This is a genomic window from Kitasatospora sp. NPDC101447, from assembly GCF_044767225.1.
In the GTDB taxonomy this organism is placed as follows: domain Bacteria; phylum Actinomycetota; class Actinomycetes; order Streptomycetales; family Streptomycetaceae; genus Kitasatospora.
Genome location: NZ_JBIWNL010000012.1, coordinates 1 through 55,988 on the forward strand (window position 1 = coordinate 1; position 55,988 = coordinate 55,988).

52 protein-coding genes and 2 pseudogenes (1 of these 54 running past the window's edge) are annotated in these 55,988 nt (G+C 73.2%); 31 read left to right on the top strand and 23 right to left on the bottom strand.

The window, feature by feature from the left end; translation table 11 throughout:
- Positions 1-122, bottom strand: a pseudogene (locus ACIRST_RS18655) (acyl-CoA dehydrogenase); the annotation flags it as partial.
- A gap of 258 nt (positions 123-380) precedes the next feature.
- On the opposite strand from ACIRST_RS18655, the gene ACIRST_RS18660 reads away from it, so the two are divergent.
- From ACIRST_RS18660 to ACIRST_RS18670, 3 genes are all read left to right on the top strand, one after another.
- Positions 381-1,718 carry a UDP-glucose dehydrogenase family protein gene (locus ACIRST_RS18660; protein ID WP_402803164.1) on the top strand — a complete coding sequence of 446 codons (1,338 nt, stop codon included), beginning with the start codon at positions 381-383 and terminating at the stop codon, positions 1,716-1,718.
- Between the two features lie 143 nt (positions 1,719-1,861).
- Positions 1,862-2,326: a hypothetical protein gene (locus tag ACIRST_RS18665; protein ID WP_402803165.1), complete on the top strand. Its 465-nt coding sequence runs from the start codon at positions 1,862-1,864 to the stop codon at positions 2,324-2,326.
- Between the two features lie 43 nt (positions 2,327-2,369).
- Complete coding sequence (locus ACIRST_RS18670) at positions 2,370-2,783, top strand: CoA-binding protein (protein WP_402803166.1); 414 nt, start codon at positions 2,370-2,372, stop codon at positions 2,781-2,783.
- Between the two features lie 25 nt (positions 2,784-2,808).
- Here the strand turns inward: ACIRST_RS18670 and ACIRST_RS18675 are convergent, their stop codons facing one another.
- From ACIRST_RS18675 to ACIRST_RS18685, 3 genes are read right to left on the bottom strand one after another with little or no spacing between them, the layout of a single operon-like run.
- The gene (locus tag ACIRST_RS18675; RefSeq protein ID WP_402803167.1) at positions 2,809-4,023 is read right to left on the bottom strand and encodes a dipeptidase; all 1,215 of its coding nucleotides are present in this window, start codon (positions 4,021-4,023) and stop codon (positions 2,809-2,811) included.
- A gap of 32 nt (positions 4,024-4,055) precedes the next feature.
- Positions 4,056-4,580, bottom strand: coding sequence for a 5-(carboxyamino)imidazole ribonucleotide mutase (gene purE, locus ACIRST_RS18680; protein ID WP_396551822.1), 525 nt, complete (start codon positions 4,578-4,580; stop codon positions 4,056-4,058).
- Positions 4,577-5,716 (bottom strand): 5-(carboxyamino)imidazole ribonucleotide synthase, encoded by a 1,140-nt coding sequence (locus tag ACIRST_RS18685; protein WP_402803168.1) that lies wholly within the window; start codon positions 5,714-5,716, stop codon positions 4,577-4,579. Before ACIRST_RS18685 ends, purE begins: the two co-directional genes overlap by 4 nt.
- Positions 5,717-5,974: 258 nt before the next feature.
- On the opposite strand from ACIRST_RS18685, the gene ACIRST_RS18690 reads away from it, so the two are divergent.
- Together ACIRST_RS18690 and ACIRST_RS18695 are read left to right on the top strand one after the other, a co-directional pair.
- A complete protein-coding gene (locus ACIRST_RS18690) occupies positions 5,975-6,535 on the top strand; it encodes a GtrA family protein (protein WP_402803169.1) in 561 nt (186 codons plus the stop codon).
- 162 nt (positions 6,536-6,697) lie between these two features.
- Positions 6,698-7,393 carry an ester cyclase gene (locus tag ACIRST_RS18695; protein ID WP_402803170.1) on the top strand — a complete coding sequence of 232 codons (696 nt, stop codon included), beginning with the start codon at positions 6,698-6,700 and terminating at the stop codon, positions 7,391-7,393.
- Positions 7,394-7,441: 48 nt separating this feature from the next.
- On the opposite strand, the gene ACIRST_RS18700 is transcribed toward ACIRST_RS18695, so the two are convergent.
- Together ACIRST_RS18700 and ACIRST_RS18705 are read right to left on the bottom strand one after the other, a co-directional pair.
- Positions 7,442-8,689, bottom strand: a complete 1,248-nt coding sequence (locus ACIRST_RS18700; protein ID WP_350520046.1) for an ATP-binding protein — start codon at positions 8,687-8,689, stop codon at positions 7,442-7,444.
- Positions 8,690-8,752: 63 nt separating this feature from the next.
- The gene (locus ACIRST_RS18705; protein ID WP_030058577.1) at positions 8,753-9,427 is read right to left on the bottom strand and encodes a response regulator transcription factor; all 675 of its coding nucleotides are present in this window, start codon (positions 9,425-9,427) and stop codon (positions 8,753-8,755) included.
- A gap of 329 nt (positions 9,428-9,756) precedes the next feature.
- Here ACIRST_RS18705 and ACIRST_RS18710 point away from each other — a divergent pair, with 329 nt between their 5' ends.
- Entirely contained in the window at positions 9,757-11,277 is a 1,521-nt protein-coding gene (locus ACIRST_RS18710; protein WP_350520045.1) for an oligopeptide:H+ symporter, read from the top strand.
- Positions 11,278-11,611: 334 nt separating this feature from the next.
- Here the strand turns inward: ACIRST_RS18710 and hutI are convergent, their stop codons facing one another.
- From hutI to hutU, 4 genes are all read right to left on the bottom strand, one after another.
- Positions 11,612-12,787 (bottom strand): imidazolonepropionase, encoded by a 1,176-nt coding sequence (gene hutI / locus ACIRST_RS18715; protein WP_350520044.1) that lies wholly within the window; start codon positions 12,785-12,787, stop codon positions 11,612-11,614.
- Positions 12,788-12,861: 74 nt separating this feature from the next.
- Positions 12,862-14,214, bottom strand: a complete 1,353-nt coding sequence (locus ACIRST_RS18720; protein WP_402803236.1) for a formimidoylglutamate deiminase — start codon at positions 14,212-14,214, stop codon at positions 12,862-12,864.
- Positions 14,211-15,392: an allantoate amidohydrolase gene (locus tag ACIRST_RS18725; RefSeq protein ID WP_350520100.1), complete on the bottom strand. Its 1,182-nt coding sequence runs from the start codon at positions 15,390-15,392 to the stop codon at positions 14,211-14,213. Before ACIRST_RS18725 ends, ACIRST_RS18720 begins: the two co-directional genes overlap by 4 nt.
- A gap of 20 nt (positions 15,393-15,412) precedes the next feature.
- On the bottom strand, positions 15,413-17,083 hold the full coding sequence (hutU, locus tag ACIRST_RS18730) for a urocanate hydratase (RefSeq protein WP_350520042.1): 1,671 nt from the start codon (positions 17,081-17,083) through the stop codon (positions 15,413-15,415).
- Between the two features lie 172 nt (positions 17,084-17,255).
- Between hutU and ACIRST_RS18735 the strand changes: the two genes are divergently transcribed.
- Positions 17,256-17,828: a Uma2 family endonuclease gene (locus tag ACIRST_RS18735; RefSeq protein WP_402803171.1), complete on the top strand. Its 573-nt coding sequence runs from the start codon at positions 17,256-17,258 to the stop codon at positions 17,826-17,828.
- 1 nt (position 17,829) lies between these two features.
- On the opposite strand, the gene ACIRST_RS18740 is transcribed toward ACIRST_RS18735, so the two are convergent.
- On the bottom strand, positions 17,830-18,150 hold the full coding sequence (locus tag ACIRST_RS18740) for a hypothetical protein (protein WP_402803172.1): 321 nt from the start codon (positions 18,148-18,150) through the stop codon (positions 17,830-17,832).
- An 89-nt stretch (positions 18,151-18,239) separates the two neighbouring features.
- Positions 18,240-19,109 carry a MurR/RpiR family transcriptional regulator gene (locus ACIRST_RS18745; RefSeq protein ID WP_350520040.1) on the bottom strand — a complete coding sequence of 290 codons (870 nt, stop codon included), beginning with the start codon at positions 19,107-19,109 and terminating at the stop codon, positions 18,240-18,242.
- Positions 19,110-19,371: 262 nt separating this feature from the next.
- Between ACIRST_RS18745 and ACIRST_RS18750 the strand changes: the two genes are divergently transcribed.
- Positions 19,372-19,794 (top strand): hypothetical protein, encoded by a 423-nt coding sequence (locus ACIRST_RS18750; protein WP_350520039.1) that lies wholly within the window; start codon positions 19,372-19,374, stop codon positions 19,792-19,794.
- A 28-nt stretch (positions 19,795-19,822) separates the two neighbouring features.
- On the opposite strand, the gene hutH is transcribed toward ACIRST_RS18750, so the two are convergent.
- Positions 19,823-21,400 carry a histidine ammonia-lyase gene (gene hutH / locus ACIRST_RS18755; RefSeq protein ID WP_396551832.1) on the bottom strand — a complete coding sequence of 526 codons (1,578 nt, stop codon included), beginning with the start codon at positions 21,398-21,400 and terminating at the stop codon, positions 19,823-19,825.
- A gap of 45 nt (positions 21,401-21,445) precedes the next feature.
- On the opposite strand from hutH, the gene ACIRST_RS18760 reads away from it, so the two are divergent.
- Positions 21,446-21,865, top strand: coding sequence for a TetR/AcrR family transcriptional regulator C-terminal ligand-binding domain-containing protein (locus ACIRST_RS18760; protein ID WP_402803173.1), 420 nt, complete (start codon positions 21,446-21,448; stop codon positions 21,863-21,865).
- Here ACIRST_RS18760 and ACIRST_RS18765 read toward each other — a convergent pair.
- The 4 genes and pseudogenes from ACIRST_RS18765 to ACIRST_RS18780 form a co-directional block, all read right to left on the bottom strand.
- A complete protein-coding gene (locus tag ACIRST_RS18765; protein WP_402803174.1) occupies positions 21,843-22,193 on the bottom strand; it encodes a hypothetical protein in 351 nt (116 codons plus the stop codon). The genes ACIRST_RS18760 and ACIRST_RS18765 overlap by 23 nt on opposite strands.
- A gap of 713 nt (positions 22,194-22,906) precedes the next feature.
- Positions 22,907-24,064, bottom strand: a pseudogene (locus tag ACIRST_RS18770) (diguanylate cyclase domain-containing protein); the annotation flags it as partial.
- Positions 24,065-24,411: 347 nt separating this feature from the next.
- Entirely contained in the window at positions 24,412-25,536 is a 1,125-nt protein-coding gene (locus ACIRST_RS18775; RefSeq protein ID WP_402803175.1) for an adenylate/guanylate cyclase domain-containing protein, read from the bottom strand.
- 173 nt (positions 25,537-25,709) lie between these two features.
- Positions 25,710-26,603 carry a biotin--[acetyl-CoA-carboxylase] ligase gene (locus tag ACIRST_RS18780; RefSeq protein WP_350520027.1) on the bottom strand — a complete coding sequence of 298 codons (894 nt, stop codon included), beginning with the start codon at positions 26,601-26,603 and terminating at the stop codon, positions 25,710-25,712.
- Between the two features lie 242 nt (positions 26,604-26,845).
- Here ACIRST_RS18780 and ACIRST_RS18785 point away from each other — a divergent pair, with 242 nt between their 5' ends.
- From ACIRST_RS18785 to ACIRST_RS18810, 6 genes are all read left to right on the top strand, one after another.
- The gene (locus tag ACIRST_RS18785) at positions 26,846-28,435 is read left to right on the top strand and encodes an acyl-CoA carboxylase subunit beta (protein ID WP_350520026.1); all 1,590 of its coding nucleotides are present in this window, start codon (positions 26,846-26,848) and stop codon (positions 28,433-28,435) included.
- A gap of 29 nt (positions 28,436-28,464) precedes the next feature.
- Complete coding sequence (locus ACIRST_RS18790) at positions 28,465-28,686, top strand: acyl-CoA carboxylase subunit epsilon (RefSeq protein ID WP_350520025.1); 222 nt, start codon at positions 28,465-28,467, stop codon at positions 28,684-28,686.
- 241 nt (positions 28,687-28,927) lie between these two features.
- A complete protein-coding gene (gene mmpB / locus ACIRST_RS18795; protein ID WP_350520024.1) occupies positions 28,928-29,068 on the top strand; it encodes a morphogenic membrane protein MmpB in 141 nt (46 codons plus the stop codon).
- 48 nt (positions 29,069-29,116) lie between these two features.
- Positions 29,117-29,719, top strand: a complete 603-nt coding sequence (locus ACIRST_RS18800; RefSeq protein ID WP_350520023.1) for a nucleoside triphosphate pyrophosphatase — start codon at positions 29,117-29,119, stop codon at positions 29,717-29,719.
- Positions 29,720-29,783: 64 nt separating this feature from the next.
- Positions 29,784-30,536 carry a hypothetical protein gene (locus ACIRST_RS18805; protein WP_350520022.1) on the top strand — a complete coding sequence of 251 codons (753 nt, stop codon included), beginning with the start codon at positions 29,784-29,786 and terminating at the stop codon, positions 30,534-30,536.
- A 236-nt stretch (positions 30,537-30,772) separates the two neighbouring features.
- Positions 30,773-32,548 (top strand): biotin carboxylase N-terminal domain-containing protein, encoded by a 1,776-nt coding sequence (locus tag ACIRST_RS18810; RefSeq protein WP_350520021.1) that lies wholly within the window; start codon positions 30,773-30,775, stop codon positions 32,546-32,548.
- Positions 32,549-32,650: 102 nt separating this feature from the next.
- On the opposite strand, the gene ACIRST_RS18815 is transcribed toward ACIRST_RS18810, so the two are convergent.
- Entirely contained in the window at positions 32,651-33,607 is a 957-nt protein-coding gene (locus ACIRST_RS18815; RefSeq protein WP_402803237.1) for a DeoR/GlpR family DNA-binding transcription regulator, read from the bottom strand.
- A 237-nt stretch (positions 33,608-33,844) separates the two neighbouring features.
- Positions 33,845-35,299, bottom strand: coding sequence for an NAD(P)H-quinone dehydrogenase (locus tag ACIRST_RS18820; protein WP_350520019.1), 1,455 nt, complete (start codon positions 35,297-35,299; stop codon positions 33,845-33,847).
- Between the two features lie 98 nt (positions 35,300-35,397).
- Between ACIRST_RS18820 and ACIRST_RS18825 the strand changes: the two genes are divergently transcribed.
- A complete protein-coding gene (locus ACIRST_RS18825) occupies positions 35,398-35,835 on the top strand; it encodes a gamma-glutamylcyclotransferase (RefSeq protein WP_189916169.1) in 438 nt (145 codons plus the stop codon).
- Positions 35,836-35,886: 51 nt separating this feature from the next.
- Here ACIRST_RS18825 and ACIRST_RS18830 read toward each other — a convergent pair whose 3' ends face one another.
- Positions 35,887-36,849, bottom strand: coding sequence for a hypothetical protein (locus ACIRST_RS18830; protein WP_402803176.1), 963 nt, complete (start codon positions 36,847-36,849; stop codon positions 35,887-35,889).
- A 224-nt stretch (positions 36,850-37,073) separates the two neighbouring features.
- On the opposite strand from ACIRST_RS18830, the gene ACIRST_RS18835 reads away from it, so the two are divergent.
- From ACIRST_RS18835 to ACIRST_RS18860, 6 genes are all read left to right on the top strand, one after another.
- Positions 37,074-39,299 (top strand): cache domain-containing protein, encoded by a 2,226-nt coding sequence (locus ACIRST_RS18835; protein WP_402803177.1) that lies wholly within the window; start codon positions 37,074-37,076, stop codon positions 39,297-39,299.
- Between the two features lie 21 nt (positions 39,300-39,320).
- Positions 39,321-40,778 (top strand): poly-gamma-glutamate synthase PgsB, encoded by a 1,458-nt coding sequence (pgsB, locus tag ACIRST_RS18840; RefSeq protein ID WP_402803178.1) that lies wholly within the window; start codon positions 39,321-39,323, stop codon positions 40,776-40,778.
- Entirely contained in the window at positions 40,775-41,257 is a 483-nt protein-coding gene (locus ACIRST_RS18845) for a poly-gamma-glutamate biosynthesis protein PgsC/CapC (RefSeq protein WP_189916166.1), read from the top strand. The genes pgsB and ACIRST_RS18845 overlap by 4 nt, the downstream gene beginning before the upstream one ends.
- A 17-nt stretch (positions 41,258-41,274) precedes the next feature.
- Positions 41,275-42,372 carry an NlpC/P60 family protein gene (locus ACIRST_RS18850; RefSeq protein WP_350520015.1) on the top strand — a complete coding sequence of 366 codons (1,098 nt, stop codon included), beginning with the start codon at positions 41,275-41,277 and terminating at the stop codon, positions 42,370-42,372.
- A gap of 142 nt (positions 42,373-42,514) precedes the next feature.
- A complete protein-coding gene (locus ACIRST_RS18855) occupies positions 42,515-43,336 on the top strand; it encodes a purine-nucleoside phosphorylase (RefSeq protein ID WP_350520014.1) in 822 nt (273 codons plus the stop codon).
- Between the two features lie 161 nt (positions 43,337-43,497).
- Positions 43,498-45,216, top strand: a complete 1,719-nt coding sequence (locus tag ACIRST_RS18860; RefSeq protein ID WP_350520013.1) for a phospho-sugar mutase — start codon at positions 43,498-43,500, stop codon at positions 45,214-45,216.
- Positions 45,217-45,308: 92 nt separating this feature from the next.
- Here ACIRST_RS18860 and ACIRST_RS18865 read toward each other — a convergent pair whose 3' ends face one another.
- On the bottom strand, positions 45,309-45,989 hold the full coding sequence (locus ACIRST_RS18865) for a PH domain-containing protein (protein WP_350520012.1): 681 nt from the start codon (positions 45,987-45,989) through the stop codon (positions 45,309-45,311).
- 106 nt (positions 45,990-46,095) lie between these two features.
- Between ACIRST_RS18865 and deoC the strand changes: the two genes are divergently transcribed.
- The 5 genes from deoC to ACIRST_RS18890 all read left to right on the top strand — a co-directional run bounded on the left by deoC (position 46,096) and on the right by ACIRST_RS18890 (position 50,817).
- Entirely contained in the window at positions 46,096-47,082 is a 987-nt protein-coding gene (deoC, locus tag ACIRST_RS18870) for a deoxyribose-phosphate aldolase (protein ID WP_350520098.1), read from the top strand.
- A 5-nt stretch (positions 47,083-47,087) separates the two neighbouring features.
- The gene (locus ACIRST_RS18875) at positions 47,088-48,575 is read left to right on the top strand and encodes an aldehyde dehydrogenase family protein (protein WP_350520011.1); all 1,488 of its coding nucleotides are present in this window, start codon (positions 47,088-47,090) and stop codon (positions 48,573-48,575) included.
- Between the two features lies 1 nt (position 48,576).
- Complete coding sequence (locus tag ACIRST_RS18880) at positions 48,577-49,482, top strand: aldehyde dehydrogenase family protein (protein ID WP_350520010.1); 906 nt, start codon at positions 48,577-48,579, stop codon at positions 49,480-49,482.
- 247 nt (positions 49,483-49,729) lie between these two features.
- Positions 49,730-50,131 carry a hypothetical protein gene (locus ACIRST_RS18885; RefSeq protein WP_350520009.1) on the top strand — a complete coding sequence of 134 codons (402 nt, stop codon included), beginning with the start codon at positions 49,730-49,732 and terminating at the stop codon, positions 50,129-50,131.
- A 62-nt stretch (positions 50,132-50,193) separates the two neighbouring features.
- Positions 50,194-50,817: an ATP-binding protein gene (locus ACIRST_RS18890; protein WP_402803238.1), complete on the top strand. Its 624-nt coding sequence runs from the start codon at positions 50,194-50,196 to the stop codon at positions 50,815-50,817.
- A 177-nt stretch (positions 50,818-50,994) separates the two neighbouring features.
- On the opposite strand, the gene ACIRST_RS18895 is transcribed toward ACIRST_RS18890, so the two are convergent.
- Positions 50,995-51,969 (bottom strand): SigE family RNA polymerase sigma factor, encoded by a 975-nt coding sequence (locus tag ACIRST_RS18895; protein WP_396551879.1) that lies wholly within the window; start codon positions 51,967-51,969, stop codon positions 50,995-50,997.
- Positions 51,970-52,248: 279 nt separating this feature from the next.
- On the opposite strand from ACIRST_RS18895, the gene ACIRST_RS18900 reads away from it, so the two are divergent.
- The 4 genes from ACIRST_RS18900 (at position 52,249) to ACIRST_RS18915 (ending at position 55,562) form a co-directional block, all read left to right on the top strand.
- Positions 52,249-52,926, top strand: a complete 678-nt coding sequence (locus ACIRST_RS18900; protein WP_063349065.1) for a response regulator transcription factor — start codon at positions 52,249-52,251, stop codon at positions 52,924-52,926.
- A gap of 67 nt (positions 52,927-52,993) precedes the next feature.
- Positions 52,994-54,541 (top strand): HAMP domain-containing sensor histidine kinase, encoded by a 1,548-nt coding sequence (locus ACIRST_RS18905; protein WP_350520008.1) that lies wholly within the window; start codon positions 52,994-52,996, stop codon positions 54,539-54,541.
- Positions 54,538-54,858, top strand: coding sequence for a hypothetical protein (locus tag ACIRST_RS18910; RefSeq protein WP_350520007.1), 321 nt, complete (start codon positions 54,538-54,540; stop codon positions 54,856-54,858). Before ACIRST_RS18905 ends, ACIRST_RS18910 begins: the two co-directional genes overlap by 4 nt.
- Before the next feature lie 80 nt (positions 54,859-54,938).
- A complete protein-coding gene (locus ACIRST_RS18915; protein WP_350520006.1) occupies positions 54,939-55,562 on the top strand; it encodes a VanZ family protein in 624 nt (207 codons plus the stop codon).
- On the opposite strand, the gene ACIRST_RS18920 is transcribed toward ACIRST_RS18915, so the two are convergent.
- On the bottom strand, positions 55,532-55,988 hold the 3' portion of the coding sequence (locus ACIRST_RS18920) for a PhzF family phenazine biosynthesis protein (protein WP_402803179.1). 212 nt of this gene lie beyond the right edge of the window; 457 of the gene's 669 nt are visible here — the last part of the coding sequence; the start codon falls outside the window, past its right edge; the stop codon is at positions 55,532-55,534. The two genes, ACIRST_RS18915 and ACIRST_RS18920, sit on opposite strands and share 31 nt — an antisense overlap.

The window sequence follows — 55,988 nt, forward strand, 5'->3', positions numbered from 1 at the left end:
ACCTCCGCCGCGAACGGAGCGATCTTCGCCTCAGCCAGCGAACGCACCGCCTCACGGAGCATCTCGTGCTCCTCGGAGACACGGAAGAGATCGAAGTCAGCCGCCCCTGCGCTGCCCGCCATGTGATGCCTGCCTCGTCGTCCAGTGACCGAAGTCCAGTGACCGAAGTCGGATCCGGTCCGCTCGATCCGGTCCGATCGACGTCGAATCCGGGGTTAACTACCGTTCAGTAGAGATCCTAGGGCTCCGACCTGCGGCTGCCTAGCGCCCCGGGCGTGCGGGCGGCCCCTGCACGCCCGGACCGGACGGATAGCATCAGGGGCATCCGTACCGGTCGGATCCGCATCCTGACCGGTCGAGTCCGCCTCCAGGGAGAACCCGTGACCCTCCGCATCTCCGTGATCGGCACCGGCTACCTCGGCGCCACGCATGCCGCCGCCATGGCCGAGTTCGGCTTCGAGGTGCTGGGTCTGGACATCGACCCGGACAAGATCGCCATGCTCACCGCCGGCCGCGTCCCGATGTACGAGCCGGGCCTGTCCGAGCTGCTGCTCAAGCACGTGGCCGGGCACGAGGGTTCGACCGGGCGACTGCGCTTCACGACCTCCGTCGAGGAGGTCGCCGAGTTCGCCGACGTGCACTTCGTCTGCGTCAACACCCCGCAGCGCAAGGGCGAGTTCGCCGCCGACATGTCGTACGTGGACACCGTGATCGACGAGCTGGCGCCGCACCTGACCCGCCCCGCGCTGGTGGTCGGCAAGTCCACCGTGCCGGTCGGCTCGGCGGCCCGGCTGGCCGAGCGGCTGGCCGCCCTGGCGCCGGTCGGCGAGGGCGCCGAGCTCGCCTGGAACCCGGAGTTCCTGCGCGAGGGCTTCGCCGTCCAGGACACCCTGCGGCCGGACCGCATCGTGGTCGGCGCCCAGAGCGAGCGGGCCGAGCGGCTGCTGCGCGAGGTGTACGCCGAGCCGATCGCGGCCGGGGTGCCGTTCCTGGTCACCGACTACGCGACCGCCGAGCTGGTCAAGGCCGCCGCCAACTCCTTCCTGGCCACCAAGATCTCCTTCATCAACGCGATGGCCGAGGTCTGCGAGGCGGCCGGTGCGGACGTCACCCTGCTCTCCACGGCACTCGGCCACGACGAGCGGATCGGCCGCAAGTTCCTCAACTCCGGCCTCGGCTTCGGCGGCGGCTGCCTGCCCAAGGACATCCGCGCGTTCATGGCCCGGGCCGGCGAGCTCGGCGCCGACCAGGCGCTGACCTTCCTGCGCGAGGTCGACTCGATCAACATGCGGCGCCGCTCCCGGATGGTCGAGCTGGCCCGCGAGCAGTGCGGCGGCGGCTTCCTGGGCCGCCGGGTCGCCGTCCTCGGTGCGGCCTTCAAGCCCAACTCGGACGACATCCGGGACTCCCCCGCCCTGAACGTGGCCGCCCAGATCCAGCTCCAGGGCGCCCAGGTCACCGTCTACGACCCGAAGGCCGTGGACAACGCCCGCAAGATGTTCCCCTCGCTCGCGTACGCCGACTCCGCCCTGGAGGCCGCCGAGGGCGCCCACGTCGTCCTCCACCTCACCGAGTGGGCCGAGTTCCGCGAGCTGGACCCGGCCGAGCTGGGCGCGGTGGTCGCCGAGCGCCGCCTCCTCGACGGCCGCAACGTCCTGGACGCCGACGCCTGGCGCGCCGCCGGCTGGACCTACCGCGCCCTGGGCCGCCCCAGCTGATCCCCGCTTCCGGCGCCCGTCCCCGACCCGGGGGCGGGCGCTTCCGTTTGCCCCGAAGCGATGATTTGAACGCGTTCAAGTCATGTGCGAGGATCCGGGTGCACCGGCGGTCGCGCCGGTACGGGGAGACCGGGGGGTTCTTCATGCACGCCGAACGCGTCGAGCGGCACGCCGGACGGCACAGGTGGGTCACCGGGCTGTCGCTCGCCTTCCTGGGCATCGTCCTGATCGCGCCGCTCGCCTTCCTCGGCTTCTGCGCACTCCTGATGACCGAGGGCGGCAAGCCCCACGCGGTCGGCTGCTCGGAGGCGATGGAGTTCGCGGGCGGCTCGATGCCCGCCCAGGCCACCGAGGCCGTCTGCACGGACGACGGGGGCTGGCAGGACCGCGGCTACACCGTGGAGTTCAGGATGCCCCGGGACGAACTGGCCCAGCGGCTGACCGCCGCCTTCCCGCGGGTCCGGCCCGGCACCGACAACGCCTCCGGCCTGAGCTTCGGGAGCGCCGACGCCTCCCGCCCCGACGGGCAGGCCATGTTCGTCCACCTGGACGCCACCTACGAGGCCGGCGGCACCGCCCGCGTCAAGCTCCGCGCCTTCGACACCTGAGCCGGGCCGGAATCCCGCGCCCGCGACCGTCGTTGGTACCGGCATGACGAGCTACGGCGACGACGCGACGGTCCGCGAGATCCTCACCGACACCGGAGACACCTGGGCCGTGGTCGGCCTCTCCACCAACACGGCCAGGGCCGCGTACGGGGTGGCCCGGGTCCTGCAGCGCTACGGCAAGCGCGTCGTGCCGGTGCACCCGAAGGCCGAGACGGTCTTCGGCGAGCAGGGCTACGCCTCGCTCGCCGAGATCCCGTTCCAGGTCGACGTGGTGGACGTGTTCGTGAACAGCGCGCTGGCCGGGGAGGTGGCCGACGAGGCCGTCGCGGTCGGGGCGAAGGCGGTCTGGTTCCAGCTGGGGGTGGTGGACGAGGCCGCGTACGCGCGCACCCGGGAGGCCGGGCTGGCGATGGTGATGGACAAGTGCCCGGCCATCGAGATCCCGCTGCTGGACTAGCAGGCCGGACCAGGGGTTCAGCGGTTCAGGAGCGCTCGCCGTCCAGCTGCGCGATGGTCGCGATGGACGGCCGGCGGCTCGCCCGCAGCGTGGCGGCGACGGACTCGGCGTCGCGCAGCACGCGGACGGCGTTGTGCCAGGTGAGCTTGGCCAGGTCGGCCTCCGACCAGTGCCGGCGCAGGAGTTCGGCGACCAGGTTGGGGTAGCCGGCCACCGAGTCCAAGCCGTCCGGCAGGAAGGCGGTGCCGTCGAAGTCGCCGCCGATGCCGATGTGGTCGATGCCGGCGACCTCGCGCATGTGGTCGAGGTGGTCGGCGACGGTGGCGGGGGTGGCGATCGGGCGCGGGTGCTCGGCCTCGAAGGCGCGCTGGCGCTCCATGGCCGGCGGGGTGGTGTCCAGCGGGTGGAAGCCGTGGGCGCTCATGTTCGCGTCGGCGGCGAGGGTCCACTCGATGGCGGCGGGCAGGATGAACTTGGGCACGAAGGTGGCCATCGCCACGCCGCCGTTGGCGGGCAGCTGGGCGAGCACGTCGTCCGGGATGTTGCGCGGGTGGTCGCAGACCGCGCGGGCGGAGGAGTGCGAGAAGACCACCGGCGCCTCGGTGACCCGCAGGGCGTCCCGCATGGTGTCGGCGGAGACGTGCGAGAGGTCGACCAGCATGCCGAGCCGGTTCATCTCCCGGACGACCTCCTCGCCGAAACGGGTCAGCCCGCCGGCGACCGGCTCGTCGGTCGCGGAGTCGGCCCACGGCACGTTGTCGTTGTGGGTGAGCGTCAGATAGCGCACGCCCAGCTCGTACAGGGCGCGCAGGGTGGCGAGCGAGCAGTCGATGGAGTGGCCGCCCTCGGCGCCCATCAGGGAGGCGATCCGGCCCTCCGCGCGGGCGGCCTCCATGTCGGCGGCGGTACGGGCGAGGCGGAGCCGGTCGGGGTAGCGCTCGACCAGGGCGTGGACGAAGTCGACCTGCTCCAGGGTGGCGCTCACCGCGTGGTCGCCGGCCAGCGAGGCGGGGACGTAGACGGACCAGAACTGCGCGCCGACCCCGCCCTCCGCGAGGCGGGCGAGGTCGGTGTGCAGGCGGTCGCTCTGGTCGGCGGCGAGGTCGAGCGCGCCGAGGTCGTACCCGGCCTGCTCGCGCATCGCCCACGGGAGGTCGTTGTGGCCGTCCACCACGGGGGCGGTGCGCAGCAGGGCGCGGGCGCGGTCCAGCGGGGCGGGGGAGTCCGTCGGAGAAGTCATACGGCCTGTTCTACCCCACCCCACCAGCGGGATTACTTGCCGAAGCCGAAGGAGCCGGAACCGGCCACCTTGGCCCGGAGCTTCTTGCCCTTCTCGGTGGCCTGGCTGTTCAGCTCGGCCTGGAAGTCGGTCATCTTCTCGGCGAGTTCGGCGTCGAAGGCGGCGAGCATCCGCACCGCGAGCAGGCCCGCGTTGCGCGCGCCGGCCACCGAGACGGTCGCCACCGGGACACCGGCGGGCATCTGGACGATCGACAGCAGGCTGTCCATGCCGTCCAGGTAGCGCAGCGGCACCGGCACGCCGATGACCGGCAGCGGGGTGACGGAGGCCAGCATGCCCGGCAGGTGGGCCGCGCCGCCGGCGCCCGCGATGATCGCCTTGAGTCCGCGCTTGTGGGCGTTCTCGCCGTACGCGACCATCTCGCGCGGCATCCGGTGGGCGGAGACGACGTCTACCTCGTACGGGATCTCGAACTCGTCCAGGGCCTGGGCGGCGGCCTCCATGACGGGCCAGTCGGAGTCCGAGCCCATGACGATGCCAACGACTGGAGAGGTCATTCGGTGATCGTTCCTCGCAGGTAGGCGGCCGCGTGGCGGGCGCGCTCGCGGACGTCTTCGAGGTCGTCCCCGAAGACGTTGACGTGACCGACCTTGCGGCCGGGCTTCACGTCCTTCCCGTACATGTGGATCCGCAGCCCGGGGTCGCGGGCCATGCAGTGCAGGAAGGCGTGGTACATGTCCGGGTAGTCGCCGCCGAGGACGTTGACCATGACGGTCCACTTGGCGCGCGGCCGGGGGTCGCCGAGCGGGAGGTCGAGGACGGCCCGCAGGTGGTTCTCGAACTGCGAGGTGACGGCGCCGTCCTGGGTCCAGTGCCCGGAGTTGTGCGGGCGCATGGCCAGCTCGTTGACCAGGATCCGGCCGTCGCGGGTCTGGAACAGCTCGACGGCGAGGTGGCCGGTGATGCCGAGCTCGCCGGCGATCCGCAGGGCGAGCTGCTGGGCCTCGTCGGACAGCGCCGGGTCGAGGTCGGGCGCCGGGGCGGTGACCTCGGCGCAGACGCCGTTCTCCTGGACGCTCTCCACGACCGGGTAGGCGACGGCCTGGCCGCTGGGCGAGCGGACGACGCTGGCGGCCAGCTCGCGGACGAAGTCGACCTTCTCCTCGGCCAGCACGGGGACGCCGGCCAGGAACGGGGCCTGGGCCTCCTGCTCGTCGTCGACGACCCAGACGCCCTTGCCGTCGTAGCCGCCGCGGACGGTCTTCAGGACGACCGGGTAGCCGGAGCCCTCCTCGGCGAACGCGGTGACGTCGGCCGGGTCGGCGACGATCCGGTGCCGGGGGCAGGGCACCCCGATGGAGTCCAGCTTGGCCCGCATCACGCCCTTGTCCTGGGCGTTGACGAGCGCCTCCGGGCCGGGGCGGACGGCGATGCCGTCGGCCTCCAGGGCCCGCAGGTGCTCGGTGGGGACGTGCTCGTGGTCGAAGGTGATCACGTCGCAGCCGGCGGCGAAGCGCCGCAGGGTGCCGAGGTCGCGGTAGTCACCGAGGACGACGTCGGAGACCACCTGTGCGGCGGAGTCCTGGGGCGTGTCGGCGAGGAGTTTGAACCTGACCCCGAGCGGGATGCCCGCCTGGTGTGCCATGCGGGCCAGCTGCCCGCCGCCGATCATGCCCACCACTGGAAAATTCACATTGCCCGGGGAAGTCACTCCGCCAGGATATCCGGGCCGGTGGGGGGTGGTGGAGCCGCCGGTGGGCCTCGGGGAGCGGACGCGCGTAGATGTCAAGTCGGCCCCCTCACGTCTGAGCCGTCCGGTGGAAGCGGGTAGCCTGGACGGCCAGGTCCTGGTCTACGCGGTCCGATCATGTGCGTGCACGCAGGGCTCAAGGGGCGACCGCACCGCTGCGATCAGCCCTTTCGACCCGCAGGCACATGGAGGCAGTCCGGTATGGCGACGACCGCAGCTTCGAACTCCTCGCTCGCGCAGAAACTGCGCGGGCTCCAGGGCGAAGTCGTGAAGTTCGGCATCGTCGGCCTGAGCGGCGTGGTGGTCAACTTCGCCGTCTTCTGGGTCTGCATCAACGGCCTGGGCCTGGCCTCGGTGCGGTCGAACATCGCGGCGACGGTGATCGCGATCGCGACCAACTACCTGGGCTACCGCTACTGGCTGTACCGGGACCGCGACGCCGCCTCCCGCAAGCGGGAGATCACCCTCTTCCTCGTCTACAGCGGCATCGGCATGCTGATCGAGACCGGCGTGCTCGGCTTCTCGGTGTACGTGCTGAAGCTGGACTCGCACTACGAGCAGCTGGGCGCCAAGGTGATCGGCCTCGCGGTGGCCACCGTGTTCCGCTTCGTCTCGTACCGGACCTGGGTGTTCAAGGCCGACCCGGAGCCGGTCGAGCTGCCGGCCCAGCAGCCGGTGGGCACCGCCGACGGCCAGGACCTGGCCGCCCAGGCCGAGCTGATGCTCGCCACCGAGCAGATCCGCTACGCGAAGGCCGAGTAGCCCCCTCCCCGCGTACCACCGCAGCCCCGGCAGGCCGAACCGGCCACCGGGGCTCGCCGTTTCCCGGGCTTGCCGCCTCCGCCACCGCCGGAGGAGAGTGGTTACCGAAGGCGAGCGCGGTCGGCGAACGATCACGGCCGAGGGGGGTCCAGGAGGCTCGCCATGACGTTCGTCCAGATCATCGACTGCAAGACCGACAGGCTCGACGACCTCAACCGGCTGATGGACACCTGGGTCGAGGCGACCAGGGGCCGGCGGACCGCCTCCCACGCGGTGGTGGGCACCGACCGTTCCGACACCAGGCACGTGGTGGAGATCGTGGAGTTCCCCTCCTACGACGAGGCGATGAAGAACTCCCGCCTGCCCGAGACCGACCGGATCTTCCGCGAGATGGTGGCACTCTGCGACATGCCGCCGACCTTCACCGACCTCGACGTGACCCGCGCTCTCGGGTTCGACAAGGCCACCGCGAGCCGGGTCCTGGAGGAGCTGTCCCGCGGCAACCTCGACGTCATCGACGAGTGCATGACCGCCGACTACCGCGACCACGACTACGGCAGCGAGAGCGACGCCGTCGGCCCGGCCGCGTTCCGGGAGCGCTGCAGCGGCTACCTGGGCGCCTTCGACTTCCGCTTCGACACCGAGGGCCAGATCGCCGAGGGCGACGAGGTGGCCACCCGGTGGACCTGGCACGCCACCCAGAAGGCCGACTTCATGGGCGTGCCGAACACCGGCAAGTCGGTGGTCGGCCGCGGCACGACCACCTTCCGCTTCAAGGACGGGAAGATCTGCGAGGGCTGGTGGCAGTGGGACGTGATGGGCCTGATGCGCCAGCTCGGCGTGCTCCCCGGCGCCTGACCCCGTCGGGGCCCGTCGGCACGGGCCGGAGGACGGGCCCGTGGCCCGTCAGTCCTCCTGGCTGCGCCCGAGGAAGAGCGCGAACACCGGGGGCTTCAGCGAGAGCAGTTCGAGCCGCCCGCCGTCCGCCTCCGCGAGGTCGCGGGCGACGGCGAGGCCGATGCCGGTGGAGTTGCGGCCGCTGACCGCGCGCTCGAACACCCGGTTGCCGAGGTCCGGCGGCACCCCGGCGCCCTGGTCCTGCACCTCGACCACCACCGAGGTGCCGGACGGCCGGACCCGCAGGGTGATCGTCCCGGCGCCGTGCATCAGCGAGTTCTCGATCAGGGTGGCCAGCACCTGGGCGACCGTCCCCGGGGTGCCGACGGCGGTGACCCCGTGCAGGCCCTCCAGGGACAGCACCCGGCCAGTCTCGCGGAGCGACGGCCCCCACTCCTCCACCTGCTGCTTGATGACCTCGTCCAGGTCGAAGGCGACGGCGGTGGGGCTGCGCGGGTCGCGCTGGGTGGTGAGCAGCCGCTGGACGACGTCGGTGAGCCGCTCGACCTGCTGGAGGGCGATGGTCGCCTCCTCCTTGACCGTCTCCGGGTCCTCGGCGAGGGCGATGATCTCCTCCAGCCGCATGGAGAGCGCGGTGAGCGGGGTGCGCAGCTGGTGCGAGGCGTCGGCGGCGAGCCGGCGCTCGGCGGTGAGCATCCGGGCGATCCGCTCGGCGCTGGTGTCCAGCACCTCGGCGACCCGGTCGAGTTCGGGCACCCCGTAGCGGCGGTCGCGCGGGCGCGGGTCACCGGAGCCGAGCCGTTCGGCGGTCTCGGCGAGGTCGGTGAGCGGCCGGGCGAGCCGCTTGGCCTGCCAGACCGCGAGCGCCACGGCGGCCTGGACGGCCAGCAGGGCGACCACGCCGAGCAGCAGCAGGTTGTTGGCGATCTCGTGGTCGACGTCCGCGCGGGACTGCTCGACGGTGACGGTCTCGCCGCTGTTGCCGCGCTCGACGGCCTTCAGCAGGTGGTCGCCGGCCGGGCGCTGACCGGCCGAGAGGACCGGCTGGCCGGGGACCTGCACCTCGACGTAGCTGCCCTCGGTGACCTGGCTCTCGAAGGCCCGCTCGTTGGTGACCGACTCACCCGCCGCGATCCGGCTCTCGACCAGGGCGAGCACCCGGACGGCGGCGGCGTCGACCCGGTCCTGGGCCGAGTTGACGATGGTGCGCTTCTCCACCAGGGCGAGCGGCACGCAGAACACCACGACCACCACCAGGACGACGCCCAGCAGCGAGTTGATCATCCGGCGTTTCACGCTGCCGCTCCCCGAGGTGTTCCGCTTCACCGGCCGTGGCCCGGTCCTGGTCTCCGTACGGGGCTAATTCTTCTCGAACCGGAACCCCACCCCGCGCACGGTGGCGATGTAGCGGGGGTTCGCCGCATCGTCGCCGAGCTTCTTGCGGAGCCAGGAGATGTGCATGTCCAGGGTCTTGGTCGAGGTCCACCAGGTGGTGTCCCAGACCTGCCGCATGATCTCCTCGCGGGTGACCACCCGGCCGGCGTCCCGGACCAGGACGCGCAGCAGCTCGAACTCCTTGGCGGAGAGGGTGAGCTCCTCGTCGCCGAGCCAGGCGCGGTGCGACTCGATGTCGATCTTCACCCCGTGCGCGCCGGTGGTGAGCTGGTCGACGTTGCCGCGCCGGAGCAGCGCCCGGACGCGGGCCAGCAGTTCGGCCAGGCGGAAGGGCTTGGTGACGTAGTCGTCGGCGCCGGCGTCCAGGCCGACCACGGTGTCCACCTCGTCGGCGCGGGCGGTGAGCACCAGGACGGGGCAGCTCTTGCCGTCGGCGCGCAGTCGGCGGCAGACCTCAAGGCCGTCCATCTCGGGCAGCCCGAGGTCGAGGACGACGAGGTCGACCTCCTCGGTGAGGCCGGCGGCCAGTGCGGTCGGACCGTCCTCGCGGACGAGCACCTCATAGCCCTCGCGTCGCAGGGCCCGGGCGAGCGGTTCGGAGATCGCCGGATCGTCCTCGGCGAGCAGCACACAGGTCATGTGGTGATGGTAGTCCGCCGGGGTATGCCCGGACGCCCTGTGAGGTAGTTCACAGAGCGTGATCGTTATACAAGCATTCAAGTGATCTCAACAGGGCGTTGCAGTCCGCCGGTTCAGTGCAGATTCCCCTTCTCGATCTTGAATCCGAAGGGAGAGAACCCCATCTACCATGGATCGATCGGGGAGATCCGTTGATCCCTTTGCCATCGGCATACCTAATCCATGCCTTTTGTCATCTGATAGAGCCAAATATCGCCACGTAGAGTGGTTTCGTCCACGTCCGCCGCCACCCCCCTAGGCGGACGCTGTCAGGCAAGGAACCACTACACATGGCGTCTACCACCCGGGTTGCCGACCTCGCGTCGACCTCCCCCAGCGGCAAGACCTTCCTCGGGCACCCCCGAGGCCTCGCCACGCTGTTCATGACCGAGATGTGGGAGCGCTTCTCCTACTACGGCATGCGCGCCCTGCTCATCTACTACCTGGTCTCCGGCGGTGCCGACGCGGCAGCCGGCAGCCAGGGCGGCGGCCTCGCCATGAAGGCGACGATGGCGACGGCGATCTACTCCGTCTACGTCTCCATGGTCTACCTCATGGCCTACCCCGGCGGCTGGTTCGGCGACCGGGTCTGGGGTGCCCGCAAGACCGTCACCGTCGCCGGTTTCGTGATCATGGCCGGCCACCTCGCGCTGGCCGTCCCGGGCCAGGCGGCGTTCTTCGCCGGCCTGCTCCTGGTCGCGGTCGGCTCCGGGCTGCTGAAGGCCAACATCTCCACGATGGTCGGCCACCTGTACAACGGCCCCGAGGACCCGCGCCGCGACGGTGGCTTCACCGTCTTCTACATGAGCATCAACCTCGGTGCCTTCGCCGCCCCGTTCATCATCGGAACGGTCGGCAAGGAGTACAACTGGCACCTGGGCTTCGCCCTGGCCGCCGTCGGCATGGGCCTCGGCCTGCTGCAGTTCCTGCTGGGCACCCGCCACCTGAGCCCCAAGAGCAGCCTGGTCCCGAACCCGCTCATGCCCGCCGAGCGCAAGAGCCTGCTGCTGAAGGCCGGTGCGACCGTCCTCGCGATCGCCGTCTTCTACGGCGCCGTCGTCGCCCTGGGCGTCTACACGCTGAACTGGGCCCTGGTGCCGCTGACCATCGCCGGTCTGCTCATCCCGGTCGTCGTCCTGACCCGCATAAAGCGCGACAAGGACCTGAGCACCGGCGAGCAGTCCAAGATGTCCGCGTACATCTGGTTCTTCGCCGCGGCCGCCATCTTCTGGATGATCTACGACCAGGGCGGCTCGACGCTCTCCCTGTTCGCCGACAAGAACACCGCGGACACCCTGCTCGGCTTCGGCTTCTCGGCCACCTGGTACCAGTCGCTGAACCCGCTGTTCGTGATGGCGCTCGCGCCGGTCTTCGCCTGGCTGTGGCTGTGGCTGTCCCGCCGGAACAAGGAGCCCAACACCATCGTGAAGTTCGCGATGGGCCTGGTCCTGATCGGTGCCTCGTTCTTCATCTTCATCGTCCCGATGAACATGGCGGGCGACGGCAAGGTCTCCCCGATGTGGCTCGTCTCGATCTACATGATCCAGACCATCGGCGAGCTGTGCCTCTCCCCGGTCGGCCTCTCGGTCACCACCAAGATGGCGCCGCAGAAGTACGCCTCCCAGATGATGGGCGTCTGGTTCCTCGCCGTCACCGCCGGTGACTGCACCACCAGCCTGCTCTCGCTGGCCGGCGTCAACCTGGACGGCACCGGGATCATCGCGCTGCAGGCAGCGCTCGCGACCCTGGCCGGCGTCGCGGTCTACATGGGCCGCAAGCGCGTCCAGGCGCTCATGGGCGGCGTCCACTGACGCCCGCCTGACCGGCCCACCGCTTCCGGGGCCGCCGTGGATTCCTGAGATCCACGGCGGCCCCGGTCGTTTTTCCGCCCACGGTGCACGGCGCCCGGTACGGCGGCGGGCCCACGGCACCCGGTACGGCGGCGGGCCCACGGCACCCGGTAGGGCGGCGGGGACCGGAGAACAGCGGGCCGCGAACAGACCTCGGAGGAGAGGAACGGGCCCCCGCGAACGGCGAGGGCCCGGGAACGACGAAAGGCCCCCGCGAACGGCGGGGGCCCGGGAACGACAGGAGGCCCCCGCGCCCGCCACCCCGGGGGCGCGGGGGCCTCCCGCAGACCGTCGGTCAGACCTCGCGGACGCCCGCTCGCCAGACCGCGGCCGTCAGCGGCACGCCCGGCCGGTAGGCCAGGTGGACGTGCGAGGGTGCGTCGAGCAGCAGCAGGTCGGCGCGGGCGCCGGGCGCGACCACGCCGACGTCGGTGCGCCGCAGCGCCTGGGCGCCGCCCACGGTGGCCGCCCGGACCGCCTCGTCCGGCGTCATCCCCATCTCCCGCACCGCCACCGCGATGCAGAACGCCATCGAGCTCGTGAAGCTGGAGCCCGGGTTGCAGTCGGTGGACAGCGCCACGACCGCCCCCGCGTCCAGCAGCCGGCGCCCGCTCGGGTACTCGGCCCGGGTGGAGAACTCCGCCCCCGGCAGCAGGGTCGCGACCGTCCCCGAGCCGGCCAGCGCCGCCACGTCCTCGTCCGTCAGGTGGGTGCAGTGGTCCGCCGAGGCGGCCCCCAGCTCGACGGCGAGCTGCACGCCGGGCCCGTACGAGAGCTGGTTGGCGTGGACCCGGGGGGTGAGGCCGCGCTCGATGCCGGCGGTCAGGATCGCCCGCGCCTGGTCGCCGTCGAAGGCGCCCTTCTCGCAGAACACGTCCACCCAGCGGGCGTGCGGGGCGCAGGCGTCCAGCATCTCGCCGGTGACCAGGTCGACGTACCCGGCCGGGTCCTCGGCGTACTCGGGCGCCACCACGTGCGCGCCGAGGTAGGTGGTCTCCGGGGTGTGCCGGGAGGCGATCCGCAGCGCCCGGGCCTCGTCCGCCACCGTCAGCCCGTAGCCGGACTTGCACTCGATGGTGGTGGTGCCCTGGCGCAGCGCCTCCCGGACGAACCGGTCGAGGTTGGCCTCCAGTTCGGCGTCGCTCGCGGCGCGGGTGGCCGCCACGGTGGTGCGGATCCCGCCTGCCGTGTACGCCTGCCCGGACATCCGGGCGTTGAACTCGGCGGTGCGGTCGCCGGCGAACACCAGGTGGGCGTGCGAGTCGACGAAGCCGGGCAGCAGGGCCCGGCCCTCGGCGTCGAAGCGCTCGTCCGCGGCCGGGGCCTGTGCCGCCGGGCCGACCCAGGCGACGGTGGCGCCGTCCAGCACCACGGCCGCGTCGGCCAGCAGGCCGAGCGGCCCGCTGCCCTGTCCGGGGTCGTTGGTGACCAGGCTGCCGATGCCCGTGATCAAGGTGGTCCTGGTGCTCAAGACAAGGCCTTCCGGAGGGAGGTGGACTGGGGTTCCAGCAGCGGACGGGGTTCGGCGGGGCGTTCGACGGGGGTTCAGCAGTCCAGCGCGCCGATGGCGGACCGCAGCGCGCCGGGCACGTCGGCCACCAGCTGGTGCACGCCGTCCCGCACGACGTGCCGGCCGCCGACCACCACATGCCGCACGTCCGCCGCCGAGGCGGCGAAGACCGCGATCTCGGCGCCGAGCCGGGGCGGCGGGCCCGCGGTGCGGACCGAGTCCAGCGCGATCACCGTGAAGTCGGCGAGCGCCCCGGCCTCGACCCGGCCGGCCTCCGGCCAGCCCAGCGAGGCGTGGCCGTCCTCGGTGCCGGCCCGCAGCAGCGCGTTGGCCGTCCAGTGGCCGCGGGTCCGGGTGCGCAGCCGCTCGTCCAGCTCCAGCGCGCGGGCCTCCTCGAACGGGTCGATGACCGCGTGGCTGTCGCTGCCCAGGGTGATCGGGCAGCCCGCCGAGGCGAGCCGGCGGGCCGGGCCGATGCCGTCCGCGAGGTCCCGTTCGGTGGTGGGGCACATGCAGACGGTCGTGGAGGAGTCGGTGAGGAGCTTGACGTCCTCGTCGGTGAGGTGGGTGGCGTGCACGACCGAGGTGCGCGGGCCGAGCGCGCCGTGGTCGGCGAGCAGCCGGGTCGGGGTGACGCCGTGCGCGGTCAGGCAGGCGTCGTTCTCGGCGGTCTGCTCGGACAGGTGGACGTGCAGCGGCGCCTTGCGCATCGCCGCCCAGTGCGCGACGGTGCCCAGCTGCTCGGCCGGGACGGCCCGGACCGAGTGGATGGCGGCGCCGATCCGGGCGTGCTCGCGGGGCTTGAGCGCGTCCACGCGCTCGGCCCAGGCCTGCGCGTCGCCGTCGCTGAACCGCTGCTGCGGCTTGGTGGGCTCGGCGCCGAAGCCGGCCGACAGGTAGCAGGTGTCCAGCAGGGTGATCCGGATGCCGGCCCGGGCGGCGGCCTCGATCAGCGCCTCGCCCATCGCGTTCGGGTCGGTGTAGCGGGCCCCGCCGGGTGCGTGGTGCAGGTAGTGGAACTCGCCGACGGCGGTGATCCCGGCCAGCGCCATCTCGGCGTAGACGGCGGTGGCGAGCTCCAGGTAGGCGTCCGGGTCGAGCGCGCCGGCGAACCGGTACATGGTGTCGCGCCAGGTCCAGAAGGTGCCGGAGCCGACCTGCACGTGCCCGCGCAGCGCCCGGTGGAAGGCGTGCGAGTGGGCGTTCGCCTGCCCCGGCAGCAGCAGCCCTTCGAGCCGGACGGCGCCGGGCGGGCAGGGCCCGCTGTCCGGCGTCACCGAGGTGGTCCGGCCGTCGGGGCCGGTGGCGATCAGCACGTCCCGCTCGACCACCGGCCCGTTCGGGTGCGGCAGCCAGGCGTACTGGGCCCAGTAGCTCACTGCGGTCACTGACACGCGAGGTCCTCCAGTACGTCGGCGAGGGCGGTGACCCCGGCCAGGCAGTCGGCCACCTCGGCGTGTTCGGCCGGGGAGTGGGAGACGCCGCTGGGGTTGCGCACGAACAGCATGGCGGTCGGGATCGCGGACGCCAGGATCCCGGCGTCGTGTCCCGCCCCGGTGGGCAGCACCGGGGCGTCCAGCAGCTTGGCGAGCCGGTCGCGCAGCGGCCCGTCGAAGTCCACCACCGGGGTGTAGGACTCGCGGGTCAGCTCGACCCGGACGCCGTCGCGCTCGCCGCGCTCGGCGGCGGCCTGCTCGATCTCGGCGACCAGCGCGGTGAGGGTGCGCTCGTCGGCCGCCCGGGAGTCCAGCCAGCCGCGCACCAGCGAGGCGATCGCGTTGGTGCCGTTGGGCTCGACCGCGACCTTGCCGAAGGTGGCCAGCGCGCCCGCCAGCTTCGCCTTCTTGCGAGCGGCGAGCACGGTGTTGGCGTAGGTCAGCATCGGGTCGCGGCGGTCCTCGATCCGCGTGGTGCCGGCGTGGTTGGCCTCGCCGTGGAAGTCGAACCGCCAGCGGCCGTGCGGCCAGATCGCGCCGGCCACCCCGACCGGCTGCCCCTCGGCGAGGTAGCGGCCCTGCTCGACGTGGAGTTCGACGAAGGCGCCGATCCGGGCCAGCCGGTCGTCGTCCGCACCGATCCCGGTCGGGTCGTAGCCGGCCTTCTCCATCGCGTCGGGCAGCCGGACGCCGGCGGCGTCGCGCAGCTCGTACGCGGCCTCCTGGGAGAGCACGCCGGCGGTCAGCCGGGAGCCGATGCAGGCCACGCCGAACCGGGCGCCCTCCTCGTCACCGAAGTTGACGATCGCCAGCGGCCGGGTGAACTCCGTTCCCCGGGCGCGGAGTTCGTCCAGCGCGGCGAAGGAGGAGACCACCCCGAGCGGGCCGTCGAAGGCGCCGCCGTCCGGGACGGAGTCCAGGTGCGAACCGGTGACGACGGCGCCGCCGGCCTGCGGATCGCCCAGCCAGGCCCACTGGTTGCCGTTGCGGTCCAGTTCGTACGCCAGACCGCGGTCGCGGGCCTGCTGCTCGAACCAGGCGCGACACTCGGCGTCGGCGGAGTTCCAGGCGAAGCGGCGGTAGCCGCCGGTGGAGGCGGAGCGGCCCACGGGGAGCAGCTCCGCCCACATCTCCTCGAAGGACGGGACCGTCACAGTTCACCCATCGGGACGCGCACGCCACGCTCGGCGGCGACCTCGTCGGCGCGGTCGTAGCCGGCGTCCACGTGCCGGATGACGCCCATGCCCGGGTCGTTGGTGAGCACCCGGCGGATCTTCTCCCCGGCCAGCGCGGTGCCGTCGGCGACGGTGACCTGCCCGGCGTGGATCGAGCGGCCGATACCGACGCCGCCGCCGTGGTGGATGGAGACCCAGGAGGCGCCGGAGGCGACGTTGACCATGGCGTTGAGCAGCGGCCAGTCGGCGATGGCGTCCGAGCCGTCCAGCATCGCCTCGGTCTCCCGGTACGGGGAGGCGACCGAGCCGCAGTCCAAGTGGTCACGGCCGATGACGATCGGCGCGGACAGCTCGCCCGAGGCGACCATGTCGTTGAAGCGCTCGCCGGCCTTGTCGCGCTCGCCGTAGCCGAGCCAGCAGATGCGCGCGGGCAGGCCCTGGAAGTGCACCTTCTCCTGGGCCATCTTGATCCAGCGGTGCAGCGACTCGTTCTCCGGGAAGAGGTCGAGGACGGCCTTGTCGGTCTTGTGGATGTCCTGCGGGTCGCCGGACAGCGCGGCCCAGCGGAACGGGCCCTTGCCCTCGCAGAACAGTGGGCGGATGTACGCGGGGACGAAGCCGGGGAAGGCGAAGGCGCGGTCGTAGCCGGCCAGCTGGGCCTCGCCGCGGATCGAGTTGCCGTAGTCGAAGACCTCGGCGCCGCGGTCCATGAAGCCGACCATGGCCTCGACGTGCTTGGCCATCGACTCGCGGGAGCGCTGGGTGAACTCGGCGGGCTTCTCGGCCGCGTAGGTCGCCATGTCGTCGAAGGCGACGCCGACCGGCAGGTAGCTCAGCGGGTCGTGGGCGCTGGTCTGGTCGGTGACGATGTCGATCGGCGCGTCCATCGCGAGCAGCTGCGGGAAGACCTCGGCGGCGTTGCCCAGCAGGCCGATGGAGAGCGGCTGCTTCTTGTCGCGGGCGGCGGTGGCCAGCTCCAGCGCGTGGCTGAGGTCCTTGGCCTCGACGTCCAGGTAGCGGTGCTCGATCCGGCGGGAGATGCGGGACGGGTCGCAGTCGATGCAGATCGCCACGCCGCCGTTCATGGTGACGGCCAGCGGCTGGGCGCCGCCCATGCCGCCGAGGCCGGCGGTGAGGGTGATGGTGCCCTCCAGCGTGCCGTTGAACCGCTTGTTGGCGACGGCGGCGAAGGTCTCGTAGGTGCCCTGGAGAATGCCCTGGGTGCCGATGTAGATCCACGAGCCGGCGGTCATCTGGCCGTACATGGTGAGCCCGAGGCTCTCCAGCCGGCGGAACTCCTCCCAGTTGGCCCAGTCGCCGACCAGGTTGGAGTTGGCGATCAGCACCCGCGGCGCCCACTCGTGGGTCTGCATCACACCGACCGGGCGGCCGGACTGGACCAGCATGGTCTCGTCCTGCTTCAGGCCCTGCAGCGTCTTCACCATGGCGTCGAAGGAGCGCCAGTCCCGTGCGGCCTTGCCGGTGCCGCCGTACACGACCAGCTTCGACGGGTGCTCGGCCACCTCGGGGTCGAGGTTGTTCATCAGCATCCGCAGGGCGGCCTCCTGCTGCCACCCCTGCGTCGTGAGCCCCGTGCCACGCGCCGCGCGCACCTCGCGCGGCCCGCTCGCCTGCTGCTGCACCATAGTCCCGGCCTCCCTGCGGATGGATTCATTCAAGCTCTGTTCGACTGAATATAACTAAACAAGCGGGTTTCGACCAGACCCCGGAACAATCCGATCAAGGCGTGAGACAACACGGCCGCCCGCCATACGCTGGGGCCCCGAACACCAGCCACTCGGCCCATCAGAGGACCTCATGGCAACCACCCCCGTGCGCCCCGGCGCCCTGCGCCGAGCAGCGGAAGAGATCGAGCGCAGCACGGAGCTGCGAGTCGAGATCATCGGAGGCGCCCTGCTGATGTCTCCGCCCCGCCGAGGCAAGCACGCCGGAACCGTGCGACGACTCCGCGAACGGATCGGCTCACGACTGGCCGGAGGACTCGGCGTCTACGAGTCGGCGTCCGTCGGCCCGCCGGACGCCGAGGACGACTACGCGACTCCCGACCTGCTCGCACTGCCCGTCGAGTGGGAGAACAACGACGCCTGGTTGGCCGAACCTCGCCGCACCGCCCTCGCCGTCGAGGTGGTTCCCACCCTGTCGCCCGTCAGCCACCTCGCGACCAAGACCAGCTGGTACGCCGTCGCGGGCGTGCCGACGCTCCTCGCGCTCGACCCGCGCAACGGCAGCTGGACGCTCTACACCCACCCCCGCGACGGTGCCTACCAGGGCATCCTGCACGGCAAGTACGGCGAGCCCGTCCCACTGCCCGCGCCGCTGCCCGCCGAGCTGGACACCTCAGGTCTCCCCCTGTACGCGCCCCGCAGCTGAGTCAGGCCGCCGCGTCACCGTCCCAGTCGATGCCGATCTCGGCGAGCCAGCGGCGGTCGTCGGCGTCCGGGGTGGGCGGGGACGGCGGGCGGGGGATGTTCTGGACGGGGCCGAGGCCGTACTTCTCGGCGGCCGCGGCGGCGCGGGCGTCGGGTTCGATGACGCCGACGTGGACGGCGGACTCGTCGCCCGGGTCGAGGACGGTCAGTTCGGGTTCGGGCAGGCGCCGCAGGGTGACTCGGCGCCCGCAGGTGGGGCAGGACCATTCGTCGGCACCCGAGGCCAGGCGGGCGACGAACTTCATCTCGTGGATCACGCGCATGGGTGACACCCCCTGCAGGAGGGGATGCCCGGGTTTGTGACGGCTACTCCCCTGTCGCTGCTCCAGGCCGCGTCCGTTCCGGGCTGCGGCTATTCCAAGAAGAGCCCGCGTGCCGCCGCCGACTGCTCGATCGCCTCCAACCGGGCTTCCGCGCCCGGGAGTTCGTCGCACATGGCCTGCAGCAGCACCCGGCCGAGCATCATCGGCGCGCACGCGGTGTCGAAGACCAGCCCGGTGCCGACGGCGGCCGGCAGCATCAGGTCGGAGAGCTTGGCGACCGGCGCGAAGGCGCTGTCGGCGACGGTGAGCACGGTCAGCCCGCACTCCCGGGCCACCGCCAGGGCGTCCATCAACTCCCGCGGGTAGCGCGGCAGCGCGAAGCAGAGCAGCGCGGTGGCCCCGGCCGCGGCGGCCTGTTCGAGGCGATCGGCGAGCATGCTGCCGCCCTCGTCCAGGAGCCGGATGTCCGGGTGCACCTTGGCGGCGAAGTAGGCGAAGCCGCGGGCCTGCGCCGAGGCGGCCCGCAGGCCGAGCACGGGCAGCGGGCGGGAGGCGGCGAGCAGCCGGGCGGCCCGGATGATCGGCTCCGGGTCGGCGAGGAGTTCGGCGAGGTGGCGCAGGTGCGCGATCTCGGCGAGCACGGCCTGCTGGTGCTCGTTGCGCACCGCGTCGTCCGGGGTCTCCGGCGCGGTCGGCTCTCCCCCGCCGAGTTCGCGCAGCTGCTTGCGCAGCGCCGGGTAGCCGTCGTACCCGAGGGCGACCGCGAAGCGGGTGACGGAGGGCTGGCTGACGCCCGCGAGTTCGGCGACCTCGACGCTGGACAGGAACGGCGCCTCGGTGGCGTGCCGCACCAGGGAGTGCGCGATCCGGCGCTGGGTCGGCGTCAGCCGGTGGCCCTCGAAGAGCTGGAGCAGCCGGGCGGAGGGGCCGACGCTGCCGGTCTCGTCGGTGGCGGTCATCAGCGGTACCTCCGGGTGCGAGCGGTTCGGACGACGACTGTGCAGCAGCGGGCCGCGCCTGGCAAAGACGTCTCGTACGGCGGGACGCAACGTGAGACGTCCCGCGGATCGGACCGGATCGAACGGTATCCGGACACTTCCGAGCCGGGCCCGGGCGGTCGCCGGGTCCGGCTCGGGGTAACCCTGATTTGTCCCTGAGCCCGCCCGGATTCCCCCCGCGAACGGATGGACCGGGCGTCACCGCGGGGCCAGGCTGGACCCCATGGACACTCGCCAGGACGATCTGCGGCGCGACCTCGACGCCACCCTGCAGGCCCGCAAGGAGCTCGGCAAGGAGTACGAGGACGAGCTCGTCGACTCCTTCATGAAGCGCCTCGACGCCCGCCTGGACGCGCGGGTCGAGCGCTCCGTGGCACAGCGGATGGACGACCACGAGCCGGGTCCGTACCGCGACCGCCACCACCGGTCCCGCCGCCAGGGCTGGACCAAGCGCTCCGGCAGCGGGCTCGCGGTGGTCTCGATGGCCTTCGGCATCCCGTTGACCGCGATCGCCAGCAACCCCACGAACGGCGGCTTCGCCGGTCTGCTGGTCTGCTGGGCGGGCATCGTCGGGGTCAACTTCGCCGCCGCGTTCGGCGAGCGCCGCAACCGTGAGGACCGTCGGCCGCGGAGCGACTGGGACTGAGCCCCGGTCGCCCCGCGCCGGCGGTGCGTCAGGCCAGCGGGCCGGTGACCTCTTCGACCGCGCGCACCAGGTCGCCGGAGGCGACCAGCGCCGCGGCCGCCTCCAGGTCCGGCGAGAGGAAGCGGTCGCGGCCGGCGCCGCCGACCCCCGCCTCCCGGGCGACGGCCAGCGCGGCCGCGGAGGCCGGGGCGATCCGGCCGGCCGAGTCGGCCTGCTGACGGATCTCCAGCGCGCGGGCGGCGGCGGTGAGTTCGACGGCGAGGATCCGGCCGAGGTTGTCGACGGCCTGGCGCAGCTTGCGCGCGGCCGACCAGCCCATCGACACGTGGTCCTCCTGCATCGCGGAGGACGGGATCGAGTCGACCGAGGCCGGGACGGCGAGCCGCTTGTTCTCGCTGACCAGCGCCGCCTGGGTGTACTGGGCGATCATCAGGCCGGAGTCCACGCCCGGGTCGTCGGCCAGGAAGGCCGGCAGGCCGTGCGAGCGGGCCTTGTCGAGCAGCCGGTCGGTGCGGCGCTCGGAGATCGAGCCGAGGTCGGCGGCGGCGATGGCGAGGAAGTCCAGCACGTACGCGACCGGGGCGCCGTGGAAGTTGCCGTTGGACTCCACCCGGCCGTCCGGCAGCACCACCGGGTTGTCCACCGAGGCGGCGAGCTCGCGGGAGGCGACCAGCTGGGCGTGCGCCAGGGTGTCGCGGCCGGCGCCGGCCACCTGCGGGGCGCAGCGGATCGAGTACGCGTCCTGGACGCGCGGTGCGTCGTCCTGGTGGTGGCCGGTGAGGCCGGAGTCCTTGAGGACGGCCAGCATGTTGGCGGCGCTGAGCGCCTGGCCCGGGTGCGGGCGGATCGGGGCGTGCAGCTCGGGGGCGAGCACCTTGTCGGTGCCGAGCAGCGCCTCCAGGCTCATGGCGGCGGTGATGTCGGCGGTGGTGAACAGGCGCTGCAGGTCGGAGATGGCCATGACCAGCATGCCGAGCATGCCGTCGGTGCCGTTGATGAGGGCCAGTCCCTCCTTCTCCAGCAGCTCGACCGGCTCGATGCCGGCGGCGGCGAGCAGCTCGGCGACGGGCTTCTCCTCGCCGTCCGGGCCGGTGGCGGTGCCCTCGCCCATCAGGACCAGCGCGCAGTGCGACAGCGGCGCGAGGTCACCGGAGCAGCCGAGCGAGCCGAACTCCCGGACCACCGGGGTGATGCCGGCGTTGAGCAGGGCGGCCATGGTCTGCGCGACCAGCGGACGCACCCCGGTACGGCCGGAGGCCAGCGTCTTCATCCGCAGGAACATCAGCGCGCGGACCACCTCGCGCTCGACGGCCGGGCCCATGCCGGCGGCGTGCGAGCGCACCAGCGACCGCTGCAGCTGGGCGCGCAGCTCGGGGCTGATGTGCCGCACGGCGAGCGCGCCGAAGCCGGTCGACACGCCGTAGACGGGGCGCGGCTCGGCCGCGAGGGCGTCGATCCGCGCACGGGCGGCCGCCATCTCGGCGAGCGCGTCGGGACCGATCTCGACCCGGGCGTTGCCCCGGGCGACGGCCAGAACGTCCTCGGCGCTGACGTCGGCCTTGCCGACCAGGACCAGCGGAGCGTCGGGGGCCACAGCACTGTGCATATCCATATACACCATCACATCAGGTGAATGAAGATATGACAACAGGTGCTCGCCATTCGGATTCTCCGACCTCGGCGTCCACAGCGCACCCCGCAGCCCCCTCGCACCCCCCGCCCCGCCGGTACTCCCCTACGACCCGAGCTCCGCCTCGATCAGGTCGACCGCCCGGCCGGTGCCGCCCTCGGCCCGTCCGGCGGCGGACAGCGCGCGCAGCCGCTCGGCCACCGCAGGATCCCCGACCAGCTCCAGCAGCGCCACCCGCAGCGCCTCCGCAGCGCCCGCGAGGCCGGCCAGCTCGCCCCCGACGCCGACCTCGACCTGGCCCTCGAACTCCTCTACGGCCCGCTGCACTACCGCTGGCAGTACCGGCTCGGCCCGCTCGGCCACGACCACGCCGACCGCCTGGTCGACGCCGCACTGCGCGCCCTCGGTCCGCGGACCGCTAGCGGCGGTTCGAGCGCCTGACCCAGAGGACGACCAGGACCGTCACCAGCAGGACGATCAGCAGCGCCGTGGTCAGCCACCCGAGGAAGCCGTGGAAGAACCCGTGGAAGAAGCCGCGCTTCACCTTCTTCTTCGTCTTCGACTTCGACTTGGACCCGGCGAGCCGGGCGATCCGGTGTACCCCGGCCCCGTCCCGCGCCTGCGGCACCCGCTCCGGCGCCGTACGCGCCGCTCCCGCCGCCCCCGCCGTCCGCACCACCGGCACCGCCGACGCCGGAGCGGCCACCGCCACCCCGCCGCCGAGCACCAGCACCCCGGCCACCGCCGCACCCGCCAACCGTCTGCCCACGCCACGCCCCCCGTTGCCGCTCGACCGGCCACCCACCATCCCACCGCCGCGCCCCCGGTGACAGCCCCGGCCCCCGACCGCGACCCACCCGCGACACACCGGTCACCGAACCGGAACACGCCCGGGAGCACCCGCCGTCCGGGCGCTCACACCACCGGGGGCGAGGCCGCGCCCGCCAGGGCGACGGCGGCCAGCGCGCGCATCGCGCAGGCGGCCTGGCCGAGGGGGAGGGTGGCGTCGTCGGCGAAGAGTTCGACGAGCCAGCCGCCGGCCGCGTTCTGGCCGCCGGCCGCGACCATGCCGCGGTAGCCGGAGACGACGAGCATGGCCTCCTCCGCCGGGTCGTTGCCGGCGGCGCCGGCCCGCAGGGCGAAGGCGCCGCCGCGGACGGCGCGGCGGGTCATCGGGTAGTGGCGCAGGTCGAAGACGGCGTCTGGGGCCTCGATCTGGGCGCGCTGGGTCTCGGCGCGGGTGCTGCTGGGGCCGCTGGTCATCCGGTAGACGGCGTGCTGGGCGGTGCGCATGAGGTGGGAGCCGGGCGGGACGTACGAGACCCACCAGCCGACGGCGTCGAGCAGCCGGGCCGAGGTCTCGGCGACGACGACGAGCTTGGCGAGGGTGTCGGCCGGGTGGACGGCCCGCGCCGCGGCGGCCTGGTCGAGGGCGGCGAGGACGGCGGTGAGCAGCTGGCCCGGGTCGGCGCTGTGGGCGGCGCCGCGGAACCGCCGCCGGTCGCCCGTGCCGGCCCGGCCGTTCGGCCCGCGCCGCCCGTCGGCCCGGTGGTGCGGGTCGGCGGCGTCGGCGAGCAGCACGGTGGGGTCGGGCGAGAAGCCGGGGCCGTGGCTGCGCCCGGCGACCACCGGGTGGGCGGCGCGGGCGGCCTTGGCCCGGTACTGGGCGGCGTCGGCGAGGCGGAAGAGCCGGTCGGGGGTGGTGACCGGACCGATGGAGTCCCCGGTGGAGGCGACGCCGCAGGCCACGCCCTCGCCCTCGGACAGCGCGAGCGCCCGGGCGCACAGCTCCTCGGCGACGGCGACCACCTCGTCGGCCTTCTGCCCCTCCACCAGCAGGCAGAACTCGTCGCCGCCGAGCCGGGCGGCGAGGCTGCCGGGGAGTTTGGCGGCGGCCAGCGAGAGCTGGTGGGCGAACCGTTCCAGCAACCGGTCGCCCATCTCGTGGCCGAGCTGGTCGTTGACCCGCTTCAGCCCGTTGACGTCGCAGACGACCAGCGAGACCACGGTGTTGTGCCGGTTGTGCGCCTCCAGCGCGCTCTCCAGCCGGGCGTCGACGGCGCGCCGGTTGGCGAGGCCGGTGAGCGGGTCGGAGAAGGCGAGCTTGCGCAGGTCGGCGAGGCGTTCGGTCTGGGCGAGCCCGGCGGAGACCTGGGCGGCGAGCAGGGTCGCGTAGTCGGCGTCGGCCTCGGTGAACTCGGGCATCCCGACCGACCGGGCGAGGTACAGCTCACCCCAGGCCTGCCCGTGCAGCACGATCGGCGCGACCACGCAGCAGGCCCGTCCGCGCCGGCGCAGCGCCGCGGCGCGTTCCCGGCAGTACGCGCCGGCGGTCGGGTGGGTGTGGCCGGCGTGCGGTTCGGTGTTCTCGGCGCTCTGCAGCCAGGCGCGCGGCAGCCGCCCGGTGGTCCAGCGCTCCTCCAGATAGGTGACGATCTCGGGGAAGTCGGCGACCGGGTACGACTCGTCCTCGGGCAGTTCCTCCTCGCCCGGGGCGAGGTCGCCGTGGTTGACCAGCACCCGCAGCCGGCCGGACTCGCGGTCCCAGACCGAGACGGCCGCCATGGTGGCGCCGAGCGCCTCGGTGGCCCGGGTGGCGGCGGCCCGGACGGCCTCCAGGGGGGTGAGTGCGCCGGCCATGTCCTGGGCCAGCTCGACCACGGACTGCAGCCTCAGGTCGGGCAGCGGGTCGCGGTGCCGCGAGCCGCCGCAGTCGCAGCCGCGGTCCGTCATGATCGCCTCACTGCTCACCGGCTCGCCTCGCTCCCTGTGCTCGGTCCTGCCAGACCCCCGTCGCCCGGTCGCACCCGACCGGCCGCTTGCACCAAGACTATGGCGGTTTCGTTCGGTTATGCCCCGTTTGCCCGGATGGACCATCTCAGAACCGTACGGGTTTCAACCGTTCGACACCCGCAGAACAGCAGCCGAACCCCTCCCGTCGCCGCCCGCTCCGTCCTCCCGGCGCCGTGCCAGGCACCGCGCCGCCGCTACTCCGGCTTCAGCCGCCGGGTCAGCAGCCACGGCTCCACCAGCCCGAGCCCCCGCACCGGCCGCCGCCACATCGGCTGCAGGTGGAAGCGGGCGCCGGCGTCCGGCCCCGGCATCGGCAGCCCGGAGGCGGGCATCCCGGCGGCGGCCGACAGCGCCTCGGCCAGGCCCGGCCCCTCCGAGTCGGCCGGGGCGACGCTGCCGTTCTGCTCCAGCGCGGCGGCGAACTCGCCGTCGATCAGCACCGCGTCCTTGGGCGCGATCGAGGTGAGCCGGCTGGCCAGGTTGACGGTGGTGCCGAAGACGTCGCCCATCCGCGAGGTGACCGTGCCGAAGGCCATGCCGACCCGCAGCGGCGGGATGGCGTCGTTCCCGGCCAGTGCCTCGATCAGGCTGAGCGCGATCTCGGCGGCGGTCGCCGGGTCCTCCGAGACGTAGAGGATCTCGTCGCCGAGGGTCTTGATCACCCGGCCGCCCTGTCCGGCGATCAGGTCGGAGCAGGTGTTCTCGAAGGTCTCGACGAGCTCGCCGAGCTCCTCCTCCTCCAGCCGCCGGGACAGCCGGGTGAAGCCGACCAGGTCGGCGAAGCCGACGGCGAGCCGTCCGCTGGTGATCTCGTGGTCCTCGGCGGCCTGCACCACCCGGCCGGTGACGGCGGCCAGCTGGCGCCGCCAGACGTACACCAGGAACTGCTCCAGCTCCGGCAGCAGCAGCTCGACCAGCGGGTAGGCCACGTCGGCGCGGGTCAGCCCGGGTTCGACGGACTGGGTGAGGTTCTCCAGGAAGGTGTCCATCTGCCAGCCGGCCAGCCGGGCCGTGGTCTGGCCGGTGGAGCGGGCCACCTGGATGGCCATGGACTCGCTCAGCAGTCCGGACTCGACCAGGCCGGCGAGGCGCCGCAGCGCGATCACGTCGCCGTCGGTGAGCGCCCTGGACTGGCCGATGTCGGGGAAGCCCATGGCCCGCCAGAACCGGGTGGCCAGCTCCATCGGGACGTCGGCGGCGCGCGCGGCCTGGTACGGCGTGTAACGGCGCGGCGCGTCCAGGATCAGGCGTTCCAGTTCGAGCGCGACCGTGGGGTCGTTGCTGCCCGCCGTCGTGCCGCTGCTGCCGTCCTCTGCCACCGGTCCGTCCCCGTGCGGTCGCCGCACTCGCCTCGTGTCCTACCTGTCCGGGCGCACCGCCCGCCACCCAGGCGGGCAGTGGCGCGCCTCACACCGCTGCCAGGTGGAATGTTCGCACGGAATCGCCGGATCCGGGGCATCAGCCCGGGTCAAGGAGAGGTGAAGACTGCCGTTCAGCGGGGCTCGGGGCGCACGTGGACGACGTCGCCCGCGCCGACCGCCCGGCGTGCGCCGTCGGGCGTACGAACCACCAGCCGCCCGTCGCCGTCCACCGCCACCGCCTCGCCGACCAGCTCGGTGTCGCCGGGCAGGTGGACCTTCACCTGGCGGCCGAGCGTGGTGCAGCGGTCCACGTAGGCGCGCAGCAGGTCGCTGGCGTGCGGGTCGCCGGCGGCGGCCGTCCACTCGCGGTACAGCTCGGCGAGTTCGCGCAGCAGGGCCCGCAGCAGGGTGCCGCGGTCGGTGGTGGCGGCGCCGGCCAGCGCGAGCGAGGCGGCGGTGGGGACGGGCAGCTCCTCGGCGCGCAGCGAGACGTTGAGGCCGAGGCCGACCACCACGGCGCCGCCGGCCAGCTCGGTGAGGATGCCGCCGACCTTGCGCTCCGCGCCGTCGATCTCCACCTGCAGGTCGTTGGGCCACTTCAGCCCGACCTCGACCTCGGCGATCCGGCCGAGCGTGCTGGCCGCGGCCACCCCGACCAGGATCGGCAGCCAGCCGTAGCGCTCGACCGGCACCTCCTCGGGGCGCAGCAGGACGGACAGGAACAGCCCGGAGCGGGCCGGGGCGGTCCACTGCCGGTCCAGCCGGCCGCGCGCGGCGCTCTGCGCCTCGGCCACCAGCACCGCACCCTGGGCCGCGCCGGCCTTGGCCCGGGCGGCGAGGTCGCTGTTGGTGGAGCCGGTCTCGGTGACGACGTCCAGGGAGGTCCAGAGCCCGCCCGGCACGAGCAGGTCGTGGCGCAGCGCCTCCTCGTCGAGCGGCGGACGGTCCAGGTCGGTCCACGGCGACGGTCCGGTGTGGCCGAAGCCGCGCAGTCCGCTGCGGCGGGGGGTGTCGGAGGCGTTCATGCGGGAAACCCTAGGGCGTGAGCGCAGCCGGGGGGCGTAGGCCGCCCCATCGTCCCGCAGAACGGCCGTCAACAAAACTGTGTCGATGGCCATAACGCCAGGACGTGCCGAATCGCCCTCCGCGCTGGCTACGCTACCCAGCGGTAGTTCGTAGCGCCGCCCTGCCCTCATGCGCGGGCCCCATCCACCCGGTCCGCGCGCACTCGAACAGGTCGCGGCCATGGATCAGGGAGAGCCACCGGATGACCGAGGCGCCGTACGACCCCCACACGACCGCCGGCAAGCTCGCCGACCTGCGGCGCAGGCTCGACGAGGCGGTGCACTCCGGCTCGGCCAAGGCCGTGGAGAAGCAGCACGCCAAGGGCAAGCTGACCGCCCGCGAGCGGGTCGTGGAGCTGCTGGACGAGGACTCCTTCGTGGAGTTCGACGAATTCGCCCGGCACCGCTCGACCAACTTCGGCCAGGAGAGGAACCGCCCGTACGGCGACGGCGTGGTGACCGGCTACGGCACCGTCGACGGCCGCCAGGTCGCGGTCTTCGCCCAGGACTTCACCGTCTTCGGCGGTTCCCTCGGCGAGGTCTTCGGCGAGAAGATCGTCAAGGTGATGGACTTCGCGCTGAAGACCGGCTGCCCGGTCATCGGCATCAACGACTCCGGCGGCGCCCGGATCCAGGAGGGCGTGGTCTCGCTCGGCCTGTACGGCGAGATCTTCCGCCGCAACGTGCACGCCTCGGGCGTCATCCCGCAGATCTCGCTGATCATGGGCCCCTGCGCCGGCGGCGCGGTGTACTCCCCCGCGATCACCGACTTCGTGGTGATGGCCGACAAGACCTCGCACATGTTCATCACCGGCCCGGACGTGATCAAGACCGTCACCGGCGAGGACGTGGGCATGGAGGAGCTGGGCGGCGCGCGCACCCACAACACCAAGTCCGGCAACGCGCACTACCTGGCCGCGGACGAGAAGGAGGCGGTCGAGTACGTCAAGAGCCTGCTCTCGTACCTGCCCTCCAACAACCTGAGCGACCCGCCGTCCTACGCCGAGCAGGCCGACCTGTCGGTCACCGACGAGGACCTCGAACTCGACACGATCGTGCCGGACTCGGCGAACCAGCCGTACGACATGCGCAAGGTCATCGAGCACATCGTCGACGACGGCGAGTTCCTGGAGACCCAGCCGCTGTACGCCGGCAACATCATCACCGGCTTCGGCCGGGTCGAGGGCCAGTCGGTCGGCATCGTCGGCAACCAGCCGATGGACCTGGCCGGCTGCCTGGACATCAACGCCAGCGAGAAGGCCGCCCGCTTCATCCGCACCTGCGACTCGTTCAACATCCCGGTGCTGACCTTCGTGGACGTGCCCGGCTTCCTGCCCGGCACCGAGCAGGAGTGGGACGGCATCATCCGCCGCGGCGCCAAGCTGATCTACGCCTACGCCGAGGCCACCGTCCCGCTGATCACCGTGATCACCCGCAAGGCCTTCGGCGGCGCCTACGACGTCATGGGCTCCAAGCACCTGGGCGCCGACCTCAACCTGGCCTGGCCGACCGCCCAGATCGCCGTCATGGGCGCGCAGGGCGCGGTCAACATCCTGCACCGCCGGGAGATCGCCGAGGCCGAGGCGGCCGGGAACGTCGAGGAGAAGCGGGCCGAGCTGATCGCCTCGTACGAGGACACCCTGCTGAACCCGTACCTGGCGGCCGAGCGCGGCTACGTCGACGCGGTCATCGCGCCGAGCGAGACGCGCCGGCACATCGTCCGGGGCCTGCGGGCGCTGCGCGGCAAGCGCGAGGTGCTGCCGCCGAAGAAGCACGGCAACATCCCCCTGTAGGCCCCATCCCTGTCGGGAGAGAACCAGCCATGTCCCCGATCCACGTGCTGCACGGGCAGCCGACCCCCGAGGAGCTGGCCACCGTCCTGGCGGTGGTCCAGGCCCGGGCCGCCGCCGCGCAGGCCGCCGCCGAGGCGGCGCGTCAGGCCGGCGCCGGCCCGGCCTCCCCCTGGAACGACCGCTCGCGCCTGCTCCGCCCCGCCCTCCGCCCGGGCGTCAACGCCTGGCGGACGTCGGGCTGGGCGCACTGAGCCGAACCGACCGCACGCGGAGCAGGAAGTCGGCCCGTCCGACGTCCTGCTCCGCCGTCGTCGACCGTCCGTCCACCCCCGGCGCGCCGGGGCGGAGGGGCGCGCCGGGGGCAGCAGGCGCACCGGGGCCGCGCGCACGCCGGAGCGCGAGGCGCGTCCGGGCGGCGGACGCGCCCGGACGGCCGTCAACCTGAGTACGGATACTCAGGCGTCCGGGCCCGGCGCGGCGCACTCTGGACGGGTGCTCTGGTCAGACCCCCGTGACGAGCCCTCGCCCGAGGCCCGTCGAATGCAGGAACGGATGCAGCGGGCCGGCAGGGTGCTCGCCGCCATCGTGCTGGTGGGCTCCGTCCTGATCATGATCGCCCGACTGTTCACCTGAACGGCGGACACCGGCACCCCCGGAGCGGCACCCCCTACGCTGGTGGCCATGACCGACCAGCGCACCCTCGTCCTCGCCTCCGCCTCCCCCGCCCGCCTCGGGCTGCTGCGCCAGGCGGGTCTCGACCCGCGCGTGGTGGTCAGCGGCGTCGACGAGGACGCGATCAGCGCCGCCTCGCCCGCCGAGCTCGCGCTCGTCCTGGCCGAGGCCAAGGCGAAGGCCGTCGCCGCCGACCTCGCCGGCGGCGAGCTGGTGATCGGCTGCGACTCCGTCCTGGAGCTGGACGGCCGGGCCCTCGGCAAGCCCGCCGACGCCGCCGAGGCGGTGGCCCGCTGGCAGTCGATGCGCGGCCGCGCCGGGGTGCTGCGCACCGGCCACTGCGTGATCGACACCGTCACCGGCCGGCAGTCCTCGGCCACCGCCTCCACCACCGTCCGCTTCGGCACCCCGGACGACGACGAGATCGCCGCCTACGTGGCCTCCGGCGAGCCGCTGCACGTGGCCGGGGCGTTCACCCTGGACGGCCGCTCGGCGCCCTTCGTCGAGGGCATCGACGGCGACCCGGGCAACGTCATCGGCCTCTCGCTGCCGCTGCTGCGCCGCCTGCTCGCCGACCTCGACGTCCGGATCATCGATCTGTGGACCAACTGACCTGCCGCATCCGGCCGTCGGACCTCTAAGCTGACCGCCGTCCGGACGGGGAGGGAACGCGGCGATGACCGACAGCGTGCTCAACGTGGTGCTCGGACTGGTGGCCAGTGCCATCAGCGCCGGGCTGGGCTGGCTCGCCCAGAACCTGCGGCGGAGACGGCGGCTGGAGCGGATCCGCGCGTTCTTCGGAATGCCGCCCGGGGGCGAGTGCCTGCTGGTGGTGAACCGGCACACCGCCTCGGCCAGTGGCAAGAGCGTGTCGCGCAACGACGTGTTCGCCCTCATGGAGTTGGCCTCGCTGGTCAAGGAGTGCGGGGCCCACGCCGACCTCGTCGGCCACGAGGACGTCCGCCAGGGGCTGGGCCACAAGGCCGAGTTCTGCCTCGGCGGACCGTCCAGCAACGACCGGACGGCGGCGCACCTGGCCTCCTGGCTGCCCGGGGTGACCTTCACGGACGTGGGCGGTAGCGCCCCGGAGCTGTCGCTCGCGGTGGGTGGCGAGGAGTACCGGTACGAGCCCGGGTCCGCGCCCTCCGGTGGCCAGGCCTTCGCCCTGCTCGCGCGGCTGCACCCTTCGCCCGACGGCCGGCCCGCCTTCCTGGTGTCCGGGCAGACCGCGGTCTCCAACCACGCCGCCGTGCGCTACCTGGTCGCCAACCACCGCCGGCTCGCCCGGCGGTACGGCGAGACCGGCACCTTCGCCCTCGTCCTGCGGGTCGTCAACCCCAAGGCGTACGGTCCGGACGTGGTGGAGCTCGCGGCGGACGTGACGGCCCAGGCGGTCCAGCGGCCCGCCGCCCGCTCAGGCGTCGCTTGAGCGGTCCGGGCGAGAGTGTGGCCCATGCCACCGTCCCGCCACGCCGCAGCCCCGTCACCCCCCGTGGCCCCCGGCGCTCCGGCCCCACCCGGCGCGACCTGCGGAGTCTCCGTACCGGCCGGTATCCGGGGGGCGAAACCCATCACCGAGCGTGTGGGATAGTTCACAACCCGGGGCTACTCGCCGGTACTGCCCAGGAATCCATAAACTCATCGAGGTTCAAGAAGGGAGCCACAGTGCGCAAGGTGCTCATCGCCAACCGCGGGGAAATCGCAGTCCGCGTCGCCCGGGCCTGCTCGGACGCCGGTATCGCCAGCGTCGCCGTCTACGCCGAGCCGGACCGGGATGCGCTGCACGTCCGCGCGGCCGACGAGGCTTACGCGCTGGGCGGTGACACCCCCGCTACCAGCTACCTGGACATCGCCAAGGTCCTGAAGGCGGCCGCCGACTCCGGCGCCGACGCCGTCCACCCCGGCTACGGGTTCCTGTCGGAGAACGCCGACTTCGCCCAGGCCGTCCTCGACGCGGGTCTGATCTGGATCGGCCCGCCGCCGCAGGCCATCCGCGACCTCGGCGACAAGGTGACCGCCCGGCACGTGGCGCAGCGCGCCGGTGCCCCGCTGGTCGCCGGTACGCCGGACCCGGTCTCGGGCGCCGACGAGGTCGTCGACTTCGCCCGGGAGCACGGCCTGCCGGTCGCCATCAAGGCGGCCTTCGGCGGCGGCGGTCGCGGCCTCAAGGTCGCCCGCACCCTGGAGGAGATCCCGGAGCTGTACGAGTCCGCCGTGCGCGAGGCGGTCGCCGCCTTCGGTCGCGGCGAGTGCTTCGTCGAGCGCTACCTGGACAACCCGCGGCACGTCGAGACCCAGTGCCTCGCCGACAAGCACGGCAACGTGGTGGTCGTCTCCACCCGTGACTGCTCGCTGCAGCGCCGCCACCAGAAGCTGGTCGAGGAGGCGCCCGCGCCGTTCCTGACCCCCGAGCAGAACGCCGAGCTGTACCGGGCGTCCAAGGCCATCCTGAAGGAGGCCGGCTACGAGGGCGCCGGGACCTGCGAGTTCCTGGTCGCGCTGGACGGAACGATCTCCTTCCTGGAGGTCAACACCCGTCTGCAGGTCGAGCACCCGGTCACCGAGGAGGTCACCGGCCTCGACCTGGTCCGCGAGATGTTCCGGATCGCCGACGGCGAGGAGCTCGGCTACGGCGACCCGGAGGTGCGCGGCCACTCCTTCGAGTTCCGCATCAACGGCGAGGACCCGGGGCGCAACTTCCTGCCCGCGCCCGGCACCGTGACGCTGTTCGCCCCGCCGTCCGGCCCGGGCGTGCGCCTGGACTCCGGCGTGGAGACCGGCTCGGTCATCGGCCCGGCCTGGGACTCCCTGCTGGCCAAGCTGATCGTCACCGGCCGCGACCGCAAGCAGGCCCTGGAGCGGGCCCGCCGCGCGCTGACCGAGTTCAAGGTGGAGGGCATGGCCACCGCCATCCCGTTCCACCAGGCGGTCGTCACCGACCCGGCGTTCGCGCCCGAGGTGCACGGCAGCGACGAGCCGTTCAAGATCTTCACCCGGTGGATCGAGACCGAGTTCGAGAACACCATCCCGCCGTTCGCCGGTGCGCCCGGCGAGGGCGAGGAGGCCGAGGGCCGCGAGACCGTCGTGGTCGAGGTCGGCGGCAAGCGGATCGAGGTCTCGCTGCCGTCCTCGCTGGGCGTCTCGACGGCCCCGGCGGCCGGTGCGGCGGGTGCCGCCAAGGCCAAGCGCCGGGTGGGCGCCAAGAAGGCCGGTTCGGCCGTCAGCGGTGACACCCTCGCCTCGCCGATGCAGGGCACCATCGTCAAGGTCGCCGTGGAGGAGGGCCAGGTCGTCGCCGAGGGCGAGCTGATCGTGGTCCTGGAGGCGATGAAGATGGAGCAGCCGCTGAACGCCCACAAGGCGGGCACCGTCGTCGGCCTCAAGGCCGAGGTGGGCGCGAGCGTCAGCAGCGGCGCCGCGCTCTGCGAGATCAAGGACTGACCCTGATCGAGGTCTTACCCGCCCTGTCGGGCGACGACCGGTCCGTACGCCCCTCGGGGTGTGCGGACCGGTCGCTTTCCGTACGCGGCCCGGCCGGGCCGCTCAGCGCCCGCGCGGCAGGCCCATTTCGGCCAGCCGGACCGGCATCCCGCCGGGGCCGACCGGGCCGCCGTGGGCACCGGGGCGGCGCTGGCCGGGCAGCGGGGCGCCGCCGGGCGGCGGGCCGGCGCGGCGGGCCATCGGGCCGGGCTGGGTCTGGTGGACTGGGCCGCTGCCGGTGCCGTGCACCGGGGCGTCGCCGCTCGGGGCCGCCCCGATCGGTGCGAGGTCGATCTGCACCCCGCAGTCGGCGAGCGCGTCCAGTTCGCGGGCGGTGCCGTCGTCCGCGGTGGCCTGCTCGTCGGTGACCAGGCGGGTGATCGTCTCGGTGGCGACGGTCTGGAACATGCCGGCCGCGCCGAGCTTGGTGTGGTCGGCGAGGACGATGACCTCGGCGGCCGCCAGCACCATGGCCCGGTCCACGCTCGCGGACAGCATGTTCGCGGTCGACAGCCCCCGGTCGGCGGTCAGCCCGCTGCCGGAGATGAAGGCCTTGGTGACCCGCAGCCCCTGCAGCGACTGCTCGGCACCACTGCCCACCAGGGCGTAGTTGGAGCCGCGCAGGGTGCCGCCGGTCATCACCACCTCGACCCGGTTGGCGTGCGCCAGCGCCTGGGCGACCAGCAGCGAGTTGGTGACCACCGTCAGACCGGGCACCCGCGCCAGGCGGCGGGCCAGCTCCTGGGTGGTGGTGCCGGCCCCCACCACGACCGCGTCGCCCTCCTCCACCAGGCCGGCGGCGAGGTCCGCGATGGCGCTCTTCTCCGCCGCGGACAGGTGGGTCTTCTGCGGGTAGCCGGGTTCGCGGCTGAAGCCGCCGGGGAGCACCGCGCCGCCGTGCCGGCGGTCGAGGAGCCCTTCTGCCTCCAGCGCCCGCACGTCACGGCGCACGGTCACTTCGGAGGTCTGGACGACGCGGGCCAACTCCCGGAGCGAGACGGCTCCGTTGGCGCGCACCATTTCGAGGATCAACTGGCGACGTTCTGCAGCAAACACAGAACCGACGGTAACCTGCGTGACCGTCTGCTTTCAGGCGTTTGCAGCTAGTAGCGGGAATTGCTCGCGCACGAGCGGCGCGTGACCGTACAATACGCGCCGTCAATAGCCCGGGACTGCGCCCGCCGTCCGGGTGACGGTCGGTCATGCGCGAGGGGGGGGCGCCGATCGGCGACCGCCCCTCAACTGTGCGCCGGACGCTCAGGATTCGCCGTCGGCCCGCTTGCGGATGTGCAGCTGCCGGGCGGCCTCGGCGGTCGAGCCGGAGACGGACGGGTAGACGGTGAAGGCGCTGGCCACCTGTTCGACCGTCAGATTGGCGTCCACCGCGAGCGAGATCGGGTGGATCAGCTCGCTGGCGCGCGGGGCGACGACCACACCGCCGACCACGATGCCGGTGCCCGGACGGCAGAACAGCTTCACGAAGCCGTCCCGGATGCCCTGCATCTTCGCCCGCGGGTTGCCGCGCAGCGGGAGCTTGACCACGACGGCGTCCATCTTGCCGCACTCCACGTCGGCCGCGGTGTAGCCGACGGTGGCGATCTCCGGGTCGGTGAAGACGTTGGAGGCCACGGTCTTGAGGTTCAGCGGCTGCACCGCGTCACCGAGCGCGTGGTACATGGCGATCCGGCCCTGCATGGCCGCCACCGAGGCGAGCATGAAGACGCCGGTGCAGTCGCCGGCCGCGTAGACGCCGGGCGCGGTGGTGCGGGAGACCCGGTCGACCTGGATCTGGCCCCAGTCGTTGAGCTTGACCCCGGCCTCCTCCAGGCCCATCTCGGCGGTGTTGGGGATCGAGCCGACCGCCATCAGGCAGTGCGAGCCCTCGATCACCTTGCCGTCGGCCAGGGTCACCTCGACCCGGTCGCCGATCCGCTTGACGCTCTCGGCCCGCGAACGGCCCATCACGTTCATGCCGCGGCGGCGGAAGACGTCCTCCAGCACCTCGGCGGCGTCGGGGTCCTCGCCCGGAAGCACGCGGTCGCGGCTGGAGACCAGGGTGACCTTGGAGCCGAGCGCCTGGTACGCACCGGCGAACTCGGCGCCGGTCACACCGGAGCCGACCACGATCAGCTCGCGGGGCAGCTCCTCCAGGTCGTACACCTGGGTCCAGGTCAGGATCCGCTCGCCGTCCGGCTGGGCGTCCGGCAGCTCGCGCGGGTGGGCGCCGGTGGCGATCAGCACGGCGTCGGCGCGCAGCGAGTGCACGGTGCCGTCGGGCGCGTCCACCAGGACCTCGCGGGAGCCGTCCACGGCCTGCCCGCCGGTGCCGAGCCGGCCGCGGCCGCGCAGCACGGTGACGCCGGCCCGGGTGACGGACTGGGTGATGTCGTGGGACTGCGCGATCGCCAGGCGCTTCACACGGCGGTTGACCTTGCCCAGGTCCACGCCGACGACCCTGGCGGCCTGCTCGTTGGGGGGCGTGTCGTCGGCGACGATGATGCCGAGTTCCTCGTACGAGCTGTCGAAGGTGGTCATCACCTCCGCGGTCGCGATCAGCGTCTTCGACGGAACGCAGTCCGTGAGCACCGCCGATCCGCCCAGACCGTCGCGGTCGACGACGGTCACCTCCGCGCCGAGCTGTGCGGCGACCAGAGCCGCCTCGTAGCCGCCGGGTCCGCCACCGATGATCACGATCCGAGTCACGCTCACCATTGTCCCGCACGCCGGGAGCGCCGCCACGCCGGGGTCCGGGCTTCCGTACCTTCGTCCAGTAGCCCGGTCCGGGCGCCGCCCCGGCTACGCTGGCCCCCATGCCCCTTTACGCCGCGTATGCCACCAACCTCGATGCCCGGCAGATGACCCGCCGAGCCCCGCACTCCCCGCTGCGCGGCACGGGGTGGCTGGACGGCTGGCGGCTCACCTTCGGCGGCGAGCAGCTCGGTTGGGAGGGCTCGCTGGCCACCGTCGTCGAGGACGAGAAGGACCAGGTCTTCGTCTCGCTGTACGACGTCTCGCCGATGGACGAGGACGGCCTGGACCGCTGGGAGGGCGTCCAGCTCGGCATCTACCGCAAGATCAAGCTGCGCGCGCAGACCCTGGACGGCTCCATCCCGGTCTGGACGTACGTGCTCAACGACTACGAGGGCGGACTGCCCGCGGCCCGCTACCTCGGCCTGATCGCCGACGCCGCCGAGAGCGCCGGCGCCCCGCACGACTACGTCATGGACCTGCGCCGCCGCCCCTGTTAGAGCCGCGGTCGAGGGTCCGAAGAGGGGCCCCACAGAACTGCTGGGGGTCCGTCAGGGCTTCGCGCCCCAGCTGCGCACGGTCTCGGCCAGCACCCCGGCCACCGCCGCGCGGCGGGCCGGCTCGGTGCGCAGCCCGTTGCCCAGCTCGACGTGCAGCCACGGCACCCCGACGCCGGACGCGAACCGGCCCTCGACATTGGTGGTGCCCTCCAGCTGCCCGCACTTGTCCCGCCAGGCCCGGCAGACCGCGTACCCGGCCCGGCCCAGCCCGGCGGCGGTGAGCTCGGCGGCCGGTCCGGCCTGCCCGGCGCCGCTGGAGACCACCGCGTCCTGGCCGGGCAGGCTGCCCTCGTCGAAGCCGTGCACCTGGATGCCGGGCAGCCCGCGGCCGGTGAGCGCCTCGACCACGGCGGCGAAGACGGTGTCGGAGCGGTGCGCGACGTCCGAGGAGCCGTCCGCCCCGGCCCGGCGGTGCGCCCCGGCGAGCACCAGCACACCGCCCGGCGCGGCCCGGAACAGCTCCACGCCGAGCGCCTCGGTCCGGGCGTCCGACACCGGGTGGGGCACTTGCACCGTCCAGTTCGGCCGGGCCGAGAGGTCCAGGTAGATCCGGCCCCAGCCGCGGGTCCCGTCCGCGGTGCCGTCGGCGATCTCGGCCACCCGGTGGCCGGTCGCGGCCTCGGTGAACTCGGTGAGCCGGTAGCCGACCCGGGCCAGCGCCCGGCCGGCCTGCTCGGACTGGCCGTCCAGCTCGCCGAGCACGCCGTCGGCCACCGCGCGGCGCTGTGCCGCGTCCGGCGCGGTGTACGGACCGTCCGAGGTGAACTCGGCGGTGTACTCGTCCACCCGGGCCGCCAGGTCGACCGGCGCCGGGCCGGAGGGCCCCGACCGGACCGCCCGCGGCTGCCCGGCCTCGCCACGCGCGACGAGGGTCAGCACCCCCGCGAGCACCGCCAGTACCAGCAGCACTGCCGCCGGCAGCAGCAGTGAGCGTCGCGAACCCCGAGTCTCCATGGCGGACGAACCTACCGTGCCCGCCACCGCGGCCATGATCCACGCCGGGACCGGCCGGATCGACACCCAAGCGGCACCGGATCGACACCGATATGTGACAGGTTTCGGTGAACCGCTTCGTACGCTGGTTCGGCTTGACCTGTTCTTGATCATTGCTTGACCGGGAAGGCCTGCCGCCGCCTCCCGGAGCCGGCACGGCGAGCCGGAGGAGAACGAGGCCCCTCGTGAGCACGGCACCCAACCCGCCGCGGCAGCACCGCTACCGCCGCCGGGCCGACATGCCGCTGCTCGGGGGCATCCGCCCGCCCATCGTGCTGCTGCTGGTCCTGCTGCTCGCGGTCGCCGCGATCACCGCCCTGGCCGTCGGCGGACTGCGCGTCGACGACACCCCGCAGGCCGTCCGCGAGTCCCACCAGTACGCCGCCGAGGACACCGCCGCCTCGCTGCGGGCCGGACTGCACGAGAGCGCCACCGACCTGCGCCGGGCCGCCACCCGGTACGAGAGCACGCCCGCCGAGCCCGCCGCCGTGCTGACCGCACTCGGCCAGGCGTACCACAAGTGGCGCGGCACGGTGGTGGTCCGCCCCGACACCGGTCGGCTGCTGGCCGCCCGCGGCGAGACCGTCCCGCTGGCCGGCCTGGACCTCACCAAGGTCACCGACACGGCGCCCGCGCCCGTCCTGGTGCCCTCCACCGCCGGCACCCGGCTGCTCACCTTCGCGCTGGTCGCCACCAAGGCCGACGGACGCGCCCTGCTGGTCGCCTCCGACAACCTGCGACTGCCCGGCATCGCCACCCGCAAGGAACAGACCATCCAGGTCCTCGACGCCGGCGGCGCCGTCCTGGACACCACCGGCGCGGCGCTCACCGCGGACGGCGACCGCAAGCTGGTCACCGCCGCCCGCGAGCGCGCCGCCCGCCAGCACCCGGCCCCCGGCGAGACGGCCTCCGGCAGCCTGGCCGGCAGCCCGGACGCCAAGGGCGAGCGCCGGGTCGCCGGCTGGGCCGCCGTCGCCACCCCCGACGGGCACGACCCGGCCACCCCGCTCGGCCTGACCGTGGTGTCCACCAGCACCGTCGACGGCAAGCCCGGCAACCTGCGCCACCCCATGCTCGGCCTGGCCGCCGCCGGCGCCCTGATCGTCCTGGCCCTGCTGCTCGCCTGGTACCTGAACCGCAGCCTCCAGCGCCCGCTGCTGGGCCTGTTCCTGGAGTCCCGCCGGCTCACCCGCGGCGACCGGCTGGAGCAGCCGGTCCGCGGCCCGAAGCGGGGCGAGGCCGGCCGGATCGCCCGCGCCCTGGAGGAGCTTCGGCTCCAGCTCCTGGACCCGGCCCGCCCGCCGGCCGACGCCCCCGCCCGCGGGCGCCGCCCCGGCACCGCGCTGCCGCTCGCGCTCTGCGCCGTCCTGGTGCTCGGCTGGTCCGGCCCGCTGCTGTTCCTCGGCGGCAACGACCCGACCGTACGGGTGCCCACCCAGGTCGTGGCCGGTCAGCGCGACCGCACCGACACCGCCGCCGACCGGATCCGCCAGGCGCTCAACGAGGGCTACGCGGACCTGCGTTCGATCGCCCCCTCGCTCACCGAGGCGTCCGTCGGCAAGGCCGAGACCCAGCTGCGCGACACCCTCGCCGAGCACGACCGCTACCGCTCGCTCTACGTCCTCGGCGCGAACGGCGAACTCCTCGCCCACGCCGGCGAGACCCCGCACCGCACCGGTCCGCAGGCCCTCGGCCCGAGCGGCGTGCTGCTGCTCAACAGCTCCGGCAAGGAGCCCCGGATCGCCGCCCGCGCGGCCCTCACCGCCGCCCCGGCCGACGCCGAGACGGAGGGCGCACCCGAGCCCAAGGGCCCCGTCCTGGTCGGCGAGTTCAAGACCGACTTCCTCAGCGGCCTGCTGGTCCGCCCCGGCCTCGGCCGGGTCTGGCTGGTCGACGACCGGCAGCGGGTGCTCGCCGCCAACGAGGGCTACAGCTCCTTCGGCGAGCTGCCCGACGGCCGCGGCCGGACGATCCTCGACGGCGCCAAGAAGTCCGCCGCCGCCGACGTGCTCCGCGACGGCGGCGACCCGGCCCTGCTCGCCGCCGCCCCGCTCGGCGGCAACGGCAGCGTCGCCAAGCTCGGCTGGTCCGTCGTCACCGCCAACCCGGTGGCCTGGCTGCACCTCGACCAGAACCGGGCCGACCGGCGGGCGATCCTGGCCGGCATGCTCGGCCTGGCCGCCGCCGCGCTCTGCCTCGGCTGGCTGTACATCGCCGTCGGCCTGCCGCTGCGCCGCCTCGCCGCGAGCGCCGAGGCGCTGGCCGCCGGGGACCGCCGCACCGTGCTCTACCCCGTCCACCACGACGAGGTCGGCGCCGTCGCCCGCAGCCTGGAGCTGATCCGCCAGGAACTGGTGCGCGCCGAACTCGCCGAGCGCGCCGTCCGCCGCACCCCCGCAACCGCTCGCTGAGCCCCGCCCGAAGGACCTCCCGTGCTCTTCCTCTACGTCGTGCTGCTGGTGTGCTGCGCCGTGCTGCTGGTGGCCGGCATCGTCGAGCAGCGCCGGCACTTCACCGCGCTGGAGCAGATCCCGACCCGGGTCCTGGTCAACGGCATCCGCGGCAAGAGCTCGATCACCCGCCTGTGCGCGGGCGCGCTGCGCGGCGGCGGGCTGGTGACGGTCGCCAAGACCACCGGCACCGCGGCCCGGTTCATCCACCCGGACGCCACCGAGGAGCCGGTCTACCGCAAGTTCGGCATCGCCAACGTGGTGGAGCAGATCGGCATCGTCCGACGCGCCGCCACCTACCGGCCGGACGCCCTGGTGATCGAGTGCATGGCCGTCATGCCTGCGCTCCAGGAGGTCAACCAGACCAAGCTGATCCGTTCCACCATCGGCGTGCTGTGCAACGTCCGCGAGGACCACCTGGCCGAGATGGGCCCGACCCTGGACGACGTCGCGCGCTCGCTCTCCCGCTCGATGCCGGTCGGCGGGGTGTGCGTCACCGCCGAGCAGGAGCGCGTGCACATCCTGCGCGAGGAGGCGGCCAAGCGGGACTGCCGGCTGATCGTGGTGGACCCGGAGACGGTCACCGACGAGGAGCTGCGCGGGTTCAGCTGGTTCACCTTCAAGGAGAACGTGGCGATCGCCCTCGCCGTCGCCGAACTCCTCGGCGTGGAACGGCAGACCGCGCTGCAGGGCATGTGGGCGGCCCCGCCGGACCCGGGCGTGCTGTCGGTCGAGCGCTACCGCACGGCGGACGGCAAGCGGCTGCGCTTCGCCAACGTCTTCGCCGCCAACGACCCCGAGTCCACGCTGATGAACGTCCGCCAGCTGGAGGACCTCGGCGCGATCCACCGCCCGCTCAACGTGGTGATCAACTGCCGCCCGGACCGGGTCGAGCGCAACGGCCAGATGGGCCAGATCGTCCCGGACCTCGACCCGGACACGGTCTTCCTGATCGGCCACCCCACCAAGAGCGCCCGCGACGGGATCCCGGCCGGCTGGTCGGGCCGCGTCGTCGACCTCGGCGGCGACAAGCGGGACCCGGAGCGGCTCACCGCCGAGCTGCTGGCCGAACTCGGGCCGGACTCCTCGCTGGTGGCGGTCGGCAACATCCACGGCCAGGGCGAGCTGTTCCTGGAGGAGCTCGCCCGGCTCGACGCCGACGCGGCCCCGGACGCGCCGGAGACCCCGGAGTACGCGTACCACGAGCCCGAACCGCTCTACCCGGAGCCGGACTACCCCGAGCCCGCGTACGAGGCCGACCCGTACCCGTACCAGCACCACTACCAAGGCCAGTACGCCGACCCGGACCCGTACGCCGACTGGCACGCCTACCCGGCCCCGGCCCCGCGCACCGAGCCGGTCTACCGCCCCGAACCGCTCCCCGACTCCTGGTACGACACCCACCACCGCACCACCGCCCCCTACGGAGACCAGCAGTGATCCCCACCGAGCTCACCCCCGAGATCGCCGCCATCGGCATCGCGCTCGGCCTGGTCTTCTCCCTGGTCTGCTACCTGACCACCAACCTCTCCCCCGGCGGCATGATCACCCCCGGCTGGCTGGCCCTCACCCTGGTCGAGTCCCTCCAGCGGGTGGCCATCGTGATCGGCGTGACGGTGCTGACCTACCTCGCCATCCGGGTCGTCCAGAAGCTGGTGATCCTGTACGGCAAGCGGCTGTTCGCCGCCGTGGTGCTGATCGGCGTGCTGCTGCAGGCCACCGTGATGCTGGTCCTGCAGCGCGAGCTGCCCACCCTGTACGCCAACCAGACGCTCGGCTTCATCGTCCCCGGCCTGATCGCCTACCAGCTGGTCCGCCAGCCCCGGGCGGCCACCCTGATGGCCACCAGCACGGTGACGCTCGCCAACTACGTCGTCCTCACCGCCGGCGTCCTGCTCGGCGCCCTGCCCGGCACCTGATCCTGACGGGAACCCCCATGCCAGTGACCCGCAAGTCCCTGCTCAGCGGCGGCCTCGCCGTGACGCTGCTGGCCGCCAGCGGCTACCTCACCGTCCAGTTGCGGGACCGCGACCGGCAGCCGGCGGCCGGCAGCAACGCGCCGCTGATCACCGCCGCCGTGCCGTCCCCCACCGTGGACGCCGGCACCGCCAGGGCCGCCGCCCCCGCCCAGTACCGCTACGAGCGGCTGGCCGGCCCGGACCGCACGGTGGTCCGGGACGCCCGCGGCGGCGTGGTCGCCACGCTGACCGACAGCGCCCGCACCGCCGTCCTGGCCGGCCCCAGCCGCACCTTCGCCGAGCCGGGCACCACCGCCGCGACCGTGGTGACGGACAGCTGGGTCCGCCTGATGCCGCAGGCCTGGAAGCAGGGTGCCGAGCAGGAGGCCTGGTTCCGCACCTGGTTCCAGCAGGCGCTCGGCTCCACCGCCGACGACGTCCTGGCCGCGGCCGGCCAGTACGTCGCCGGGGCGCCGGCCGAGAAGGACGCCAAGGGCGTGCGCTTCAAGGGCGACGCCTCCTTCGGCCCGCTCAACCCCAACGGTTCGGTCGGCAACGACCTGCGGCTGGAGCAGACCGACTTCTTCGACTACCTCGGTGTGCCGTACACGTTCGCCGACAAGGTCACCCGGCAGCCCGACAAGACCCGCTACGGCTCCTTCGACTGCTCGGGCTTCGTCCGGATGGTCTACGGCTACCGCTCCGGCTACCCGCTGCTCTCCAAGGACGCGGCCGGACCGGGCCTGCCGCGCACCGCCAACGGCCTGGCCCGGCTCGGCCCCGGTGTCCCGGTGATCCCGCTGACCACCGCCGCCGGTTCGGAGACCACTCTGCGCCCGGCCTCGATCGACCCGCTGCAACCCGGCGACCTGGTGTTCTTCGAGATCGACGCCCGCACCGGCGCTCGCCTCGACCACACCGGCATCTACCTGGGCCTGGACACCGACGGCCACCCCCGGTACATCTCCAGCCGGGAGGAGGCGGACGGCCCGACCTTCGGCGACAAGGGCGGCACGGCACGGCTGGACGACAACGGCATGTACGCGAAGGGGCTGCGCAGCGCGAAGCGGCTCTGATCGGCCGTGTGTGTGGAAATCGACAAGGGGCGTCACCCGGACAGCCCCACCCAGCTGTGCTTTCGGGTCAACCGGGTAACGATCCGGCATGCCGCGCCGGATTTTCTACGCGCGTAGTCGATTCCCGTCTATCCTCGGACCCGTGAACGCTTCTCCTCAGTCGGTCGTCTCCACCGACCCCTATGCCGCCGCCCAGGCCGCCGCCGAGCGCCTGCGCGAGCTGACCGGTGCCGAGCGGCACGACGTCGCCCTGGTGATGGGCTCCGGCTGGGTGCCGGCCGCCGACGCCCTGGGCGAGACCGTGGCCGAGTTCCCGGTCACCGACCTGCCCGGCTTCCCCGCGCCCGCCGTCGCCGGCCACGCCGGCAAGATCCGCTCGGTGAAGATCGGCGACAAGCGCGCCCTGATCTTCCTCGGCCGCAACCACTACTACGAGGGCCACGGCGTGGCCACCGTCGTCCACGGCGTGCGCACCGCCGCCGCGGCCGGCTGCGGCATCATCGTGCTGACCAACGGCTGCGGCGGCCTGCGCCAGGGCTGGACCCCGGGTCAGCCGGTCCTGATCAGCGACCACATCAACCTGACCGCGGACTCCCCGATCGTCGGCGCCAACTTCGTCGACCTGACGGACCTGTACTCCAAGCGCCTGCGCACGCTGTGCCGCGAGGTCGACCCGACGCTGGACGAGGCCGTCTACGTCCAGTTCCGCGGCCCGCACTACGAGACCCCGGCCGAGGTCAACATGGCCCGGGTGATCGGCGGCGAGCTGGTCGGCATGTCCACCACGCTGGAGGCCATCGCCGCCCGCGAGGCCGGCTCCGAGGTGCTCGGCATCTCCCTGGTCACCAACCTGGCCGCCGGCATGACCGGCGAGCCGCTCAACCACGAAGAGGTGCTGGAGGCCGGCAAGGCCTCCGCCGAGCGCATGGGCGAGCTGCTGGCGAAGGTCCTTGAGCGGATCTGACGCCCACCAGGCGCAGAATCATGAGTGACGGGGCCCGCAGGCGGTCGTGATCCGCTGATCACACCCGCCTGCGGGCCCCGTCCGCATGTGCACACCTCTTCTCCCTTCGCGCGGAACCATCCGGCCGACACACCGACGCACTTCCCGATGGAGCAGGCACTATGACGCAGGCACCCACCACCGACCTCCTCGCCCGGGCCCGGACCTGGCTGGCCGAGGACCCCGACCCGCAGACCCGCGAGGAGCTCGGCGCGCTGCTGGCCCGCGCCGAGGGCCCGGAGGCCGAGTCGGACAGCAAGCTCGCCTGGGCGGAGCTGGCCGAGCGCTTCGCCGACCGCCTCCAGTTCGGCACCGCCGGCCTGCGCGGCGAACTCGGTGCCGGCCCGATGCGGATGAACCGCGCCGTGGTGATCCGGGCCGCCGCCGGCCTGGTCTCCTACGTCAAGCAGCAGGGCCTGGGCGACCTCGTCGTCATCGGCTACGACGCCCGCCACAAGTCGTACGACTTCGCCCGCGACACCGCCGCCGTGGTGGTCGGCGCCGGCCTGCGCGCCGCGCTGCTGCCGCGCCCGCTGCCGACCCCGGTCCTCGCGTTCGCCGTCCGCCACCTGGGCGCGGCCGCCGGCGTCACCGTCACGGCCAGCCACAACCCGCCGCAGGACAACGGCTACAAGGTCTACCTGGGCGACGGCTCTCAGATCGTCCCGCCGGCCGACGCCGGGATCGCCGCCGAGATCGACGCGATCGGCTCGCTGGACGACGTCCCGCGCGCCGAGGACGGCTGGGAGGTGCTCGGCGAGGACGTCGTCGAGGCCTACCTGGCCCGCGCCGTGTCCATCGTGGACCCGCACAGCCCGCGCGATCTGGACGTCGTCTACACCCCGATGCACGGCGTCGGCCGCGACACCCTGGTCGCCGCCTTCCGGCAGGCCGGCTTCCCCGCGCCCACCGTCGTCGCCGAGCAGGCCGAGCCCGACCCGGACTTCCCGACCGTGGTCTTCCCCAACCCGGAGGAGCCGGGGGCGATGGACCTCGCCTTCCGCACCGCCGCCTCGGTCGGCCCGGACATCGTGATCGCCAACGACCCGGACGCCGACCGCTGCGCGGTGGCCGTGCCCACCAACGGCAACGCGGCCGGCAGCGGCAGCGACGCCGTCGGCTGGCGGATGCTGCGCGGCGACGAGGTCGGCGCGCTCCTCGGCTCGGCCCTGGTCGCGAAGAAGGCCGAGGGCACCTTCGCCACCACCATCGTCTCCGCCACGCTGCTCGGCCGGATCGCCGAGGCGGCGGGTCTGGGCTACGCCGAGACGCTGACCGGCTTCAAGTGGATCTCCCGCGCCGAGGGCCTGCGCTACGGCTACGAGGAGGCGCTCGGCTACTGCGTCGACCCGCAGGGCGTCCGCGACAAGGACGGCATCACCGCCGCCCTGCTGGTCGCCGAGCTCGCCGCCACCCTCAAGAAGTCCGGCCGCACCCTGTCCGACCTGCTGGACGACCTGGCGCTGGAGCACGGCCTGCACGCCACCGACCAGCTGTCCGTGCGGGTCCAGGACCTCTCGCTGATCGCCGACGCCATGCGCCGCCTGCGCGAGCAGCCGCCGACCGTCCTGGCCGGCCTGACCGTCACCCGCGCCGACGACCTCGCGGCCGGCTCGGCCGAGCTGCCGCCCACCGACGGCCTGCGCTACTACCTGGCGGGCGAGGCCGTCCGCTCGGCCCGCATCGTGGTCCGCCCCTCCGGCACCGAGCCCAAGATCAAGTGCTACCTGGAGGTCGTCCTCCCGGTCGGCTCGGCCGCCGACCTCGCGGCCACCCGGGAGCGCGCCGCCGGCCTGCTCGCCGGCATCAAGCAGGACCTCGCCGCAGCCGCCGGCATCTGATCGCGGCACACGCGAACGGGCCCACCGGTCGACCGACCGGCGGGCCCGTCGTCGTACGGGGGTGCGGGCTCTGGCCGCGCGGGGGTGCGGGCTCAGGCCGCGATGACCGCGACCAGCGCCACCAGGCCGACCAGGGCGGGGGCGATCACCCACCAGCACCAGCGCACCTCGATCGGGCCGGCGGCCTCGGGCCGGCGGGCGTTGCGCTCGGCCATCTGGGTCAGCACGTCGGTCACCTGGTCGGACCAGGCGCGGGTGGGGTCCGGGGAGCCCTGGACGACCGGGTTGGTCCGGCTCGCGAGGCCCATCCCCAGTCCGGTCCGGGAGGCGTGCTCGGCGTTGCTGCGGCTCTGGGCGCGGTTCGCGCGCTTGCGCTGGCGCAGCGACACCGGCACCGCCCAGACCTGGTACTTCTTGTCGCCCGCGAGCAGTTCGACCGAGTACCCGGCGCGCAGCGCGTCCACCGAGGCCCACGGCGCGGTGATGGTCCGCCACGGGTTGCGCACCACCAGCCGGCTGCTCGACGCGCGCACCACCGGGCGCAGCGTGTAGGCGATCACCGGGAAGGCGAACACCGGGAGGGCGGCGAGGGCGACGTACGGGGTCTTCCCGGTACCGGTCACCGCCGCGTCGCCGATCAGCCAGGTGGCGAGGGCGAGCAGGAACACGCCGGAGATCACGCCGGGGACGGAGCGGTACACGCGGTCCGCGTACTCGGGTTCCCCGTCGGGGGCGGCCGGGCCCCGGTGGGGCGTACCGTCGGAATCGGTCATGGCGTCGATTCTGCCCCATGCCCCGTGCGCCGAGGTCTCGGTCCGGCCACGAAAGGTGGCCGCTCTGGCGCACTACTACGCGCGTAGATATGCTGGTCTGGTGACTATGTCCACTGTTGCAGCCAATGCCCTCGGCGTTGCGGGCAGCGGCCTTCAGGACGTTGCGGCGTCCGAGGCCTCGCTCCGCCGCTTTCTGCACGGCCTGCCCGGCGTCGACCAGGTCGGCCTGGAGGCGCGTGCCGCCACCCTCGGTACCCGCTCGATCAAGACCACGGCGAAGGCGTACGCCATCGACCTGGCGATCTCCATGATCGACCTGACCACGCTGGAAGGCGCGGACACGGTCGGCAAGGTGCGCGCGCTGTGCGCGAAGGGCAGGACCCCCGACCCGACCGACCCGAGCACCCCGCGCGTCGCCGCCATCTGTGTCTACCCGGACATGGTCGCCACCGCGAAGGACGCCCTGCGGGGCACCGACATCCAGGTCGCCTCGGTGGCCACCGCCTTCCCGGCCGGCCGTGCCGCCCTCCCGGTCAAGCTCGCCGACACCGCCGACGCGGTCGCCGCGGGCGCCGACGAGATCGACATGGTGATCGACCGCGGCGCCTTCCTCTCGGGCCGCTACTTCGACGTCTACAACGAGATCGTCGCCGTCAAGGAGGCGTGCAAGCGCGCCGACGGCAGCTACGCCCACCTCAAGGTGATCTTCGAGACCGGCGAGCTGCAGACCTACGACAACGTCCGCCGGGTGTCCTGGCTGGCGATGCTGGCCGGCGCCGACTTCATCAAGACCTCCACCGGCAAGGTCGCCGTCAACGCGACCCCGCCGGTCACCCTGCTGATGCTGGAGGCGGTCCGCGACTTCCGCGCGGCCACCGGCGTCCAGGTCGGCGTGAAGCCCGCGGGCGGCATCAAGACCACCAAGGACGCCATGAAGTACCTGGTGATGGTCAACGAGACGCTCGGCGACGACTGGCTGACCCCGCACTGGTTCCGCTTCGGCGCCTCCAGCCTGCTCAACGACCTGCTGATGCAGCGCCAGAAGCTGGCCACCGGCCGCTACTCCGGCCCCGACTACGTGACGGTGGACTGATCACCATGGCCAAGAAGAAGAACATCGAGGAGCCCACGGCCAAGCCCGCCGGCGGCCTCTTCACGTACGCTCCGGCCCCCGAGTCCCCCGCCGCCGCGGGCGACATCGCCACCTCCTACGGCCACTTCATCGGCGGCGAGTTCGTCGACTCCTCCGGCAGCGAGGCCCTGAAGACCGTCAACCCGGCCACCGAGCAGGTGCTCGCCGAGTTCGCCCAGGGCACCGACGAGGACGTGGACCGCGCGGTCGCCGCCGCCCGCAAGGCCTTCGCCGACTGGTCGGCGCTGCCGGGCAGCGAGCGCGCCAAGTACCTCTTCCGGATCGCCCGGATCATCCAGGAGCGCGGCCGCGAGCTGGCCGTGCTGGAGTCGATCGACAACGGCAAGCCGATCCGCGAGACCCGCGACTTCGACATCCCGACCGTCGCCGCCTGGTTCTTCTACTACGCGGGCTGGGCGGACAAGCTGGACTACGCGGGCTTCGGCCGCAACCCGCGCCCGCTGGGCGTGGCCGGTCAGGTCATCCCGTGGAACTTCCCGCTGATGATGCTGGCCTGGAAGATCGCGCCCGCGCTGGCGACCGGCAACACGGTCGTCCTGAAGCCGGCCGAGACCACCCCGCTGACCGCGCTGCGCTTCGCCGAGATCTGCCGCCAGGCCGGTCTGCCGAAGGGCGTCGTCAACATCGTCACCGGTGACGGCCGCACCGGCGCCGCGCTGACCGCCCACCCGGACGTCAACAAGGTCGCCTTCACCGGCTCCACCCCGGTCGGCCGGGCGATCGCCAAGCAGCTGGCCGGCAGCCGCAAGAAGCTGTCGCTGGAGCTGGGCGGCAAGGCCGCCAACATCGTCTTCGACGACGCGCCGATCGACCAGGCGGTCGAGGGCATCGTCAACGGCATCTTCTTCAACCAGGGCCACGTCTGCTGCGCGGGCTCGCGCCTGCTGGTCCAGGAGTCGATCCAGGACGAGCTGCTGGACGCCCTGAAGCGCCGGATGTCCACCCTGCGGGTCGGCGACCCGCTGGACAAGAACACCGACATCGGCGCCATCAACTCGGCCGCGCAGCTGGCCCGGATCACCGAGCTGACCGACGCCGGCGAGGCCGAGGGCGCGGACCGCTGGTCCCCCGAGTGCGAACTCCCGGGCAACGGCTTCTGGTTCAAGCCGACCATCTTCACCGGCGTCAGCCAGGCCCACCGGATCGCCCAGGAGGAGATCTTCGGCCCGGTCCTGTCGGTGCTGTCCTTCCGCACCCCCGACGAGGCGGTCGCGAAGGCCAACAACACCCCGTTCGGCCTCTCCGCCGGCATCTGGACGGAGAAGGGCTCGCGCATCCTCTGGACGGCGAACCGGCTCAAGGCCGGCGTGGTCTGGGCCAACACCTTCAACAAGTTCGACCCGACCTCGCCGTTCGGCGGCTACAAGGAGTCGGGCTACGGCCGCGAGGGTGGCCGCCACGGTCTGGAGCCCTACCTGAATGTCGAGGCCTGAGATGTCTGACACGACCTTCGCGCGTCTTGACGTCCTCAAGACCTACAAGCTGTACGTCGGCGGGAAGTTCCCGCGGTCCGAGAGCGGGCGGGTGTACGAGGTGACGGACTCGAAGGGCGACTGGCTCGCCAACGCCCCGCTGGGCACCCGCAAGGACACCCGGGACGCCGTCCTGGCCGCCCGTGCCGCGGTCAAGGGCTGGGCCGGCACCACCGCGTACAACCGCGGCCAGGTGCTGTACCGGGTGGCCGAGATGCTGCAGGGCCGCCGCGAGCAGTTCGCCGCCGAGGTCGCCCTCTCCGAGGGCATCGGCCCGAAGAAGGCCGCCGCGCTGGTGGACGCCGCGATCGACCGCTGGGTCTGGTACGCGGGCTGGACCGACAAGGTCGCCCAGATCTCGGGCGGCGCCAACCCGGTCGCCGGTCCGTACTTCAACCTGTCGACCCCGGAGCCGACCGGCGTGGTCGGGATCGTCGCGCCGCAGGCCGGCTACGGGCACTCGCTGCTCGGCCTGGTCTCGGTGATCGCCCCGGCGATCGCCACCGGCAACACGGTCGTGGTCGCGGCCGCCGCGGACGCCCCGCTGCCCGCGCTGTCGCTGGGCGAGGTGCTCGCCACCTCGGACGTCCCGGGCGGCGTGGTCAACATCATCTCGGGCCGGACCGCCGACATCGCCCCGACCCTGGCCTCGCACCAGGACGTCAACGCGCTGGACCTCACCGGGGCCATCGCCTCCGACGGCCCCGGCGCGGCGCAGGCGCTGGAAGCGTCCGCCGCGGATACCCTGAAGCGGGTGGTCCGTCCGGAGCTGGACCCGTTCGCCCAGGACTGGACCAATGCGCCCGGTACGGAGCGGCTACTCTCCTTCCTGGAGACGAAGACGGTCTGGCACCCGATGGGTATCTGACCCACCCCGCCCCTCGGGGCGACAACTCCACAGACTGGCCGTCCCCAGTGCCCTCTCCCCCCCAGGGCCCGGACGGTCATTGGACGGACCCGCGCCTCTCCCCCCCTGGCGCGGGTCCGTCGGTGTTCCGGCACCCCTCCGCCGCCGTTCCGTCGACTTTCGTCACCCGCGCCGCCGACTTTCGGCGCTCCCGCGCACCCGTCCGGTCCGGCGAGGATCGCGGTGACGGGGCGATCGAGGGGGGCGCATGGGCGAGTTCATCGGCGAGCTGACGGCACTGTTCGCGGACGGCCTGTACCGCAGGTACCACGTGGCCCGCACCACGCGCCGGCTGGCCGCCGGGCGGCCGGTCCGGGTGCCCTGCTCGGCGCGGACCGGCCGACGGACCGAGTACGTCAACGGCACCCTGCACCTCACGCCCGGGGCCGACACCGCGGCCTTCGTCCCGCGCGGCGCCGACCGGCTCGAACTGCCCACCGGGGGAACCTTCCACGAGCCCGAGCCCGACACCTGGCACAGCCAGGACTGGGCCGCCACCGCCTATCTGCCGCCCGGCGCCGAGGACCCGGTCCACCTCCAGGTCGACAGCCGCTACCTGCCGGTGGTCCACGTCGCCCTCGCCGGCCCGAAGTCGCAGCAGAAGGTCTGAACCGACCGGTTTCGGCAACGGGCCGGGATGCGTCAGACTGGTGTCCCGTGAGTGACTCCCCCATGAACCCCGCACCGGCCGCGCATGCCCGGGTGATCCTGCTCTCCGGACCCTCCGGGTCGGGGAAGTCCTCGCTCGCCGAGCGCAGCGGACTGCCCGTGCTCCAGCTCGACGACTTCTACAAGGACGGGGACGACCCCACGCTGCCGCGGCTGCCGGACGGCGCCGTCGACTGGGACTCCCCGCTGGCCTGGCACCGCGGCCAGGCCGTCGCCGCCATCCGCGCCCTGTACAAGCGCGGCCGCACGGACGTCCCGGTGTACTCGATCCCGGACAACGGCCGGGTCGGCACCCGCACCCTGGACCTGGACGGCGCCGGCGCGTTCATCGCGGAGGGCATCTTCGCCGCCGAGATCACCACCGAGTGCGCCGAGGAGGGCCTGCTCGGCGACGCCCTGTGCCTGCGCAACGGCGCGCTCACCACGGCCTGGCGCCGGCTGCGCCGGGACGTCCGGGAGGGCCGCAAGTCGCTGCCGGTGCTGCTGCGCCGCGGCTTCCGGCTGATGCGGGCCGAGCGGTCCATCGTCGGACGGCAGGTCGCCCTCGGCTCGTACGCCTGCGCCGGACCGGAGGCCGAGCGGCGGATCCGCACCGCGGCCCGGCCGGCCGAGCTCTCCGCCGCCTGAGCCGGCCCGCAGCCGCCGCGGCGGCACGGACAGCACGACGACGGGCCCGGTGCGTCTCCCCCGCACCGGGCCCGTCGCCTTTCCGAACGGTCCTCGGCTCCCCCACGGACATGCTCCCCCGAGCCGCTGTCCCCGGACCGTGACCGTCCGATTCCCGTCCCCCGACGGGAGTCCTCGTTACGCGACCAGCTCGCCGAACGCCCGGACGGTGTCGCCCGACTTGTTCAGGTGCTCGTCGTCGCGCAGCCGGCGCAGGGCGCGCCAGATGCTGCTCTTGACGGTGCCGACGCTGATCCCCAGCACGTCGGCGATCTCCGGGTCCGTCTTGCCCTCGTAGTACCGCAGCACCAGCATGGTGCGCTGGTTCTCCGGCAGCTTCGCCAGCGCCTGCCAGAGCACGGTGCGCAGCTCGGTGCCGCCCATCGCGTCGGTGTCGCCGGCCGTCTCCGGCAGCTCCTCGGTCGGGTACTCGTTGACCTTGCGGCGCCGCCAGGCGGAGATGTGCAGGTTGGTCATGGTGCGGCGGAGGTAACCCCCGACCGCGGCCTTGTCGGTGATCCGGCCCCAGGCCCGGTAGGTGCTGAAGAGCGCGCTCTGCAGCAGGTCCTCGGCCTCGTAGCGGTCACCGGTGAGGTGGTACGCCGTGGCGTACAGGGAGGCGCGGCGCTCGCGCACGTACGCGGTGAACTCCGTGATGTGGTCCTCCGCGGCGGCCGAGTGCTCCCCCTGCGCGCCTCCCTGTCCGGCCTCGGTGGTGCGGGCCGCGGCGGGGTTCAACCGCAGCAGCGTCGCACCGGCGGCCTCGCGACCCGCCGACTCCCCCGAGCCGACCGTCCGCAGACCGTTCCCCCCGGCCCCCCGGTTCCCCCCGGGGGCCTCCGTGCCCTCGACGCGGACGGGGAGGATCCCCCGCAGCGTCAGGGTGGTGCCGGAGTCGACCGAACTCCCCAGTCGGCCGATCCCGTACAGCTCCCCCGTCCTGCCTCCGCCGCTCACCCGGCGGGCGACAGGGTTTCCACCGGTGCTGTGCGCGCACCCCCGTACGGTCACGGCACCGGAGTTCTCGTCGGTCCTGACCTCGTACCGGGTCCGGTGGGTGGTCGCTGACGAACGCGCGGTGCGGACAGCCGGGTTGGTCCGGGTCTGAAGCATGGCGGTCATCGTGCGCCCCCTTGGATCGGTACGAGCGGTTCCGGTAGCCGCCCTCCAGCCGGCCTTCCGGCCCGCTGTCCTGCGGCGACATGGAAAATCCTGCCCGCCGGTTGTGATGACGCTGTCCGCCGACTGTCACAGGGGTGTCACAGGCGGGGGCCTTTCGTCCCGGTCCGCCTCCCTCCGTACCGGACGCCGGTGGCGGTCCTTCCGGTTCCCGTACGGTCCGTGAGCGGTCCGGGGGGTGATTCGGGGCTGCGGGTGGGCCAAAATGGGGCCGTGCCTTTCCTCCTACTCATCGAGGACGACGACGCCATCCGGACCGGCCTCGAACTCGCCCTCACCCGCCAGGGCCACCGCGTGGCCACCGCCGCCTCCGGTGAGGACGGTCTGAGGCTCTTCAAGGAGCAGCGGCCCGACCTGATCGTGCTGGACGTCATGTTGCCCGGGATCGACGGCTTCGAGGTGTGCCGCCGGATCCGGCGCACCGACCAGCTGCCGATCATCCTGCTGACCGCACGCTCGGACGACATCGACGTGGTGGTGGGCCTGGAGTCCGGCGCGGACGACTACGTGGTCAAACCGGTGCAGCCACGCGTGCTGGACGCCCGGATCCGGGCGGTGCTGCGGCGCGGCGAGCGGGAGAGTTCGGACTCCTCCGCGTACGGCACCGTGGTGATCGACCGCGCGGCGATGACCGTCACCAAGGACGGACAGGACCTCCAGCTCACCCCGACCGAGCTGCGGCTGCTGCTGGAGCTCAGCCGCCGCCCCGGGCAGGCGCTCTCCCGCCAGCAGCTGCTGCGGCTGGTCTGGGAGCACGACTACCTCGGCGACTCGCGCCTGGTGGACGCCTGCGTGCAGCGGCTGCGGGCCAAGGTCGAGGACGTGCCGTCCGCGCCGACGCTGATCCGCACCGTGCGCGGGGTGGGCTACCGGCTGGACCCGCCGGCCTGAGACCTCCCCTCCCCTCCCCCTCCCCCTGCCCTCCGACCGCTGACCTCCCGTACCACGACAGGCTCTTGTGACTGACCATCAGACGACTGCCCGGCGTTTCCCGGCGGGCCGGTGGCGACGGCTGCGCTCCCTGCGCGTACGGCTGATCGCGGTGTTCGCGGCGGTCGCGCTGCTCGCCGCCGTTTCGGCCTCCGGCATCGCGTACTGGCTGAACCGCGACGCGGTGCTCAAGCGTGCCCAGGACACCGCGCTGAACGACTTCCGGGTCTCGCTCAGCCGCAACGTCTCCGAGCTGCCGCTGAACGCGGCCTGCCCGGAGCTGGCCACGCTGGCCTCCAACGTGGCCAGCTCCGGCCTCAGTTACGACGTGGTGGTGGTCGACCCGGCGCACCCGGAGTGCCCCTCGGCCTCCTCCGACCCGACGCGCTTCACGCTGGCCGACGTGCCGGCCGCGCTGCAGTCCACGGTCGCCAAGCCGCGCGAGGTCACCGAGAGCAACCCGTACCCGTACCACCTGTACTGGCAGCGGCAGAACCTGGAGGGCCGGCCGTTCGTGATCGGCGGCACCAAGGTGGTGCCGAACGGCCCGACGGCGTACATGTTCAAGTCGCTGGAGAACGAGCGGGCCGACCTGAACACGCTGGGCTGGTCGCTGGCGATCGCCACCCTGCTCGCGCTGATCGGCTCGGCGCTGCTCGCCCAGGCCGCCTCGGCCACCGTGCTGCGGCCGGTCAAGCGGCTCGGCGACGCGGCCCGGCGGCTCGGCGAGGGGCACCTGGACACCCGGCTCGAAGTCGACGGCGCGGACGAACTCGCCGATCTGGCGCGGACCTTCAACCGGACCGCGGAGCAGCTCCACGAGCAGGTCGAGGAGCTGAGCGCGCGCGAGGCGCAGAGCCGGCGGTTCGTCGCCGACATGTCGCACGAGCTGCGCACCCCGCTGACCGCGATGACCGCCGTCACCGACATCCTGGAGGACGAGGCCGAGTCGCTGGACCCGATGATCGAGCCGGCCGTCCGGCTGGTGGTCAGCGAGACCCGGCGGCTGTCCGACCTGGTGGAGAACCTGATGGAGGTGACCCGCTTCGACGCCGGCACCGCCAAGCTGGTCGCCGACGAGATGGACATCTCCGACCTGATCATGTCCTGCATCGACGGGCGTGCCTGGTACGACGCGGTCGAGGTGGACGCCCCGCGCGGCATCCTGGCCGTGGTCGACCCGCGCCGGCTCGACGTGGTCTTCGCCAACCTGATCGGCAACGCGCTCAAGCACGGCGGCTCGCCGGTGCGGGTCAGGGTCCGGCAGTCCGAGGACTCGGTGGTGGTCGAGGTCAGCGACAGCGGCCCGGGCATCCCGGAGGACGTGCTGCCGCACGTCTTCGACCGCTTCTACAAGGCGGACCGGGGGCGGGCCCGCTCGGAGGGCAGCGGCCTGGGGCTGTCGATCGCGATGGCCAACGCGCAGATACACGGGGGGACGATCACGGCGGCGAACGGGGAGGTCGGCGCGGTGTTCACCCTGACACTGCCGCTGACGCCACCGCCTCCGCCGTCCGCGGGCGGGGCCGAGAACGGCCCCGCGCGCGACGCCGTCGAGGACAAGGACGCCACGTGACCGCCCCCACCCGCACCGCCCTGCGCCGCACCGCCGGCGCGCTGCTCCTGCTCGCGCTGGCCTCCGGCTGCGGCATCCGGCCGACCGCCGTACCGGTCGACGCCGGCGCCCCGGCCAGCCGGACGGCGTGCCCGACCACCCCGCACATACCCACCGCGCTGGCCACCCCGACCGGCCCCGCACCGGCCGTGACCGCGGCCCGCGGCGCCGCCAAGGGCGCCGCGAGCCCGAGCCCGTCGCCCACGCCGGTGGTGCCCGGCAGCCCGCCGCCGGACAACGCGTTCAGCGCGGTGCCGACGGCCTCGCCCTGCAAGTAGCGGAGGGCGCCGGGGGCGCGTTCGGGAATGTTCACGCCCGACGTGGAACCGCCGCGCCACCGGCTCACGTCCTTCCCCCCGTGCAGCGACATGGCACCAGGACACGCGAGGAGCGTTCCGGCGCGGGGACCGAGAGCAGCCCGGCGGCGGCCGTCCACCGTTCCCTCCGGCCGGCCGGACTGACGGGCCTGGCCCTGTACCTGGCGCTGGTGCTCTGGGTGGTGCTGAGACCGCTTCCGGTGGCGTGGGTGTACGACGCCAACCTGACGCCGCTGGCCTCGCTGCGCTCCTCCACCGGCTGGCAGGTGGTCGGCGAGCTGCTGCTGCTGGCCCCGCTCGGCGTCCTGCTGCCGCTGGCCGGCGGGCGCCTGCGGGCCCCCTGGCTGCCGTCCTTCCTGCGCACCACCGGCGTCTCCGCGCTGCTGGCGACCGGGCTGGAGTTCCTGTCCTCCTGGACGCCGGGGCACGTCCTCAACGTGGACCACATCCTGTTCGCCGTGATCGGTGTGGCCACCACGCACGTCGCGCTGGTCCCCGGCCTGCGCCACCTGCTCCGGGAGCGTCGGCCGCGGGCGCCCCGGGTGTCCGTCCTGGCCGTCCCGCCGGTGACCGCCGTCGGCCGGGTGGCCGCCGTCGCGCCCGCCCCCCGGCCGTCCGTCGCCCGTCCGCGCGCCTACGCGGAGCCGACGCCGCCCGTCCGCTGAACCGGCGCCACCCGACCGCCCACCTCGACCAGCCCGCCCGGGCGCAACCCGGTCAGCAACTGCGAGCCCCGGCCCTGGGTCACGGTCAGCGCCCGGCCGAGCCGCGCGGTCAGCAGCAGGGCGGCCGCCCCGGTCGCCTCGTCCTCGTCGATCCCGTCGCCGCGCCCGGGGAAGGCCCGCGCCCGGACGGTGCCGGCCGCCTCGTCCTGCCAGGCCCAGGCGTAGATCCACTCCCCCGGCGGCGGCACCTCCAGCGCCTCCACCTCGGCTACCGATCCGTACTGCCGCAGCGTCCGCGGCGGGGCCCACTGCGGCCGGGCCTCGATCCGGGTCACCCCGTCCGCGCGCCGCACGCCCACCACGCCGGCGGCCGTGACCAGCCGGTCCACCCCGAGCAGCCAGGCGGCGCCCACGCACGGGTGCCCG

Excerpts from the sequence above, each read along its gene's own strand:
- ACIRST_RS18665 (WP_402803165.1), top strand. The coding sequence starts at position 1,862 with ATGCACGCCGAACGCGTCGAGCGGCACGCCGGACGGCACAGGTGGGTC.
- ACIRST_RS18670 (WP_402803166.1), top strand. The coding sequence starts at position 2,370 with ATGACGAGCTACGGCGACGACGCGACGGTCCGCGAGATCCTCACCGAC.
- ACIRST_RS18675 (WP_402803167.1), bottom strand. The coding sequence starts at position 4,023 with ATGACTTCTCCGACGGACTCCCCCGCCCCGCTGGACCGCGCCCGCGCC.
- purE (WP_396551822.1), bottom strand. The coding sequence starts at position 4,580 with ATGACCTCTCCAGTCGTTGGCATCGTCATGGGCTCGGACTCCGACTGG.
- ACIRST_RS18690 (WP_402803169.1), top strand. The coding sequence starts at position 5,975 with ATGGCGACGACCGCAGCTTCGAACTCCTCGCTCGCGCAGAAACTGCGC.
- ACIRST_RS18695 (WP_402803170.1), top strand. The coding sequence starts at position 6,698 with ATGACGTTCGTCCAGATCATCGACTGCAAGACCGACAGGCTCGACGAC.
- ACIRST_RS18705 (WP_030058577.1), bottom strand. The coding sequence starts at position 9,427 with ATGACCTGTGTGCTGCTCGCCGAGGACGATCCGGCGATCTCCGAACCG.
- ACIRST_RS18710 (WP_350520045.1), top strand. The coding sequence starts at position 9,757 with ATGGCGTCTACCACCCGGGTTGCCGACCTCGCGTCGACCTCCCCCAGC.
- ACIRST_RS18725 (WP_350520100.1), bottom strand. The coding sequence starts at position 15,392 with ATGTGGGCGGAGCTGCTCCCCGTGGGCCGCTCCGCCTCCACCGGCGGC.
- hutU (WP_350520042.1), bottom strand. The coding sequence starts at position 17,083 with ATGGTGCAGCAGCAGGCGAGCGGGCCGCGCGAGGTGCGCGCGGCGCGT.
- ACIRST_RS18735 (WP_402803171.1), top strand. The coding sequence starts at position 17,256 with ATGGCAACCACCCCCGTGCGCCCCGGCGCCCTGCGCCGAGCAGCGGAA.
- ACIRST_RS18740 (WP_402803172.1), bottom strand. The coding sequence starts at position 18,150 with ATGCGCGTGATCCACGAGATGAAGTTCGTCGCCCGCCTGGCCTCGGGT.
- ACIRST_RS18745 (WP_350520040.1), bottom strand. The coding sequence starts at position 19,109 with ATGACCGCCACCGACGAGACCGGCAGCGTCGGCCCCTCCGCCCGGCTG.
- ACIRST_RS18750 (WP_350520039.1), top strand. The coding sequence starts at position 19,372 with ATGGACACTCGCCAGGACGATCTGCGGCGCGACCTCGACGCCACCCTG.
- hutH (WP_396551832.1), bottom strand. The coding sequence starts at position 21,400 with ATGCACAGTGCTGTGGCCCCCGACGCTCCGCTGGTCCTGGTCGGCAAG.
- ACIRST_RS18780 (WP_350520027.1), bottom strand. The coding sequence starts at position 26,603 with ATGAACGCCTCCGACACCCCCCGCCGCAGCGGACTGCGCGGCTTCGGC.
- ACIRST_RS18785 (WP_350520026.1), top strand. The coding sequence starts at position 26,846 with ATGACCGAGGCGCCGTACGACCCCCACACGACCGCCGGCAAGCTCGCC.
- ACIRST_RS18790 (WP_350520025.1), top strand. The coding sequence starts at position 28,465 with ATGTCCCCGATCCACGTGCTGCACGGGCAGCCGACCCCCGAGGAGCTG.
- ACIRST_RS18800 (WP_350520023.1), top strand. The coding sequence starts at position 29,117 with ATGACCGACCAGCGCACCCTCGTCCTCGCCTCCGCCTCCCCCGCCCGC.
- ACIRST_RS18805 (WP_350520022.1), top strand. The coding sequence starts at position 29,784 with ATGACCGACAGCGTGCTCAACGTGGTGCTCGGACTGGTGGCCAGTGCC.
- ACIRST_RS18815 (WP_402803237.1), bottom strand. The coding sequence starts at position 33,607 with ATGGTGCGCGCCAACGGAGCCGTCTCGCTCCGGGAGTTGGCCCGCGTC.
- ACIRST_RS18820 (WP_350520019.1), bottom strand. The coding sequence starts at position 35,299 with ATGGTGAGCGTGACTCGGATCGTGATCATCGGTGGCGGACCCGGCGGC.
- ACIRST_RS18825 (WP_189916169.1), top strand. The coding sequence starts at position 35,398 with ATGCCCCTTTACGCCGCGTATGCCACCAACCTCGATGCCCGGCAGATG.
- ACIRST_RS18830 (WP_402803176.1), bottom strand. The coding sequence starts at position 36,849 with ATGGAGACTCGGGGTTCGCGACGCTCACTGCTGCTGCCGGCGGCAGTG.
- ACIRST_RS18850 (WP_350520015.1), top strand. The coding sequence starts at position 41,275 with ATGCCAGTGACCCGCAAGTCCCTGCTCAGCGGCGGCCTCGCCGTGACG.
- ACIRST_RS18860 (WP_350520013.1), top strand. The coding sequence starts at position 43,498 with ATGACGCAGGCACCCACCACCGACCTCCTCGCCCGGGCCCGGACCTGG.
- ACIRST_RS18865 (WP_350520012.1), bottom strand. The coding sequence starts at position 45,989 with ATGACCGATTCCGACGGTACGCCCCACCGGGGCCCGGCCGCCCCCGAC.
- deoC (WP_350520098.1), top strand. The coding sequence starts at position 46,096 with ATGTCCACTGTTGCAGCCAATGCCCTCGGCGTTGCGGGCAGCGGCCTT.
- ACIRST_RS18875 (WP_350520011.1), top strand. The coding sequence starts at position 47,088 with ATGGCCAAGAAGAAGAACATCGAGGAGCCCACGGCCAAGCCCGCCGGC.
- ACIRST_RS18880 (WP_350520010.1), top strand. The coding sequence starts at position 48,577 with ATGTCTGACACGACCTTCGCGCGTCTTGACGTCCTCAAGACCTACAAG.
- ACIRST_RS18885 (WP_350520009.1), top strand. The coding sequence starts at position 49,730 with ATGGGCGAGTTCATCGGCGAGCTGACGGCACTGTTCGCGGACGGCCTG.
- ACIRST_RS18890 (WP_402803238.1), top strand. The coding sequence starts at position 50,194 with ATGAACCCCGCACCGGCCGCGCATGCCCGGGTGATCCTGCTCTCCGGA.
- ACIRST_RS18895 (WP_396551879.1), bottom strand. The coding sequence starts at position 51,969 with ATGCTTCAGACCCGGACCAACCCGGCTGTCCGCACCGCGCGTTCGTCA.